This is a genomic window from Nitratireductor sp. ATLC21 (genome assembly GCF_057196525.1).
This window is the reverse complement of record NZ_JBXUOU010000005.1, coordinates 110441-168111: the sequence shown is the minus strand read 5'-3', so window position 1 is coordinate 168111 and position 57671 is coordinate 110441. Positions and strand designations below refer to the sequence as shown.

Sequence of the window (57671 nt, the reverse complement as noted above, 5' to 3'; positions counted from 1 at the left end):
CCGGCGGTTGCTTGGCGCGCTTGTCCTCGACCTTGATGACGTGGAAGCCAAATTGAGTTTCGACCGGTTCCTTCGAATGTTCACCCGGATTGAGCGCAAAGGCGGCCTTTTCAAACTCCGGCACCATTTGCCCAGAAGTGAAATAGCCGAGATCCCCGCCATTGGCCGCCGCACCGTCGGTGGACTTTTCCTTGGCGATTTCTTCGAAATTGCCGCCCTCTTCGAGCTGCTTGATGATCGCCTCGGCTTCTTCCTTGGTTTTTACGAGAATGTGGCGGGCCCGCACCTCGTTGACAGCCGGGGCTTCCGCGATCTGCTTGTCATAGCTGGCGCGCACCTGTTCCTCGGTTACCGCGCCATCGACAACCTTCTCAATAAAGGCTGCATGCAGCGCCTGCTGACGCAGGAACTCAAGACGCTTGGCAAAGGCCTCGCTATCCGCCAGACCTTTTTCCTCGGCTTGAGAGGCCAGAAGCCTGATCTCGATCAATGCGGAGAGCAGTGCTGCGCGACGCTGCGGTTCAGGCAGATTTCCGAACTGCGCGCCGTACTCCTCACCAGCGACGGCCAAATCGCCCTCCGTGATCTCCATACCGTTGACTGTGGCGACGACGTCGGCATCGGCAGCATAGGCAGGCATGAAGCCCACGGCGGCCAGCGTCAGACCGGCCCCAACCTGAACGGCCAGGAAACGGCGAAACGATTTCAGCATGAAACTCTCCGTTCGTGATTCAGAATTTGCCCAAACCGCCTAGGAATATGGCGGAATTTTGCGCAAGAGCGCATGTTTAACGCGGCGTTGACATCACTCTTGGCCCCTCTTATCTGTCCTGATGTCCTGCGTCCAGAACCGTTTTCCGGGCGCTGATCGTAAAATAATTGCTCTCGCTCGGCACGATCGGGGTTGATCCCTGCTTCACCTGTGCCGTCTGTCAGGAAGTGAAAGGACCACTGGATGGTCAGTCTCGGCGGTCTCGCCCGCAAGGTTTTCGGCTCCTCCAACGATCGTCGCGTCAAGGGTTTCCGCCCGCGTGTCGCCGCAATCAACGCGCTCGAAGACGAAATGAAGGCGCTGTCCGACGAGGCATTGCGCGGAAAAACGGAAGAGTTCCGCAAGGAGCTGGCCGCAGGCAAGTCGCTCGACGATATTCTTGTTCCGGCATTCGCCGTGGCCCGAGAAGCTTCGCGGCGGGCCCTTGGCATGCGGCCATTCGACGTGCAGCTCATTGGCGGCATGGTGCTGCATGAAGGCTGCATCGCCGAGATGAAGACTGGTGAAGGCAAGACGCTTGTCGCCACTCTTCCTGTCTACCTCAATGCCCTTTCGGGCAAGGGTGTGCATGTGGTCACGGTCAACGACTATCTGGCCACGCGCGACTCGGAGTGGATGTCCAGACTCTATGGCTTCCTAGGCCTGACGACCGGCGTCATCGTACATGGCATGTCGGATGAGGAACGCCGCGCGGCCTACGCGTGTGACGTGACCTACGGCACCAACAACGAGCTCGGCTTCGACTATCTGCGCGACAACATGAAATATGAGCGCGATCAGATGGTGCAGCGCGGGCATTCCTTCGCGATCGTGGATGAGGTCGATTCGATCCTTATCGACGAGGCTCGTACCCCGCTTATCATCTCTGGTCCGCTGGACGACCGCTCGGAACTCTATAACAAGATCGACACCTTCATTCCGCATCTGGTGGAAGAGGACTATGAAGTCGACGAGAAGCAGCGCACCGCGACCTTCACGGAAGAAGGTACGGAAAAAATGGAGAACATGCTGCGCGAAGCGGGCTTGTTCAAAGGTGATTCGCTTTACGACATCGAGAATGTCGCCATCGTTCACCACCTCAACAATGCCTTGAAAGCGCACAAACTTTTCCAACGCGACAAGGATTACATCGTTCGCAACGGCGAAATCGTCATCATTGACGAGTTTACCGGGCGCATGATGCCGGGCCGCCGCTTCTCCGAAGGGCTCCACCAGTCTCTGGAAGCCAAAGAGAAGGTGGCAATCCAGCCTGAAAACCAGACGCTCGCCTCAATCACCTTCCAGAATTATTTCCGCATGTATGACAAGCTGGCCGGCATGACCGGCACGGCATCGACGGAAGCGGAAGAGTTTGGCAATATTTATGGTCTCGAAGTCATTGAGATCCCGACCAATCTGCCGATCCAGCGCCTTGACGAAGATGACGAGGTATACCGGACCGTCGAAGAGAAATACAAAGCCATTGTCCGGGAGATCAAGGAAGCCAGCGCCAAGGGGCAGCCAATCCTCGTCGGCACGACCTCGATTGAAAAATCCGAGTTTCTTGCTGAACGACTCCGGCAGGAAGGCATCAAGGATTTCGAAGTTCTGAACGCCCGCCACCATGAGCGCGAGGCCTTTATTGTCGCGCAGGCAGGCAAGCCCGGCGCCATCACGATCGCCACGAACATGGCTGGTCGCGGCACGGACATCCAGCTCGGTGGCAACCCGGAGATGCGAATTGCAGAAGAGCTGGGCGACATGGAACCCGGCCCCGAACGCGATGCCAAGGAGCAGGCCATCCGCGAGGATGTGAAACGGCTGAAAGAGCAGGCGCTTGCTGCCGGCGGCCTCTACGTTCTGGCGACGGAGCGTCACGAAAGCCGGCGCATCGACAACCAGCTGCGCGGACGTTCCGGACGCCAGGGCGACCCCGGCCGCTCGAAGTTCTTCCTGTCGCTTCAGGACGATCTGATGCGCATCTTCGGTTCCGATCGGATGGACGGGATGCTGCAGAAGCTTGGCCTCAAGGAAGACGAAGCCATCGTCCATCCCTGGATCAACAAGGCGCTTGAAAAGGCGCAGAAGAAGGTCGAGGCCCGCAACTTCGACATCCGCAAGAATCTGCTCAAGTTCGACGATGTGATGAACGACCAGCGCAAGGTCGTTTTCGAACAACGTCTCGAACTCATGGACGGAGAAAATCTGTCAGAGACAGTCGCCGAAATGCGCCAGGACACGATCGACGATCTGGTTGCACGGCATATACCCGAGAAAGCCTATGCTGAGCAGTGGGAAACGAAGGAACTGCGCGAAGCAGTAAAAGCGTCGCTCAATCTGGATCTCCCCATCGATGAGTGGGCTCAGGAAGAAGGCATTGCCGAAGACGACATCCGCGAGCGGATCAGCGAGGCGACAGAGGCCGCGGCCAAGGACCGGGCCGAGCGCTTCGGCCCCGAGATCATGACCTATGTGGAGAAGTCCATTCTTCTGCAGACGCTCGACAGCCTGTGGCGCGAGCATCTGGTCAATCTCGATCATCTTCGCTCGGTTATCGGCTTCCGCGGCTACGCGCAGCGCGATCCGCTCAACGAGTACAAATCCGAGGCATTCGAGCTTTTTCAGGCGATGCTCAGCAATCTGCGCCAGGTGGTCACCTCGCAGCTCATGCGTGTGGAGTTAGTCAGGGAGGCTGCGGAGGCACCGCCACCGGAAACACCGGATATGCAGGCTCATCACATTGACGGCTCGACCGGAGAGGACGAGTTTGCAGATGGCGAGACGATAGCGCTCGCGCGCAGCGAAAACAGCGTCGTCCCTGCAGAGGAGCGCGACCCCAACGACCCCGCGACCTGGGGCAAGGTGGGCCGAAACGAAGCGTGCCCATGCGGCTCCGGGAAAAAGTACAAGCATTGTCACGGCGCCTTCGCCTGAGGCGATCGCCCAGACGTACAGATAAAAGCCGGGTTTACCCCGGCTTTTTTTGTTGGCTTTCCATCACCGAATCCGGTGCTGACCACCGCCTTTCATGATTCTTAAGCAGTTTGCACTAAAGCGTTGTGCACATGTCTTGAGAGGAGTGGGGTGGTGCGTTTTTCAGCCACGGGAACAGGTGATCGCTTGCTGCCGGCGCAGCTTGCTGAGCGCGTACGCCCGTGGCTCACCAAGGTCGACGGCCTGATCAACGCCCGTGACGCCCGCGGGGAGGCAGGCCGCAATGCGCTCATCGCCTTCGCCATCCGCATCATCAACGCAGTGATCGCCTTTTTCAGCCAGGTTTTCCTTGCGCGTTGGATGGGCAGTTTCGAATACGGAATCTACGTGCTCGTCTGGGTGACAATGATCATCCTCGGCAACATTTCATGCCTCGGCTTTCATACGGCAATTATCCGCTTCATCCCGGAATACCGCACGAAAGGCGCGTTTGGGGAGCTGCGCGGCGTCAACATCGCCGGCCGGCTTTTCGTGCTGGCAACATCGACGATCTTCATGCTCGCGGGACTGTTGGGACTGTATTTTCTAACGCCGGTCATCGAGTCCTACTACATCGTTCCGTTCTACCTTGGCCTGATCTGCCTGCCGATGCTGGCGCTCAGTGACCTGCTGCAGGGTGTTTCTCGAGCCAATGCATGGGTGATCTGGGCCCTGCTTCCGGCCTATTTCATTCGCCCGTTGCTCATCCTGCTGTTCATGGCCGTCGCTGTGCTGAGCGGCTACGCACCTGACGCGACAACCGCGATCGTCACAGCCATCATTGCCACCTATGTGACGACACTGCTGCAGTTTGCGAGCATCACCACCCGCGTGGATCGCAACATGCCTTCCGGCAGGCCCCGCTATGAAATGAAGCACTGGGTCAGCGTCTCGCTGCCCATCTTTCTCGTCGAAAGTTTCTACTTTCTGCTCACCAACGCGGACGTGCTGATGGTGGGACGGTATATGGCTCCAACCGACGTCGCTGTCTATTTTGCCACCGTCAAGACGCTGGCCCTTGTGCATTTCGTCTATTTTGCGGTGAAGGCAAGCGTTGCTCAACGCTACTCCGCCTACATGCATGGCGGGGACCGGTCGGGGCTGGCAAGCTTTGCTGCGGAAACCGTCAGCTGGACCTTCTGGCCATCCCTCGCCATGGGCGTGATCGTGCTGATTATCGGCAAGCCGATGCTGATGCTTTTCGGCAGTGGTTTTACTGCCGGCTATCCTCTTCTGTTCCTGCTTGTCTCGTGTGTGGTCGCCCGAGCCGCCGTCGGACCTGCGGAAAGTCTGCTTACGATGAGCGGGTTTCAAAAAATCTGCGCCGGAATCTACGCCGTTACGCTCGGCATCAACATCGGTCTCAACATGATCCTGATACCACTATACGGGCTGTGGGGAGCAGCGATCGCGACAGGTATTGCCATTCTCTTCGAGGCCGGCTCGCTATCCTTTATCGCTTGGCGGAAGCTTGGGATCCGCATGCTGGTCTTTCTCCCCCGCTTTCGAAAGGAGGCCAATCCGTGAGCATCCCCCCTCTCCTTGAAGAGACGAGCGGCGGCACGGGAGGGTCCGACAGTGATCTGGCCCGCGATGCCACGCTGGAACCCGATACCGAGCGCCTCGCCTCGGTGACCACGGGCGACCAAAAGCGCAAACTCGCGGTTTATCCGGCGTCAGCCGGTTTCGAGCTGGTCGATGAACTGGATTATCTGGCAGCCCGTTCCATCGAGACAAACATATTTTTCAATCCGCGCTTTCTGGCTCCGGCCATGCCTCGATTGGAAGACCGGGAAGTGCGGTTGGCCGTGATCCGCGACGGAACGGAAGACCGCAGTCGATTGCGCCTTCTTGTTCCTTTTACGGTTGAACGTCCGCTCCTGCCATTCAGCGTTCCGGTACTGCGCACCTGGGCAAATCCCTTCGGTCCGCTCGGCACCCCTCTCGTCGACTATGACGACCCGGCTGGCGTAATCGAGGATTTCTTCGCCATGCTCGCCCGGCCGCACCTTGATCTCCCGAAGGTTTTCGTCTTGCCGGATGTCGGCCTGGACGGCGCATTTGCCGCCATCCTGCGTACGGTGGTGGACGCGCGCAACCTGCCGTTCCAGATCACCAATCGGGTTGAGCGGCCGACACTCGAGAGCGCCCTGGATGGGGATACATATCTGCGAGATTCCCTGCGCTCACATCACTACCGCGAGTTCCGGCGCCTAAGAAGGCGCCTGGGAGAACTGGGCAACCTCGAATACCGCATTGCCCGCCACCCCGATGAAGTCAGGCACGGCGTCGAAGCCTTCCTCACCCTTGAAGCGTCCGGCTGGAAAGGACGGGAAAGGACCGCCATGGCGATCGATCGTTACCGTGCAGCCTTCGCACGGGAAGCGGTTCATCGCCTCTGCGAACGCGACATGTGCCGCATTCACATGCTGACGCTCGATGATGTGGTTATCGCCTGCCTGATTGTCTTCATTGAGAACGGCACGGCCTACACATGGAAAACGGCTTATGACGAAAGCTTCGCCACCTATTCTCCAGGCACGCTTCTCATGATCGAGGTCACGAAAACCCATCTCGATGACCCAAACATCATCATGACGGATTCCTGTGCGGTGCCAGATCACCCGGTGATGAGCCGCCTGTGGAGCGAGCGTCGTCCCCTGGGAACGATGGTCGTCGGGCTTACGCCCGATGCAGACCGCCACGTGCGTAAGGCAGCGGCCCAGCTTGGCCTGGCACGGCGTGTGCGCAATCGTCTGCGCATCATGCGCAATCGTCTGCGCGGCTGAGCACACGAGCGGGAACCATCCCTCCGCGAAGCCCGTTCGCCTCCCAGAGGCAAGCCTGTTATATTGGCGCAACACTGGAGGCCCGGTCATGCGTTTCAAAACCTTTCGCCGAGACCGCATCTCAAAGCCCATCTTCAACTGGGCCCGCAAGATCATGCCACCGATTTCCGAGACGGAGCGGGAAGCGATCGATGCGGGGACGGTCTGGTGGGACGGCGAACTTTTCACCGGGAATCCTGATTGGGAACAGTTCCTGGCCATGCCGCCGGCGCGCCTTTCCGAAGAGGAGCAGGCCTTCATGGACGGCCCCGTGCGCGAGCTCTGCGCCATGGTCGATGATTGGACGCTCAACTGGCGCGATCACGATCTCTCCCCCGCCGTATGGAATTTCATGCGCAGGAACAAATTCTTCGGAATGATCATCCCGAAGGAGTTTGGTGGGCTCGGCTTCTCAAACACCGCCCATTCGGAGGTGGTGCGCACGCTCTCCTCTGCAAGCGTCGTCGCCGGCGTCACCGTAATGGTGCCCAACTCGCTTGGGCCTGGCGAATTGCTCATGCATTTCGGCACCGATGAGCAGCGCAAATACTGGCTGCCGCGCTTGGCAGATGGGCGCGAAATACCGTGTTTCGGCCTTACCTCCCCGCACGCAGGCTCTGACGCCGCGGCGATGACGGACACGGGTGTGGTTGAATATGGGACCTGGAAGGGCAAGAAGGTTCTGGGCCTGCGGCTCAATTTTCACAAGCGTTATATCACGCTTGGGCCCGTAGCCACCGTAATGGGCCTCGCCTTCAAGATGCGAGACCCGGAAAATCACCTCGGCCGCGGAGAGGATCTGGGCATCACCGTCGCGCTGCTGCCGACCAGCACAAAGGGTGTGCGCCACGGCGACCGGCATATTCCGCAGTTCACCTTCTTCCAGAACGGACCGCTCTATGGCGAGGATGTCTTCGTGCCGCTGGACCACATTCTCGGTGGCGAGAAGCAGATCGGTCAGGGCTGGACCATGCTGATGACGGCGCTCGCTGCCGGGCGCAGCATCTCGCTTCCCTCGCAGTCGGCCGCATCCGCCGCAATGTGCGCACGCGCCACCGGCGCCTATGCGCGGGTGCGCACGCAGTTCAACGTGCCAATCGGCTATTTCGAGGGCATTCAGGAGCCGCTGGCCGAGCTCTGCGGCAACGCCTATCTGATCGATGCGGCGCGGCGGGCAACACTTGCGGCGCTCGATGAAGGGCACAAGCCTTCGGTTATTTCCGCCATCATGAAATATCACGCCACAGAGCGCATGCGCCGTTCCGTCGAGCACGCGATGGATATTCACGGCGGCAAGGCAATCATAGACGGCCCGAGCAACTACATGGGCGCGGCCTATCGGGCGGTGCCGGTCGGCATCACCGTGGAGGGCGCCAACATCCTCACCCGAAATCTGATGATTTTCGGCCAGGGTGCCATTCGCTCCCACCCCTATATGCTCGAAGAATTGCTGGCGCTATCGCACGAGAACAGGGAGGAAGGGCTCGATCTTTTCGACAAGGCCTTCTGGAAGCATGTCGGCCATGCTTTCAAGACCGCCGGTCGCGCCTTCCTGCGTGGCTGGACCGGTGGCCTTCTGAGCCCTGCTCCGAAGGGAGCGGCAATGCCGCGTCACTGGAAAACCCTTTCGCGTCATTCCGCAGCCTTCGCTCTCCTGTCCGATTTCGCATTGCTCACACTCGGCGGATCGCTCAAACGCCGGGAGATGATTTCAGCCCGTCTGGGAGACATCCTTGCAGAACTCTATCTGCTGGGTGCCGTTCTGAAACGCTACGAAAGCGAAGGACGCTTCGCCGAAGACAAGCCAATCGTCGACTATCTCATGCAAGCGGGCGAGGCGCGGATGGGCATTGCTTTCCGTGGCGTTCTCGACAATTTGCCATCGCGGCCCGCCGCTTGGCTGGTGCGTTTGATCGCTTTCCCGTGGGGCGTCCCCAACCCGGTTCCTTCGGATCGTCTCATCACCAAGCTTGCCGAAATCCTTCTGAAACCCTCTCAGCAGCGGGACAGGCTGACGCCCGACCTGTATCTCGGTCAGGGGCACGATGCGCATCCGCTCAAGGATCTGGAACGTGCGTTCCGGCTCGTCGTCGATGCGGCCCCCATCGAGAAAAAGATGCGCGCCAAAAAGATCAGCGACGCACAGGAGGCCCACGATATGGATCTCATCAGCGATGCCGAATTCACGCAGCTGCGCGAAGCGCGGGACGCTGTCGAAAAGGTTATCGCTGTCGACGCTTTCCCCATGGAAGAGATTTCGGCAACAGCTGCACAGCATAAGACAAAAAAGCCCGCCGCACGGCGCAAAACGCCGCAGCGGCAGGCTGCTGAATAGAGAGCTGCGAGCCGGAATTATCGTGTCGGGACCGGCGTCTCACCGCGGTAGTCATAAAAGCCGCGGCCGGTCTTGCGGCCAAGCCAGCCGGCTTCAACGTATTTTACCAGCAGCGGGCATGGACGGTATTTGGAATCGGCCAATCCCTCGTAAAGCACCTGCATGATCGACAGGCAGGTGTCGAGGCCAATGAAATCGGCAAGTTGCAATGGGCCCATCGGATGGTTGGCGCCGAGTTTCATCGCCGTGTCGATGGCTTCAACCGTCCCCACGCCTTCGTAGAGCGTGTAAATTGCTTCATTGATCATCGGCAACAGGATGCGGTTCACGATGAACGCGGGGAAGTCCTCCGCCACCGTAATCGTCTTCTCGAGGCTTTCGACAAAGCCGCGTGCCTTCTCAAACGTGTCATCTTCCGTGGCGATGCCGCGCACGAGTTCCACCAGCTTCATCACCGGAACGGGATTCATGAAGTGAATGCCGATGAAGCGCTCGGCCCGATCAGTCTGTGCGGCAAGGCGCGTGATGGAGATCGATGAGGTGTTGGTGGCGACGATGGCTTCCGGATTCAGCACCGGGCAAAGCTGCGCGAAAATCTTCCGCTTGACGGTTTCATCTTCGGTCGCCGCCTCGATCACGAGGTCCATATCGGCGAGTGCTTCCATGGTGGTGGCCGGAGCAATGCGCGCCAAGGCGTCCTGACGAACCTTGTCTTCGAGTTTTCCCGATGAAACCTGCCGCGCCATATTGCCGGAAATCGTCGCTATACCCGCCTCGATCCGCTCGGCGGAAAGATCGTAGAGCTTCACGTTATAGCCCGCCAGCGCGGCGACATGGGCAATACCGCTACCCATTTGGCCCGCGCCAATCACACCTACTTTCTCAATCTTTCCAGTCATGTCGAAAACCCCGTGAGATGCGACCTGCACCCTTCGTCAGTGTTGTTGCGCTGCAAACTAAATGGGAGGCGCAATGGCGTCTACCCCCGCGCGGAAAATCCTTCCGTGATGTCCGTGCGGTGTTCGCTTTGGTGCCGCAAACAAAAAAGACCCCGCTCGAAAGCGGGGCCGTTGCCTGAGATTCCGGTGTTCTTGTTACAGGCTCAGAGCGCCTTCTCGAGCTCCGGCAGCACATCGAAAAGGTCTGCAACCAGGCCATAATCGGCGACCTGGAAGATCGGGGCTTCTTCATCCTTGTTGATCGCTACGATCACCTTGGAATCCTTCATACCGGCCAGATGCTGGATCGCACCGGAAATGCCGCAGGCGATGTAGAGATCGGGCGCAACCACCTTACCCGTCTGCCCCACCTGCCAGTCGTTCGGGGCATAGCCCGCATCGACAGCTGCGCGCGAAGCGCCAACAGCAGCTCCCAGCTTGTCCGCAACAGGCAGGATGACCTCGTTGAACTTCTCTTCCGAGCCCAGCGCACGACCGCCCGAAATGATGATCTTGGCAGAAGTCAGTTCAGGCCGGTCACTTTCTGCGATGCGGTTTTCCACGAATGCCGAAAGGCCGGCATCAGCCGGCGCGTCGACGCTGTCCACCGCGGCAGAGCCCCCTTCGCCTGCCGCCTGGAAGGACGATGTGCGCACCGTAAGCACCCGCTTGGCGTCGGTTGCCTCGACGGTCTGGATCGCGTTGCCGGCATAAATGGGGCGCTTGAACGTCTTGGCATCCACCACTTCGATTACGTCGGACACCTGCATGACATCGAGCAGGGCCGCGACACGCGGCATGACATTCTTGCCCGTTGTCGTCGCCGACGCGACAAGCGTGTCGTATCCGTCAGCCAGAGAAATCACGAGGTCGGCGAGCGGCTCGGCAAGTCGCTCCGCAAGCGCATCGCTTTCCGCGAGGAGAACCTTGCGCACACCCGAAAGCTTCGCCGCTGCGTCGGCGGCGGCCTTCGCGTCTTTGCCAGCTACAAGCACATCCACATCAGAGCCGATCTGGCTCGCTGCGGCGAGCGCCTTGGCGGTCTGATCGGAAAGGGTTTCGTTATCGTGTTCGGCAATCAGAAGAATAGCCATTTTGTCTCTCCCTCTCCGTTAAAGCACGCCGGCTTCGTTTTTCAGTTTGTCGACCAGCTCGGCCACCGAGCCCACCTTGATGCCCGCCTTGCGGCCGGCCGGTTCCTCGGTCTTGAGCACCTTCAGGCGTGCCTTCACCTCGACGCCGAAATCGCCGGGCTCCTTGGTGTCGAGCGGCTTCTTTTTGGCTTTCATGATGTTCGGCAGAGAAGCATAGCGCGGCTCGTTCAGGCGCAGGTCCGTTGTCACGATGGCCGGCAGTTTGAGCTCGACCACCTGGAGACCGCCATCCACCTCACGCGTCACCTTGGCCTTGCCGTCTGAAAGCTCCACATCCGAAGCAAATGTTCCCTGGCTCCAGCCAAGCAGCGCGGCCAACATCTGGCCGGTCTGGTTGGAATCGTCATCGATGGCCTGTTTGCCGAGGATCACGATTTCCGGCTTCTCCTCCTCGACAACGCCCTTGAGGATCTTCGCCACGTCAAGCGGCTCGACCGCCTCGTCGGTCTTGACGAGGATCGCGCGGTCAGCGCCCATGGCGAGCGCGGTGCGCAGCGTTTCCTGAGCTTTCTCCGGGCCAATCGAAACGGCGACAATTTCCTCAACCTTGCCGGCTTCCTTCATGCGGATCGCTTCTTCAACCGCGATTTCACAAAACGGGTTCATCGCCATTTTGACATTCGTCAGCTCGACACCGGAGCCATCCGCCTTCACGCGGGGCTTCACATTGGCGTCAATGACCCGCTTGACCGGAACAAGGACTTTCATGCGCAATCACCTTCCATGGTGGACTTCGGTTCTGATGCTGGATACCAGCAGATGGACGCGCCGGATGGCTGAATGCCGACATGTGCAGGGAAATTCAGAACACTCCTCCTCCCCCTTCATGCGGTATGCCGCCGGAGTTGGCGGGACCGTAGAGAGGCCTGACGTTCACGTCAATATGCAGAAATGTCCTATTACCGGCCCCAGCGCGGCTGCTCGGTTTCCAGAGGGCGCGCAACATCCGGCTTTTCAAGCTCCACCGCCCGCGGTTTCTCCAAACGCTTGTCAAACAGGGGCACATCCCTGCGCCGCAGGATGACCACGAGGGCCGCCCCGGCGAGAATGCCTCCCGCATGAGCCGCCCAGGAAATCTGATTTTCCGTATCGATCATCAACATCAAGAACTGGAAACCGATCCACAACGCGAGAAGGATGAAGGCCGGAACGCGAATGGGAATGCGCGCGAAAGCCAGCACCCAGACTTTCACCCGAGGATGCAGGATCAGATAGGCAGCAACAATACCGGCAATGGAACCGGAAGCGCCAATGAGCGGCGCATTGGAATCCGGCGCGATGAAGCCGTGCATATAAGCTCCCGCAACCGCACAGGCGAGGTAGAAAATCAGATACCGGAAATGCCCCAGCGCATCCTCGACATTGTCGCCAAACACCCACAAAAACAGCATATTGCCGCCCAGATGCAGCAAATCGCCATGCAGGAATGAATAGGTGATGTAGGTGAGCGGTTCCGGAACCAGATCAAGCTCTGGCGGAAGGACCGCCAGATCATTGGAAACGGACGGGATATAGCCCAGCCCAAGCGCAGCGGCAAAGGCAAAATCCGTGCCTCCCACCGCCGTCACCAGATAGGCGATCACGTTGACCGCTATGATTGCCAGCGTGACATATTGCCGTTTGATGTGCCGCAGGCTGTTGGCATCGTGCAACGGTATGAACATCGGAGCCCTCTTTGCGGGCCCCGATCCCGGCCCGAATATCTCAGCGGTTTTGCCCGGGCACCCATAGCACGTCTAGCGCACCATTGTCATTGACGGCGCGTGAAGCAACGAACAGGAAATCGGAGAGGCGGTTGATGTAGCGCATGGCCGCATCACTGACGATCTCACCTTCGACTGTGCGCAACTCCACCATCAGCCTCTCGGCACGTCGCGAGACAGTGCGCGCGAGATGGAGTGCAGCAGCAGCGGGCTTGCCACCGGGCAGCACGAAAGAGCGCAACGGCGCCAGCTCGGCATTCAGGGCATCAATATCGGCTTCCAGCCGGTCCACCTGGCTCTGCACGATCCGCAAAGGCTCGTAGCCCAGCGCCTCGCCGGTATCGGGTGTCGAAAGGTCAGCTCCCAGATCGAAGAGATCATTCTGGATGCGCGCCAGCATCGCGTCGATGCGCGGCTCCGATTCTGCCAGATGAACACGTGCCATGCCGATACAGGCATTTGCCTCATCGACCGTGCCATAGGACGCAACCCTGAGGTCGGATTTCAGGCGGCGCTCACGCGAGCCGAGACCCGTTGTCCCGTCATCGCCCGTGCGCGTGTAAATCTTGTTCAGCTTGACCACGGAGCGCCTCAGCCGCCTTTGGAACGCGCGTAGTAAAGCGCAAGTACGACAAAGACGATGGCAACAGCCTGCAGGATAACGCGAGCCTGCATAAGCTTGTTCGACGTGTTGGCCGAGCCGCCACGCATCATGTTCATGAGACCGCGAATGAGGACGATAACGACCGCCATCATCACAAGGATGGAGAGGATATTGAAGACTGTGGACATCGCGGCTTTCTTTTTGTTTCAGCCCTGGTTCGACAGGAAGCGATACAACATGCGCGCCGGAAGCAGCCGTTTCAATGCGACACCGATACGCGCCGGCGTGGTTACCACATAGTGCGGCCTTGGGCGCGGGGAAAGGAGCGCGTGCGAAAGTCGCGCATAGACCGCGTCCGGCCCGAGCTTGAACCGCGACTTCACCCCGCCTTGTCTCAAACGTGCAAGCTGACCTTCATAGGCGTCCCGATGCGCGGAGTTTTCGTGATCGATATAGCGCTCGAACCACGGGAGTCCGTTGCTTGCAATTCTGGACTCGATGGGCCCCGGTTCAATCAGGGAAACGTGAATGCCCGACCCTTCAAGCTCCGCGCGCTGGCACAGCATCAATCCTTCGAGTGCATGCTTGGAGGCAGCGTAAGCACCACGGTACTTTATAGGAATGAGCCCCAGGATCGACGAGCAATGAACAATGCGACCATGCCCCTGCCGCCGCATCACTGGAACGAGGCGCTGCGTAAGATCGTGCCAGCCGAAAACATTGACCTCGAACTGGTGACGCAGCGCTTCCACAGGAAGATCTTCCACGGCCCCAGCCTGGGCATAGGCTCCGTTGTTGAAAAGAGCATCGAGTGAACCGCCGGTGCGATCGAGCACATCATCCACGAGCGCTATGATCGATTCAGGCTCCGAGTAATCGAGGTAGAAGGCGTCTATCCCCATCTTTTCAAGGGCTTGACGATCTTCCGGTCTGCGCGCCGTTGCAAAAACGCGCCAGCCATCTCTGCGCAGGGCCTCGGCACACCATGCGCCTATGCCAGAAGAGGCTCCGGTAATCAGGATCGTCCGGTCACTAACCATGAAATTCCCGTCAGCACTTGTCTATAAGCGTCCCGGTTTCACATATTGGCCTGAGCGAAACAACCAAAAGCAATGTCGACAGCCACGAAGGGAAGCGCAGTGCGCGGATTGAAAGCCACCAGACGTATCATCGGCGATGCGCTCGGCCACTTCAACACGGATGACGGCTGGGCCATGTCCAGTCACGTCGCCATCTCGGCGCTGATGGCGCTGTTCCCGTTTCTGATATTTGCCACTGCCCTGGCAAGTTTCCTTGGCGCAGACTCTTTTTCGCAACAGGCGGTCGATCTGATTTTCGATACCTGGCCCAAGGAAGTTGCCGAGCCGATTGCAAGAGAAGTTCACAATGTGCTCGGTGTGCGCCGCAGCGATGTGCTGACCTTCGGTGTCGTATTGGCCGGCGTTTTCGCCTCCAATGGAGTGGAGGCGCTTCGCCTGTCTCTCAATCGCGCCTACCGGGTCAGCGAAAAACGCTCGATCTTCCGCCTGCGCGCGCAAAGCCTGTTTTTCGTGCTCGTTGCAACGGTCGGCTTTCTTGCCATCAGCATCCTGCTCGTCATCGCGCCGATCGCCCTGCGCATCGCCGCCAACAATTTGGAGTGGATTGCCCCTTATGTCGGCACCATCACGTTCTGGCGCTATGTGATCGCGCTGACCGTGCTCATTCTTGCGCTGATATCAGTACATCTTTGGCTGCCAGCCGGTCGGCGCAGCCTGTGGGACGTGCTGCCCGGTGTTGCGTTCACACTCCTGGGATCCTTTGTCGGATCAAGCCTTTTTGCAGCCTATCTCGGGCGCTTCGGCAGCTACGCCAGCACCTATGCCGGTCTCGCATCCATCATGATCGCCGTGGTGTTTCTCTACATCATTTCCGCCGTATTCATTCTCGGCGGAGAATTGAACGCCTCGATCAAACGCTACCGCGAAGCGCGAGCGGTCGCTGGGGCCGGCTGACGAACTGAACGCCGCGTCGCGAGCGCCACGCCGAAAGTCGTGATCGCCATACCTACAAGCTGCACAGGCGTCAGTGTCTCGTCAAACAGGAACCATGCCATCAGCGCCGTGACAGCGGGCACGAGATAGAAGAGCGATGCGACCCGCGCCACCTCCCCTTCTCGAATGAGGATCATCAGAAGGAAGATCGCACCCAGCGACAGCACGAAAACCAGCCACGCCATGGCAAAGACCAGTTCACCGTTGAGCACGAAGTGCTGCGTTTCGAACAATAGCGAGACCAGAAACGTGACAGCCCAACCGCCGACATATTGATAAAGCGTGACTGTTACCAGATCAGCAGTCGCCACGAAACGCTTCTGCCAGACGGTGCCAACGCTCATGGCGATCACCGCCACAACGGCCGCACCAATGGTCGCGACCGTCACACCGCCACTGATCGAGCCGAATTTTGGGGAAAGGACTGTCACCACACCGACCAGCCCCACCACAAGGCCAAGCCAGTGCTTTCCTGTCACCTTCTCGCCGAGAAACAGACCTGCAATGACCGCAGTCAGCATCGGCTGAAGCCCAACGATGAGGCCGGCGAAGCCAGCCGGGAGACCGTTGCGCACTGCCCAGAAGACGCCTCCGAGATAAACGCCATGCATCAGAACGCCTGCTATTGAGGCGTGAAATGCATTGCGTGGGCCAATCGCCTTTGGCTTCACAAGGGGAATGATCAACAGAAGAACGCCAAAGGTCAGAGCAAACCGGATCCACAGGAATGTGAAGGGTTCCGCCCATGGCATCGCATAACGCGCCCCGATGAAACCGGTCGCCCAGAGGACGACGAACAAGGCCGGGATCGCCCTCGTAAGATCTTTCATCGGATGTGTCCCTGAATGCGAAAGCTCGAATCAACCGCGGCTTTAACAGCCCCCATGCCAGCAAGGAAAGCGAAACATTTCCATCTTAGGATCAATAGAAGTGATCCATGGCGCCGCCGGGAGTACGCAAATGTTGATGAAACTGGACACCAGCTGGCTGATCTTTGCCCTCGTGGCTGTCACGATGATCGCCTACCTTCTGTCGCTCGGTCTCAACGCGGCTCTGAAAGATGACGGGTTCGGTGCGATGGGCACCGCCATGATTATAGCCACCGCATTCTTCGGAACCGTCTATCTGGCCAACCGGAACGGGATTCGTTTCTCAAGTCTCACCGAAGGTGCACTCGCCGGTCTGGGTGGTGCTTTCGCGGTGCTTCTGATCCTGGTCGTGGCCAAGGCGCTTCTTAGGCGGCTGAGCTAGGCACCCCGATCATACGCGCAATGTCATCCGGCGTCGCGCCGCTGTCGCGCAATGCGGCAAGGCTGGTGTCGCCACGGCTCTTCGAGAGCTTGCGACCGTCATCGTCAAGAATGAGGTCATGGTGGTGGTAGCGCGGCACCGGCAGACCCAAAAGTTCCTGAAGCACACGATGCACGCCAGTTGCGTGGAACAGATCGCGCCCACGCACCACATGTGTGATGCCCTGCAGCGCATCGTCGACCACCACCGATAGATGATAACTTGCCGGGATTTCCTTTCGCGCAACCACCACATCGCCCCATGTCTCGGGCCTTGCAGGTATCAGGCCTGTCTCCCCTTCGGGTCCCTGCCCCGTCTCCTCCCAACAAAGCGTGGTTCCGACATGCGCGATGGCCGCTGCCATATCGAGCCGCCATGCAAAAGGCGCGCCCTCGTCAATCAGAGCCTGACGCTCCCGTGAGCTCATATGGCGGTCCTCTCCAGGATAGACCGGCGCTCCGTCCGGATCGCGCGGCCAACGCTCGCCAATAGCTTCGTGCTCGGCGATGCGCGCCCGCACCTCTCCCCGGGTCATGAACGCCGGATAGACGAGCTCTGCATCGATCAGTCGATCAAGCGCGGCACGATAATCGTCAAAATGATCCGATTGTCGGCGCACCGGCACCTCCCAGTGAAGTCCCAACCAGGCCAGATCACGCAACACGCCATGCTCCAATTCGGGTGTGCAGCGGGTCACGTCGATATCTTCCATTCGCAGAAGAAAGCGTCCGCCCGCCTCCCGAGCCATGTCCCGGTTCAGGAGTGCCGAATAGGCATGACCAAGATGGAGTTGACCATTTGGGCTCGGTGCGAACCGAAAGACCGGTCGTGTCATGAGTGATGCTTGAATCGGGTTGCGGTCAGCATGTGACGATTGCTACGGCTTTCTTTCGCGCACGGCAAGGACAGGCCACACCAATACGATGAAACGCATAGAGACTGATGCGGATATCTTGCGAGCCGTTGAGAGCCTTGTCGCACTCGACCCCCGCCTTCAGCCCGTGCGCGACCTTGCTGGTGATATTCCTCTGCGGCGCACGGAGCCCGGCTTTGCGAGTCTTGTTTCCATTGTCATATCCCAACAGGTTTCGCGTGCCAGCGCCGACGCCATCGAGGCGCGACTACACGGTTTGATCGACCCGCTCACGCCAGCCTCGATTGCCGCAGCAGGCGAAGCGCCCCTGATCGTCGCCGGTCTTTCCCGCGCCAAGCAGCGTACCATTGTAGCTCTCGCGCGGGCTGTTCTGGAGCATGGTCTCGATCTTGAAACACTCTGCGCACTTGAAGCCGAGGAAGCTGTCGACCGCCTCACGGCGATCCATGGAATTGGCCCATGGACAGCTCAGGTCTATCTTCTTGTCTGCGCTGGTCATCCTGATGTGTTTCCGGCTGGCGACGTGGCTTTGCAGGCTGCCGTGGCCGATGCCTTGTCTCTGCCGGATCGGCCCGATGCGAAAGGCCTGGCGAGGCTTGCCGAATCATGGGCGCCGCTTCGCGCCGTCGCCGCCCGCCTGTTTTGGGCCTATTATCGCCAGATGAAGGGGCAGGAAGCAGCGCCCTTGCCGCGTTAGAAGAAAAAAACTGCGAAAATCCAGATGTTTGACGTGTCATAAAGCAAAATATGCGCTTCACATTCCTGTCACGGCAGGCTTACAGTATCCGCATCGATCGACTTGGCCAGTTGAAGGAGCTTCAAGGACGTGACGATCGCGGCTTCGCCAGACAGCATGCCTGCTCTGGTGCTGAATGCGGACTACAGACCGCTCAGTTACTATCCCTTGTCACTGTGGTCGTGGCAGGATGCCATCAAGGCAGTCTTCCTCGACCGGGTCAACATTGTTGCCGAATACGACCAGCAGGTTTCATCCCCATCTTTCAAGATGCGGCTGCCGAGCGTGATCAGCCTCAAAACCTATGTAAAACCGTCGCGTTACCCTGCGTTTACGCGTTTCAACGTGTTTCTGCGCGACCGTTTTCAGTGCCAGTATTGCGGCACCCGCGAAGACCTGACCTTCGACCATGTCATTCCCCGCCGCCTCGGTGGCGTCACATCCTGGGAAAATGTCGTCGCGGCCTGTTCGCCCTGCAATCTAAAAAAGGGTGGCGTCATGCCCTCCCGTGCAAAGATGTGGCCGCAGCAAAAGCCCTTCCGGCCCACCGTGCAGGACCTGCACAACAATGGCCGACTTTTCCCGCCCAACTATCTCCATGAAAGCTGGATGGATTATCTCTACTGGGATGTCGAGCTCGAGCCCTAATAGAGAGCGAGCCACCTAAAACCTTCCAGGAAGAATGAAGCACTAGCGCTTGAATGCCGCCCGCAGTGCCACGAAGGCCCAAAGTGCGCTCGCAAGCACGTTCCAGCCGGCAAATGAGAGCCCCAGAAAACGGCCTGCGGCTTCGCTGCAGGATGGGGGAATCACCGCATTCAACTGGTCGAGCAGATTGCCTCCAAGGTTCTGGCTGGACGCGCCGGCACCGCAATCGGCCGGGCCTTCCCACCATTTCCACTCTACCCCGGAATGATAAACCCCAAGCGCCATTCCATAGAGCATCAACGCACCACCGATCAGCAACAGCCCGCGCGTGATGAGCGGAGGCGCCTTCAGCCATGAAGCCAGAACCGCAAGCAGCATCAGCGGCACGCCAATATAGTAGGGCGTACGTTGCTCAAGACACAGCATGCAGGGAAGGTAGCCACCAATATGCTCGAAGCCGAGCGCTGTGCCCACGGTTGCGGCCAAACCGAAAAAAAGCAAGCCGGCACTCAGGGTTTGTGTGGCACCGGTGGGAGCGGTCAGGGACATTGGGGGCCTCTAGAATACATAGCGGATGGCAACGAAGCCGCCGATCAGCAAAACCATGAAAAGGGTGAAAAGAAGGCCAAGGTTCTTCTCTATAAACGTCCGGATCGGGGCGCCAAACTTGTAGAGGAGCCAGGAGACCAGAAAGAATCGAAGGCCGCGACCGAGAATCGAGACGACCACGAAGACCGCAAGGTTGAGCCCAGTAGCGCCTGAAAAAATGGTCAACACCTTGTAGGGGAATGGTGTGACGGCAGCGAAAAGCACCCCCCAGCCACCCCATTCATTGTACCAGCCGGCCACTTGTTCAAATGCATTTTCCTTGCCGTAGAAGGCCAGGATCGGCTGCCCGACCGTTTCGTAAAGAAAGGCGCCGATTGCATATCCGAGAAGCGCACCAAGAACGGAACTCACGGTGCAGATCAACGCATAACGAAGCCATCTTGCGCGCTCCGAAAGCACCATTGGGATCAACAGAACATCGGGCGGGATGGGAAAGACCGAACTTTCAATGAAAGACACGGAGCCGAGCGCCTTCTCCGCATGCCGTGTGGCAGCGAGCGACATGGTCCAGTCATAGAGTTTGCGAAGCATGGAGGGCCCTCGATGAGGTGTTTTGTCTAACCGCTGGCGCCCCCTGGCGCAACGGCGATGGTGAAAGAGGTGACAAGCGTGAGGATTTGCGACGTGAAGTGTTGACGCAAGCCCGCTTCCCCGTATAGTCCGCAACCTGTTCGTCCGTTCGCGGCGGGCCCCTGTGGCGGAATTGGTAGACGCGCTCGACTCAAAATCGAGTTCCGCAAGGAGTGCTGGTTCGAGTCCGGCCAGGGGCACCAAGACATACTCCCTGTGAAATCGCCCCCCTGTAAAATCGTCTGTTCTTCTCCGTTCGCAAGAAACGGCTCGGCTGGGGAAAATTCGGTTGCTTGAGCCGCGACAGACCGGCACCAGACCAAGCAGCGGTTTTTCCGCTGAACATCCTTTTTACAGATGCCGCACAGCGTGAAAGAGTGACAGCACCTGTTATCCAGCCATGGGTGACGGCTGGTCAACCAGGCGAGCAAGAGCCGAGAAGTCGGCCTTTATAGGCGCCGTATCAATTGCCACGTCGACCCAGCTTAGATCCTTCAGACCGTGGCCGGTGACGACGGCCACTATGCGGTCGTTTTCCTTCACAAGGCCCTTTCGGCGCAGCTGCCCGAGGGCCGCTATCGGTACGGCTCCACTGGGCTCAGCCAGTATCCCTTCCATCTGCGAGAGGTCGCGGAGGCCCTGAAGGATATCAGGATCGTCCACTGCAAACGCAGCACCTTTGAAACGCTTGATCCACGAAAGGGTGTAGTCGCCGTCGCGTTCGTAACCCGCCAAGGTGTCATTGAGTGCAGATGCTATCGTGGTTTGGTGCTCCCATGGCTTGACGCTGCTGCCACTTTGGAAAGCTTGCACGATGGGTGCGCACCTGCTTGCCTGTATGGCGATAGGCCGCGGGACTGTTGCAAGGTGGCCTGCTTCGAGCAGCCGCTGGAAGCCCTTCATGATACCGCCCAGCAGCGGACCGCTCGAAATTGGGAGCAGCAAAACATCTGCCTCAAGATGTGCGATCTCGTAGGCGAGCGTCGCATAGGCATCAACCCCATAGGGGTTATGATATGTGGTGGTGAGATTGACCCAGTCCCGTTCGCGCGCCAGCTTGTCGGCCAGGCGGCAACAGTCGCTCGTATTACCCTCGACTTTGACGAGTCGTGCTCCCGTGGCAGCGATCTGACGCAGTTTCGCCTCAGGGGCAGAGGCCGGAACAAGAACGACAACCGGCAGACCGGCGCGCGCAGCATACGCCGCTGCAGAAGCACCGGCATTTCCGCTTGAAGACAGCACCAAACCCTTGCGTTGGTGCTGTCGTGCGAGTGAAGTGGCTAACGCAATCGCCCGATCTTTGAACGACGCCGTCGGAGATATGGAATCATTTTTGATCCACAGATCTGCGACACCCATCTTCCTGGCCAACCGTGGGCAGGCGAGGAGCGGTGAGCCTGCTTCGCCCAGCGAGATACGATTTTCCTCCGAGCAGTATGGAAGATGGTGAGCCCAATGCCATAGGCTGGTCGGTGCCGGATCGCGATCGGCCTGCGTATTGTCCGGCAGATGCAAATCGAGAATTCCGCCACAACTCGGGCAGGTGGACGGTACGGAGGTGATGTTGGTCTCCTCTCCACACTCAGTACAGGCAAGCCACTCCGAATGTCTCATTTTTCCACCTCGTGGATGCGCCGCAGATCCTGTACCAGCTGCTGGAGCTGAATTGTTACGGCCTCCGTGATGGCGCGACCTTTCTGGCGGGTGGCAAGAGCTGGTTCGCCGACAGTGCCCGTACCGCCTGATTTGTCCTTCATGCTGCGATAGAGCGATATGGGCGGGGCAGCCAACATGTCTTCCACAGTCCAACGCGTGGTTGGGCCTAAGCTGCGCTCTTCGATGCAGTGACGCCGAACACTTGCCGGGTCGGCCTCCATCATCAGCGACGTCTCGAACTCACACGCGTGATTGGCACCTCCCAATTCGCTTTCACGGATTTGTGCCAATGCTGGAGCCGCAAGAGTCCACCATGTCGCCAAAGCAATGCGGCACCCCTGCTCCTGGTGCCCAATCTGATCGACGAGAACTCTGCCAATCGCCTGATTCCCGCCATGGCTGTTGAAGATCAGCAGGGTGCGAAACCCATGAGCGATGACCGAGCGCAGAATGTCTCCTGCATAGGCAAGAAAGGTCTCGTGACGGACAGTCAGCGTCCCCACGAAATCCATGTGGTGATCGGAACAGCAAACCTGAACCTGCGGCAGGATCAGCATGTCGTTGCTGCAGCGTTGCTCCACGCTTTCCAGCAAATGCATACCGATCCTGCAGTCCGTGGAAAGGGGGAGATGCGGACCATGTTGCTCGACTGCTGCGATCGGCAGGATCACCACCGTATCACGATCCACCTGGTCGATCTCCGCCGTGGTGAGATCAGCCCATCTCATGCCGGGTGCCACCACCGGCCATTGAGCACGACGCCTGCCGCCTGGAGACGCTGGTTTGTGTGAAGGATTTCGCCTTCCACATCTTCAAGAGCAAACTCGCCCGAAGCAAGGGTAAGGATTGAGGCGTCTCCCACAGCTCCCTTCCGGAACGTACCAAGCTCGGGACGCTGAAGGACTTGGCCTGCTCTGACCGTGGACCTTTCGATGACCTCGCTCAACGGCATGCCAAGGCCCAGGAACTTGCTCATGGTCGTCAGCTGATCGTAGGCAGGCCCCTCGGTGCAAAATGCATGAACATCAGAGGAAATTGTATCAGGAGGGAAGCCAGCTTCCAGCATGGCTCGAGCCGTTTTGTAGGAGAAGGAGCCCATACCGTGCCCAATGTCGAAATAGACGCCTCGCTCCCGCGCTTCCAGAACCTCTGCCTTGACCCGCCCATTGCCCATGATTGGAGCGTTCGGAAACGGGCGAAAGCAATGTGTAAGCACATCACCTTTGCGCAGTTTCGAAACAACTGCTTCATATGAAGGCGGCGGTTCATCGATGTGGCACATGACAGGCAGCCCCACTTCGTCCGAAAGTCCAAGCGCCACGTCCAGAGGAGCTATGCCCTGTGGTCCGCTTGCATGCCGCCCAATTCGTACCTTGATACCGACGATGACGTCACGATTGGCTTCAATGACCTCCGCAGCGTGTTTGGGTGCCATCAGTCGGAAGTCATGGCTTTCGCCCACCATAATTTTCGTGTCGAAGCCGTAGATGCCCGCGAAGGAAACATGAAGGTAGACGAGAATGCGCGCATCGGCAGGCTCAATCACATGTCGGCGAAAGCCGGGGAAATTGCCAGGACCGGCGCTGCCCGTGTCCACGCAGGTGGTCACCGCACTGCTTCGGGCGAAATCATCGGCATCAATACCGAGTGACGTACCGCCCCAGTACACATGCGTATGAAGGTCAATGATTCCCGGCGTAACAATCTTCCCGGAAACGTCCCTGACTGATTGAGCTTGTGCCGCCAGATCGTCTCCCACCGCAGCCACTTTGCCGTCGGTAAAACCCACTTGCGTAACGCGGTCGAGGTTCTGTGAAGGATCGAGGACGCGACCACCTGCGAGTACTAGGTCGAACTTCATTGAACTGAATTCCTTGACGCCTGGAGGAGGAACTTATCGAGCTCTCTCATTCTAATAGGTATGAAATTTTCCAACATAATTGGATTTTATTGCGAAATATGTGGCAAATCTCTTGTGATATAATGTTGCTTTTTTTCATATCCGGTGTCAAGCTGACATCGAAAGGCTTGGGGATCGGAGCAATTTGCTGAGGGGCAGCGCTTGACCACCACTGACATCATCAACCGATTGCGGATCTGGGCGGCAGACGGCAGCAACGCTGAAAAGCGACTCGCTGAGATCGTATTGTCCGACATCGAGTACGCATCGAAGGCGTCGATTGCCGACCTCGCACTCCGTGCTGGCGTCAGTGAACCGACAGTCACCCGCTTCTGCCGCGCCCTCGGATGTGACGGTATCCGCGACTTCAAATTCAAATTGGCGCAAGTGCTCGCGATCGGTGGGGTTTATCTTTTTCCTGAGCCGCTCGTGCGTGACGAGCGCGATGCGCGGATCGTAGGCGCCATAGCGGATGGCGCAGCCAACGCGATGCAGCGCGTGCGCGATGCGATTGACATGAAAACCGTCAACGAGGTGGCGCAACATGTCGTTGATGCGGGCCAGGTCTATGTGTTCGGGTCTGGCGGCGTTTCTTCCATGGGTGCGGTCGAAATGCAGAACCGGCTTTTTCGACTGGGCGTACCGATCGTTGCCCATACCGATGGGCAAATGCAGCGCATGACTGCTGCCGTGTGCGACAAGCGTTCGCTCGTTTTCGCCATATCGGCCTCAGGTCAGGCAGCATCCATTATCGAGTCTGTTCGCGTCGCGCGCCAGTATGGCGCCCGTACCATCACCATAACGCACCCTGAATCTGTCTTGGCGAAAGAGGCTGAGGCTTGCCTGCCTTTCGTCATTCCTGCCGATACGCAGCTCTACAAGCCCACCTCGGGCCGATATGCGCTCCTCTTCCTGATTGATCTCATCGCGATGACCACAGCCGAGCTGATCGGGCCCAGCGTTCTTGAAAGCCTGCGACGCATCCGCGTGAGCCTCTCAAGTCTGAATACGAATGATCCGGGTCGGCCAATCGGCGATTAGCAGGAAGCGGAGGTAGGAGCCAATGGGAGGCGAACCATGATTAGACAGGTGGCGGGAGAGCTCAGCGAAAAATTGAATCGCTGCGTCGAGATCATCTTGATCGCATTGATGGCCGCTCTTGTCGTCAATGTGTGGATCGGGGTGGCTGACCGCTACTATTTCCATTGGCAATTCAACTGGCCGGAGCCTCTGGCGCGCTATCTGATGATATGGACGGTGCTGCTGGCGATTTCGAGCGGAATTGTCCGCCGTGAACACATAGGCTTGACGATCCTGATCGACCGGCTGCCGGTCTCCCTGCGCCGTACTGCGCTGCTATTGTCGGATCTTCTAGGAATCCTGTTGTTTGCATATCTCTTCTGGTTCGGCCTCGGTTTTGCTGCCGCGGGTTTGACACGCCAAGCCATGATCCTAGGGCTTTCCCTCGGTCCCGCCTACTCCGCCATTCCGGCGGCGGCAGGACTTGCCGCAATCCAGCTTCTTCTCGTCATGTTGCGCGATTTGGGTGAGCAGCGGGTCGAAGATCAGGCGGAGCTATAGTCCATGATCGTTGCAGCTATTTTCCTTGTTCTGTTGCTCCTTGGCACCCCCATCGGGTTCGCAATCGGTATTGCTGGACTTGCAGGCATGGTGGGGATGGGTGGCGCCCACTTTCTGGCGATGGGGCCAAGCCGCATGTTCAACAGCCTGGACATCTTCCCTTTCCTGGCAATGCCATTTTTCATACTCGCCGGCGAGATTATGAATCACATCGGCATCACCCAGCGTCTCATGCGGTTTGCCCACATTCTCGTTGGGCATTTCCGGGGAGGCCTGGCCCACGCCAACATGATCGCTTCCGTAATGTTTGCAGGCCTGACAGGCGCCGCGACCGCTGATGCTGCAGCATTCGGCAAGACCCTGGTGCCAGAGATGGTGCGCCAGGGTTATCGTCGGGACTATGCGTGCGCGGTCACGGCCGCAGGATCGATCATAGGACCAACCATCCCACCTTCGGGTATAATGGTGGTCTATGGATCACTGATGGGCGTATCCATCGGCGGTCTGTTTGCAGCCGGCATTCTCCCCGGCTTGATTATCTGCATCGTCTGCATGGCCGTTATCGCGCTCGGCGCCACGCGCAACAATCTGCCTAAGGCCGAAAAGCGAGCAAGCCTCCGCGAAATTGCCCGCAGCTTCTTCCACTCGATCGCTGCGCTGGCCATGCCCTTTATCATTCTCGGCGGCATACTGGGCGGCATCGTGACGCCGACTGAAGCCGCTTCGATTGCCGTCGCCTATGCATTGCTTCTGGGGGTCTTCGTCTATCGCAACATTACGATTCAAGCATTGTGCAACATGCTTCTGCGCACGGCCATCATCAGCGGCGTGATTTTTGTGATCATCGCTTTTGCGAGCCTGCTTGGATGGTGGATGAGCTTCAACCGAGTACCGCAGGAGATTGCGTCCGCGATACTCAGTTTCTCCGAAAATCCTTACATCATCATCCTGCTGATTATCTGCCTTCTGCTGCTTATCGGCATGGTCATGGACATAACGGCCATCCTTATCATTCTCACGCCCGTTCTCGTACCTATAACCAATCAGATTGGCCTTGAGCCGATCCATGCGGGGATCATCTTCATAATTGCACTGAACATCTCGCTGATGACGCCGCCCGTCGGCGCTTGCCTGTTCGTGCTGTCATCGGTGACCGGCGAGAAGCTGGAGCGCATTTCCATCAAGCTTTGGCCATTTCTCATCGCCGAGATTGCCGTTCTCGTCACGTTCGCATTCTGGGAGGACATGGCGTTGCTGGTGCCGCGGTGGTTGGGGTTCGCCTGAACCGCGCAAAGTTAAAATCAAAGAAAAAACCGAAGGAGTGGAATATGAAAAAAGTGCTCGCCCAAAGTTTTGCAGCCATCCTTGCTGCATCCGCTATGACAGTGACAGCCGGGGCACAGGAACATGTGCTGAAGCTCGCTCATGACAACAACCCGGACCCGTTCGATAATCCGGGTCATGCATGTGCAGCTGTGTTTGCAAACATCGTCAACTCCGACACGAACGGTGAGGTCGAGGTCGAAATCTATCCGAACGATCAGATCGGAACGAATGCCGAATCTGTCCAGATGGTCCGGGACGGAGTGATCCAGGCCACCATTTCATCGACAGGCTCACTCGCATCATACTATCCGAAAATCGATGTTTTGAACTTGCCGTTCGCGTTCTCGGACAATGCTGCAACCTACAAGGCCTTCGATGGAAAATTCGGCAAGGCATTAAAAGCCGACATCGAAAAGGAACTGGATGGGGTCAAGGTTCTGGCTTTCCCTGACACCGGGGGCTTTTTTGCGGTAACGACATCGACAAAACCGATCAACACGCTTGAGGATTTCGAAGGCGTGCGTTTGCGCACTATGACGCTTTCATCCCACCAAGTAATCATGAATGCTCTCGGTGCAGAGGCCTATCCGCTGGCTTGGGGTGAGGTCTATTCCGCACTGCAAACCGGCGTCATCGATGGACAGATGAATCCGGTGCCGATTATTTCGTTCTCCAATTTCTCCGAGGTACAGAAGCATCTCGCTCTCACCAACCATCTGTTTTCACCATACATCTTTCTGCTCTCGGAAAGCTTCTGGGATGGCCTGACCGAAGATCAGCAGAATGTTGTCCGGTATGCGGCACAGTCCTGTGTCGCCGCTTCGCGCGGCCTCGCCCGCATTATCGAAGCTTCCGATCGAGGCGTTGCAGGCCTGCGGGAGAAGATGGAAGTGACGGCTCTGACACCTGAGCAGCGGACGGCCATGCGCGAAGCGACTCAGCCTGCTTTTGAGAAGCACATCCAAACTGAGTACGGCGAAGATGCGGTTGCGCTGCTCGAGCTTTTCAAGGAAGAGGCAGCCAAAGCCAACCAATCCGACTATCTGAAGTAAGCTTTCTTCTTTGACCGAGGGGACGTCCGCGTATCGGCGGTCGTTCCCTCCTTCATACAGAGATTGTCAAAGCAGGCATCTGGTCCCGCTCGCCCCCCTCTCCTTCTCGGTCATGAACTCGACGCCTTGGTTGGCGTCCTACCGCCCATACCGCTGATCGCTCGAGTGAGACCTCCTGACCGCAGCGTGCCAAAGCGGCCCCGCCCGTGCGGTATTGTGTTTTCGATCACACCACGGCAGTTTAGTCCGATGTCTCATGCACTGCGCATAGCCAGGGGGCGCTTTGGGCGTGTCGCGCTTCTGGATATGGATCGCCCACTGGTGCGCCACGCGCATCCGCACTGCCACGTTCTTCTGAAGGTGGAGGGGGCGGACACGCAGTTTCAGGTCGGAGACAGGATTGCACGACTCACGCATGAAAGCGCAGTCCTGATCAATGCTTGGGAACCGCATGCGTATGAGCATGATACCGAGCAGCCGAAAACCGTAATTCTCGCTCTCTATATCGAGCCGCAATGGCTTGGGCTTTTCCGCCCCAACTGGGCTGTCAGCAATGCGCCCGATTTCTTCAACTGCTCCGTCGGCGCAATCACACAGGAAATCCGGCGCCTGACACAACTTTTGGCTTCCACCATGGTCCACGCGCCGCAAGATGAGCGCGTGCATGAGGATCTCCTTGGACGCTTGATGATTGCCGTCATTGAACGCTTCACCAGCTGGCGCGGCCTACCCAATTCGATCCGAAGTCTGGCCAACAGTCACCTGACCGATTTCCGGATTCAAAAAGCTGTGCGGCTCATTCAGCAGGCGCCGGGTGAGATAGGCGACATGAACATGCTGGCCCGCGATGTGGGATTGTCTCGGGCACACTTCTTCCGTCTTTTCGAGACCAACATGGGCGTCAGCCCCCGCGTTTTCTTGAATGTGCACCGACTGGAACACGCGGTAAACCAGATCGTGGAAAGCGATGAGACCTTCGCCGCAATTGGCGAAAAGCTCGGCTTTTCGGTGCCCGCTCATTTTTCGCGGTTTTTCCATGATCACGCTGGGTCCTCTCCCAGCGTTTTTCGCAGAGTCACCCGGTTGAACGAGCGAATTTGAGACTTCTGGGTAAGTTGTAAGACTTACCGGTATCGTCGTCTCGCCCTTCCTCGAGCATGAACTCTCCCAAGGACCGCCCTCTCGGGCGGGGGAGGAGAGCATGACGATCAATCTGCAGCGAGCCGGCCTCGTGGGCCGTTCAATGCCGCGTGTTGAAGATGCCGCGCTACTGACCGGACGCGGGCGCTATATCGACGACCTGCCGACCCGTCGTGACACGGCGCATATGGCAGTTCTGCGCTCGCCGCATGCTCACGCCGAAATTCGCTCCATCGATGTGTCTAAGGCCCTCGAAGTCGAAGGGGTCCATGCCGTCATTACAGGCGATGACGTGGCCGCCCTCACACGAAGCCTGACCGTTGGCGTCAAAGCCGATGTGGAATGCTGGCCTATCGCACGGGATCGGGTTCGCTATGTGGGTGAACCGGTAGCCCTGGTCGTCGCTGATACACGCTATATTGCCGAAGATGCTCTCGATCTCATCGCGGTCGAGTACGACATGCTGCCGGTGGTGATGGATCCAGAGGCCGCGCTTCAAGAGGATGCGGCGCTGTTGCATCCCTCGCTTGGCAGCAATTGTATTGCCGAGCGCAGCTTCCGCTATGGTGACCCCGAAAGCGCTTTTGCAGAAGCGAAACACCGCTTCGCAATCGACGTGTCCTATCCGCGCAACTCCTGCACGCCTATTGAGACCTATGGGGTCATTGCTGAGTACGACCCAGGTGAAGACGCCTACGATGTAACGGCAAACTTCCAGGGACCATTCTCGATCCATGCGGTTGTGGCACTGGCGCTAAAAGTGCCAGGCAATCGGATGCGCCTTAGAACGCCACCTGACTCAGGTGGTTCCTTCGGCGTCAAGCAAGGTGTTTTCGTGTATGCGATCCTTGCCGCTGTTGCCGCGCGCGTCTCCGGTCGACCTGTCAAATGGATTGAGGATCGGCTCGAGCATCTGATGGCTTCCGTATCTGCGACCAATCGTGCCACCCGGCTGGAAGCGGCCGTCGAGGCCGACGGCCGGATAACAGCGCTTCGTTGGGACCAGATAGAGGACTGCGGGGCGCATTTGCGCGCACCCGAGCCAGCAACCCTATACCGCATGCACGGGAACATGACGGGGGCCTACGCGATTGCCAACGTCGCCATTCGCAACCGTGTCGTGCTTACCAACAAGACGCCGACAGGCCTCAACCGCGGTTTTGGCGGCCCGCAAATCTACTACCCGCTGGAGCGGCTGATGCACCGCATCGCTGATGAGCTTGGGATCGATCGGCTGGAAGTTATCCGCCGTAATCTTGTCCCCTCCGACGCATTTCCCTACCGCACGGCCACCGGAGCGCTTCTGGATTCGGGAGACTATGCGGCTGCTCTCGATGCCGCACTCGCGAATGGCAATTTTGACGAACTGATCGAACGGCGCCGCCAAGCCCGCGCAGCCGGAAAACTCTACGGGATCGGGCTGGCTGCAGCTGTAGAGCCGAGCGTCTCCAATATGGGCTACATCACCACCGCCCTGACACCTGAGCAGCGCGCCAAGGCAGGACCGAAAAACGGTGCGCAGGCTGTCGCCACGATTTCCATCGATCCGCTTGGCGCAGTCACTGTCAAGGTCGCTTCGGTGCCACAGGGACAGGGGCATCGTACCGTGCTGGCGCAGGTCGTTGCTGAACGCCTTGGCATCCCTTTCAAGGCGGTGCGGGTGAACACCGAGCTGGATACCGCTCGGGACGCTTGGTCTATAGCGTCGGGGAATTATTCCAGCCGGTTTGCAGCGGCTGTCGCGGGCACGGCTCGTCTCGCAGCTGACCGTATCAGGGATCGCCTGGCTGAAATTGCCGCTGGCCAGCTTAATGTTGAAGCATCGCAGGTCGATTTTTTGAACGGGCGCATTTTTGATCGCTTGAATCCCGACAATTCGATTTCCTTCAATCGTGTCGCCGCCACCAGCCATTGGGCACCGGGTATGCTGCCTGAGGGCACTGATCACACGATCCAGGAGACCGTTTTCTGGACCCCCGAACAGCTCGAGGCTCCCACGTCAAAGGACGGCATCAACTCCTCACTTTGTCATGGTTTCATCTTCGATTTTTGCGGCATAGAGATCGATCCCGCTACAGGGGCAGTGCGCATCGACAAATATGTGACGATGCATGACTGCGGGCGTGTTCTCCATCCCGCCATGGTTGAGGGGCAGGTGCGTGGAGCCTTCGCGCAGGCTGTGGGAGCAGCCTTGTTCGAAGAATATGCCTATGGTCAGGACGGCTCCTTTTTGTCGGGGACACTTGCGGATTATCTCATCCCGACTGTCATGGAGGTCCCTGACCCGGTCATCCTTCACTATGAAAGCCCGTCGCCGTTCACACCGCTTGGCGCCAAGGGCGTGGGTGAAGGAAACTGCATGTCCACCCCGGTTTGCATCGCCAATGCAATTGCTGATGCCACGGGCGCGATCGATATCACTCTGCCCCTTTCGCCTGGCCGCATTGGCGATCTGATCTTCGGCGAAGAAAAACCCTCCTCACAGCCGCAGACCAGAACTCCCAACAAAAGCTCCTCAGGCCAGCGTCAGTTGACCGGACAGGGCAGCGCTACGGTATCTGCCAGCCGCCAGACTGTTTGGGACATGCTGCTGGACCCTGCCACCCTGGAGGCAATCATCCCCGGGGCGCATGGTGTGGAGCGGGTCAGTGCAACGCATTTCCGCGCCGATGTGACGCTCGGCGTCGGCCCCGTGAAAGGGCGTTACCGCGCTGAAATCAAGTTGTCTGACATGGTCGAACCTGAAGCGGTCACATTAAGCGGTTCCACCCAAGGTGCCTTGGGGTTCGGCAATGGGGTGGGACGCATCACACTGCGTGAAGCCGACGGCAAGACGATCGTTGGATACAGCTACGAAGCAGGCATAGGCGGCAAGGTCGCTTCCGTTGGCGGACGTCTTCTCGACGGCGCGGCACGAGTGGTTATTGGCCAGTTTTTCCAGGCTTTGGCGCGCCATGCAGGCGGCGGAGCGCCGCATGGTGGCTTGCTTTCCCGTTTGAAAGCACTTTTGGGAGGCCGTTCATGAAGCCGCCCGCTTTTGACTTTGTCAGACCAGAAGGGATGGAAGAGGTGCTCGAGACACTGCACCTCAGAAGCTCCGATGCGCGCATTATTGCGGGCGGTCAGTCGTTGGTGCCGATGTTGAACATGAGACTTGCTCGGCCCGGTGTCCTGGTTGACATCACTGGTCTTCGAAACCTTCAGAGCATCCACGAAGTGCGTGGGGAAGTGGTCATCGGTGCCGGCGTCCGCCAAGCCGAACTCGAGGCCTGGCCGCACCTGGGAAAGAAGTTACCTCTGCTTGCACAGGCGATCCGATGGATAGGACATGTGCAGACCCGCGCACGAGGGACGGTGTGTGGGTCCGTGGCACACGCAGATCCAAGCGCCGAGCTGCCGCTTGCCTTGATCGCGCTGAACGGTTCGGTGCGGCTCGCAAGCCAGAGGAGCAAGCGCACTGTCCCGGCGGCAGACTTCTTTCTGGGGATGATGTCCACGGCGATCGCCGAGGGCGAGATGATCGAAGCTGTAACCTTTCCGGTTGCTGAAAATGGAACAGGCTACGCTTTCCGTGAGATCGGCAGGCGTCATGGTGATTTTGCAATCGTTGCTTGCGCCGCTGTTGCAGATAGGACGGCAACCCGTCTTGCCATTGGAGGGGTGGACGACCATCCTCGACAGTTCGACCTTCCGCAGGAAAATGGTGATGAGCTTGATGACGCGCTCAACGATATCGCCTGGGCGCTGAACGCGCGTGACGACTTGCACGCGAGCGGGCGTTATCGGCGCGAACTTGTACGCCGGCTGGGTCGAGAAACCGTTTTGGAGGCCCGCTCATGCCGCAATTAGCTGCTGACACGAAACATCGCGTCGCCTTTCACCTCAATGGCAGAAAGGTGGAGGTGCTTGCCGAGAACCGGATGCTTCTCAGCGATCTTCTAAGACACGAACTGGGCGCAACAGGCACTCATGTGGGCTGCGAACACGGTGTTTGTGGTGCGTGCACCGTTCAGGTGGATGGTGCGCCCGTGCGCGCCTGTCTCATTCTTGCGGCTCAGATTGACGGGGCAGATGTGCGAACGGTCGAAGCGCTGACGCCGACCGCACAGCAGCTTTCGCCTCTGCAGGCTGCTTTTCGTGAAAAACATGGGCTGCAGTGCGGATTTTGCACACCCGGCATCCTGATGACGCTCGACGCGCTTCTAACCACGCGACCAGACGCCAGCGAGCAGGAAATCCGCGAACATTTGTCCGGGCATCTGTGTCGCTGCACCGGCTACGCGACGATCGTGGCCGCTGCTTTGGCGGCCGTGGAGGAAATGAGGAAGGAGCAAAAATACAATGCTTGATCTGGGGGCAAGTTTTCTGGCGAGCGTAAGCCGGGACCGGGATGCGTTGGCCATTGTTGATGGCGATATGCGGCTCACCTACTCCGAGTGGTATCGCAAGATTTCAGCGCTTGTGACCGGCTTTGATCAGCTTGGCCTGAAGCACGGCGATCACGTGGTCACTCTCATGATGAACCGCTGGGAGAACGCGTCACTGCATTGGGCCTGTCAATTCGCCGGTCTCATTGTCACGCCTCTGAACTGGCGTGCCAAGAGCGAAGAGGTGGATTATGCAATCAAGGACGCTGAAGCAAAAGCAGTCTTTTACGAGGATGTAACGCGCGAGGCGCTGGTTCAAACACCCTCGGCTTCTGGACTTAGCTGCATATCGACAGAAGAACTCGTCTCCATGATGGAGGCTGAAGCCCCTGACGCCGTGCCGCGTGCGGACGCCAATGACTGGTCGTTGATGCTGTACACTTCCGGCACCACGTCTCGGCCGAAAGGTGTGCCGCGCCGCCATCGTGTCGAACGTGCAGGGGCGGTCGCCCATGTGGCGCAGAACCTGTATCGGCATGGTGAGCGCACACTCGGAGTCATGCCGCTGTATCACACGATGGGTGTGCGCTCCCTTATCGCTTCTTCGCTAACAGGCGGTGCCTTCATTTGTCTTCCGCGCTTCGATGCCTCTCGTGCGATTGAACTGATCGAGGCTGAGGCGATTACAAATCTCTACCTGGTGCCGACGCTTTATCATGATCTCCTGCATGAGCCCACCTTTTCACCCGAACGAGTAAAAAGTGTCACCAAGCTCGGCTTTGCCGGCGCCTCAATGACCGACGGTCTTCTGAAGCGGCTCAATGAGGCGTTCAAACCCGAGCTTTTCGTCAATCATTACGGCTCCTCGGAAATTTACACCTTTACAATCGAGCAGAACGCGGTGGCAAAACCTGGCTCGGCGGGTCGCGCCGGGATCAACCAGATGATCCGTGTGGTCAAGCTCGGCGCGGACTCCCCGGAACAACATGCGGGTGTCGCAGAGGAAGGCGAGATCATCGCTTATCTGAAGGGTGATGAAGCTTTCGAAGGTTATTGGAACCGCCCCGATGCGGATGCAAAGGCACTGCGGGAGGGGTGGTATTTCACCGGCGATACCGGCTTCTTCGACGCGGACGGTGATCTGTTCGTTACGGGTCGCGTTGACGACATGATCATCACAGGCGGTGAGAATGTGTCACCAGTCGAGGTTGAGAGCTGCCTTTCTCTTCATGAGCAGGTGGCAGAGGTAGCCGTGGTCGGCCTACCTGATGAACGCTGGGGCAAACTTGTCACCGCCTTCGTCAAGCGCAAGGGAAGTGTTACCGCGGAAGAGCTGGATGAGCATTGCAAGACCTCCGGGCTTGCCAATTTCCGCCGCCCGCGGCGCATCGTCTTCGTTGATGAGATTCCAAAATCGCCGGTCGGAAAGATCCTGCGCCGCATGCTCGTTGCTGGGGAATACAGCGTCGAGCGCCCGCTGGATCACGACCGGTCCGTTCAATAGCAGACTTAAAAGGATCCCGATCAGATGGCTGAAACAATGAAATTCGCCGATCCGCGACTGGCCGAACTCGATGGCTTCGCAGTCAAGATCGATACTGCAACTCAGCGTGCGGACATTACGCTCGACCGACCACCGTACAACGTCGTCTCGATGGATCAGCGTGATCAGCTTCGTCTCGTTTTTGAAGCGCTGGACGCTGATGAGCGTGTACGTGTGATCGTTGTCGGTGGAGCCGGCGCACATTTCTCGTCAGGCGGCAATATTCGAGGCTTCCTGGAGGCATCTCCAGAGCACGTATCGCATCTGGCATGGAACATTGCCGCACCAGCACGCTGCTCAAAGCCCGTCATCGCCGCCAATCGCGGCTACTGTTTCGGAGTAGGTTTTGAGCTTTCGCTCGCATGCGATTTCCGAATTGCCAGCGAAACAACCCTCTACGCATTGCCGGAGCAGAAACTGGGCCAAATTCCGGGGTCAGGCGGCTCAGCTCGTCTGCAGAAAATGGTGGGCATAACCCGGACCAAGCACATCGTCATGCGTTCGAAGCGGATTAGCGGGCAACAGGCCTATGACTGGGGCATCGCAACGGAAGTTGTTCCCGATGCAGAGCTGGAAAGCGCCGTTGATGCTCTAGTCGAGGAACTGATCGCCTTCTCGCCCATCGCTCAGCGTACGGCAAAGAAACTGCTCAATGACACGGACGACGCAAACCTGTCGGTGGCTATCGAACTGGAGGGCCATTGCTACAGCCGTTTGCGCAATTCGGATGATTTCAGGGAAGGCGTCAACGCATTCCACGAGAAGCGCGCGCCGAACTTCATCGGCAGCTGACCGTCAGTATCCGCGTTTGGGAGCGGGCGGTCTGAAGGTCTGGAGTCGGGAGCATGCAAGACGTCAGCTCCCGATCAGCTAAAGGGAGGAAGTGAAAATGGAAAAACGACAGATTGTAGAATCGGGTCCAGGGGTCGCCAGCGGCATAAGGGACTTGCCTAAACATCTGAATTTGAAGACGGCAAGCGCCGGACTTGTGGCCGCGATTTTCGGATGCTCGGGGCCTGCCTTGATCGTCATCGGCGGCGCCAACAAAGCAGGTCTCAGCAACGGCCAGACAGTTGCCTGGTTGTTTGCGATCTATTTTCTTGGCGGGTTGATCAGCATATTCCTGGCTCTGAGATACAAGCAACCGGTGACGGGCGCGTATTCTATTCCGGGTGCAGCGCTTGTTGCCGGTTCTCTCGCCACTTTTTCGTTCGATCAGGCCATCGGCGCCTTCGTGATGTCAGGAATCATTGTCTTTCTTCTGGGGGTTAGCGGCCTGATTGGAAAGGTCATGCGCTGGCTGCCTATGCCCATAGTGATGGCAATGATTGCAGGTGCGTTGATCCGCTTTGCAACTGGTGCGGTGTCCGCGGTGGGGACAGCGCCGGTAATTGCCGGGGCAGCAATTATTGCCTTCTTTGTCTCAATGCGCTTCATCAAGGCGGTTCCGCCTGTTTTGGCAGCATTGGTGGTCGGATTGATCGCTGCCTTTGCAACGGGTTCAGTAGGCGGTGGAAGTGCCGAAATCGCCTTTGTGATGCCGGAGTTCACTGCACCAGCATTCACCCTTGATGCGTTTCTCGCTATATCCATTCCGCTCGCACTCCTGGTTATCGGTGCAGAAAATGCGCAGGCAACGGGTGTGCTCATGGCGGAAGGGTATCGCCCTCCCATCAACATGATGACAACGATTTCAGGACTTGGTGGAATCGCGGCGGGTTTTCTAGGTGGCCATAATGCGAACATTGCCGGCCCGATGACAGCCATCTGCTCCTCGGAACAGGCAGGCGAGAACAAGGAAGGGCGTTACGCTGCGACGGTGGTGAACGGCGTTCTCTTCGGCGCCTTCGGCCTGATCGCCGGAGCTGCGGTTCCAGTGGTCATGTCATTGCCTGGTGCGTTGATTGGCACCGTTGCCGGTCTTGCAATGATCGGCGTTCTCCTGGCGGCTTTTCAGAATGCTTTTGGCCGCACACTCGGAAATCAGACTGGTGCATTTGTTGCTCTGGCAGTGGCGATGTCAAACATCTCTATACTGGGAATCAGTGCTCCGTTCTGGGCACTCGTGGCGGGTGTCATTGTTTCCTTTATCGTGGAACGGGATGGTCTCCTGACCCGGGCAACGGCCCCTTCTGAAGCCGTTTAATCGCTATTCGGCGATAGCAACATGGGGTGTAATTTCTACACCCCATGTTTCCGCAGGTTAAATATCAACGGATTCTGGGAACTGCGCGCTGAACAATAAACAGCACACTTCCCAGTCTTGAAATACTCCTGGATGTACCCGAAAATCGCCGATCGGTTCAGCTCTAGGGCCCTCACACAGTCCTAACCCGACGGTATGCGGTTAGGGCACGCTATGATCGCCCGTGTATAAGGTTGGTAAAGACATGCGGGCACGGCCAGGAGCATCACTTTCCCTGAAGCATTGCGGCGCAGGACAGGGACAAGATCAGCACGGCCATGCTTGAACCGCGCGAAAGCTATCGGCAGCTTTACGATGGGTTCCGCTGGAGCATCCCCCAGACTTTCAACATCGGTGTCGCAATCTCGAACGCATGGGCTCTGCGGGAGCCTGAGCGTATTGCGCTCTTCGAGCATCGCGAGAATGCCTGCCCTGCAACGCTGACTTATGGAGAGCTCGCAACGCTATCGGATAGCCTCGCGCTCGGGTTGGCAAAGACCGGGATAAGGCGGGGAGACCGGGTAGCACTTCTGTTACCGCAGTCGTTCGAAACTGCAATCGCCCATGCTGCCATCTACAAGCTGGGCGCTATTGCCGTACCCCTCGCCCTTCTTTTTGGCCCGGAAGCTCTCGAATATCGACTTTTCAGCGCAGGAGCGGCAGCCGTCATCACGACCAGCGACGGGCTTGCTAAAATCGCCCGCATACGCGATCGGCTACCGGCACTGCAATTGGTCATCTGCGTCGAAGACGCAGGCGGCGGAGCGGAAGACTTACACAAGCTGATTACAGATAATTCCGGTCCCTTTGCCGCTGCCGACACCGGCCCTGACGACCCGGCCATGATGATCTTCACCTCCGGCACCACCGGCCCGCCGAAAGGCGCCCTCCACGGACATCGTGTTCTGCTCGGACACCTGCCCGGCGTCCAGTTTCACCACGAATTCCTCCCCCAGACCCACGACCGTATGTGGACGCCTGCTGATTGGGCCTGGGCCGGCGGTCTTCTCAATATCCTCTTACCCGGGCTCTATCTCGGAACGCCGGTTGTTGCGGGTCGGTTCGAAAAATTCGACCCTCAAACAGCGCTCGGTCTCATGGAAAGAATGAAAGTACGCAACGCCTTCATCCCTCCGACCGCGCTGCGCATGCTGAAGGCGGTCTCAGGGATTCGGAAACGTTTCGACCTATCGTTGCGCACCATCGGCTCTGGCGGAGAAGCCCTCGGGCGCGAAACCTTCGAGTGGGCCCGTGGCGAACTGGGGCTTCGCATCAACGAGTTCTACGGACAGACCGAATGCAATCTGGTCCTCTCATCTTGTCATACGCTGGGAATTGGCAAACCCGGTGCCATCGGCCTGCCCGTGCCCGGCCATCGCGTCGAAATCATCGACGACCAAGGCAGACCGGTTCGCAATGGGGAGCCCGGCGATATTGCCGTTCTGCGTCCAGATCCAGTTATGTTTCTCGGGTACTGGGAAAACGACACCGCCACCCGTGAAAAATTCGTCGGAGAGTGGATGACCACCGGAGACCAGGGCATTCGCGACGAAGAAGGTTATATCCATTTCGTCGGGCGCGACGACGACGTCATCACATCGGCTGGATACCGCATCGGGCCGACCGAGATCGAAGACTGCCTGACCGCTCATCCAAAGGTGGCGTTGGCTGCAGCCGTAGGCAAGCCTGACCCCGTGCGCACGGAGATCGTCAAGGCCTACATCGTTCTTCACGAAGGCATAGAGCCCAGCGACGCGTTGGCGGACGAAATTCGCCTGTGGGTCCGGGAGCGTCTTTCAGCCCATGAATACCCCCGAGAGATCGCCTTTGTGGAATCCATGCCTTTGACCACCACTGGCAAGGTGATCCGGCGCCTGTTCCGGGAGCGCGCGAGAAACGAATAGCCGCCCGAGCACTTTTGGGGCGCGCTGGAAACCACTCAGGCCGCGTAGCGCCTGCGTTTGTGTTCATCGAGAAATTCAGGGATGTCCTTGGCAAGGATCGGCTTGCTGAAAAGGTTGCCCTGCGCCTCGTCGCAACCCATCGCGCGGATGATGCGCAGTTGCTCTTCCATCTCGACACCTTCGACGACCGTCGTCATGCCCAGTGTGAAAGCCAGATTGACGATGGTCTGTACAATGGCGGCCTGATCCGCGCTCTTTGTGATTTCCTTGATAAACAGCCTGTCGATCTTCACCTTGTCGAAAGCGAACTTTTGCAAATAGCTGAGCGATGAATACCCGGTGCCAAAATCGTCAAGCGATATGCGCGTACCGAGCTGGCGCAGCCGCCGGAGGTCTGCATGCAGTTTGCGGTTGTCCTCAAGCAGAAGTGTTTCCGTGATCTCAAGTTCGAGCCTGTGCGCCGGAGTGTCGGTGTCCACGAGTACACGCGCTACGGTTTCGACAATATCATCCCGTTTGAACTGCATCGGAGACAGATTGGCAGCGATGCTGATGTCGTCGGGCAGAGATTTCATCTCCAGACAGACTTGCCGCAAAACCCATTCACCCAATTGAACGATGGCACCGGTATCTTCCGCGATCCCAATGAATTCATCCGGCGGAACGGGGCCATGAACAGGGTGGGTCCATCTCAACAGGGCCTCGAACGTCGTCACCTTGTTTGTCCCCAACCCGATGATCGGCTGGAACACGAGATGGAATTGTTCGTCCAGATTGGCTGAGCGAAGTTCGGCCTCAAGCGCTCTGCGTCGCTGCAGCCGCTTGTTCATCCCATCCTCATAGAACCGGAACACCCCACGGCCATCCCCCTTGGCCTGGTAAAGCGCCACGTCCGCCTGCATCAAAAGGTCGTCCGCCGCTTCGCCCCCCGGAGCGGCGACTGCAATACCCACACTCGCGCCGGTCAGCACCTGATGCCCTTCGATGATATAGGGTTCATCGAGTGCATCGATGAGGCGTTTGGCAAGACTGCTCGCCTGCTCAGGCTTTTCGATGTTGCCCTGAACCACAACAAACTCATCACCGCCAAGGCGCGCCACCGCATCTGCCTCGCGCACCGTGTTGCGAATCCGCCCGGCCACTGCTCGTAGCAATGCATCGCCGACGGGATGCCCGAGCGTATCATTGATGCTCTTGAAATTGTCGAGATCGACACACATCACAGCCGTGGAGAAACCGCGTTCATTGCTGCTGGCAAGTATCTCCTCCAACTGCTCGCGCATCATCAAGCGGTTTGGCAGGTCTGTCAGCGTATCGTGACGGGCCATATAGGCGACCTGAGCCTGCGCCTTGTGGCGTTCGGTTATGTCTTCATAAGTTGCCACCCAGCCACCGCCTCGCATCGGCTGGTGCGAAATGAGGATGGTGCGCCCGTCTCGCAGTTCCTGTGTCAGCGTGTCGGATCGATTCTGCTCGATGAGCAGCGTTTGGAGCTGCGCAAGCTGCTCCGCTTCCTCCTCCGCGCTTGCACCAGCCTCGACCATATGAGCGATCAGCGCGTTTAGTGATGTTCCAAGCTTGAGTTGCTCCGGCGTCAGCCCGTAAATTCGCTCCATTTTCTGATTGCTGACGATAAGCTTTCCCTCGGCATCGAACATGCAAAGACCGTGGGACATGTTGTTCAGCGCTGTGTTGAACAGCAGGTTCTGGGTAATCAGTTCCTCATTCGCCCGCCGTGCGGCATGCGCGCTGTCGCTCAATTCCGCGCTGGTGCGCAAAAGGTCTTCATTGGTCGCCTTGAGCCGCTGCTGAACACTGATCTGCAGCCGGTGTTGCCACCTCAGCATTGCGATGAAAATAAAGCCGGTTATGACGAGCGAAAGCGCCAACGCGGAAAACAGCCAATGAAGCCGGAGAAGCTCGCCCTGGTCCTTGGCCTGTGCTGTCGCACCATATTCGTTCGCCTTCGACGCCAGCGCCACCATCTTGCTTTCCAGTGGAGCCGTCAGATCGAGCGCCAGCTGGGCGTTCTCAGGTTGATCGATATCATCGATGAAGCCGCCGATCTGGCGCAACGCCGAAGCGAGTTGCTCCACCGTTTCCTGGTTTTCAGGCATGACCGAGACAAAGTTTACAAACTCACCCTGCTCGAAAAGGCTGAGCCTGCTCACCATGATCTGGTAGCGCAGTTCCACATCCTGCTTGCTGGCCTGCGGCGGCTCAATCAGTATGGCTGCCAGCCTCTGCCGGAATCGCAAAAGCTCATTCATGCCCTGACTGGCGCTATAGGCGATGTTATAGCGAAAGATCTGCGTCAGAGCTTCCTGACGCTGAAAAACCAGGACCGAAATGTAGAGCGCCGCAACGGCCAGGGCGACCATCCCTATGGACAGCACTGTCTGCACCACGCGCGATGCTGTGCGGCGCCTCATTTTTCTTATCTCCGGGTCCGACATGGGCAAAGCCTGTCAGACGCCTACCGGACGGTAAAGCGTCGAACCTGCCAAACGGAACGCGAGTAGAATTTCTGCGTGTTGAGTTCCGGATCGGAATCGTAGGGATAGATGATAAAGAGCGGCCCCTTGTCGCTGATCGGCATGTAATTCCCATCCCGCTTATAGGCGAGAATGGTGCCATGGGCTGCAAAATCAGCGATCGGTACCGGTGCCTGGTAATCATTGAGCGCGGTAACGACCACCTCCTCACCGTCCGCCTTGACGAGAGCCATCAGCTCGGAGAGCAATGCCCCTTCAAACTCAACAGCACCGTCGAACCATGGAGTGCTCGTCCGAATTTTGGCCGACTTCAGCGCTTCAAGCATCGCAAGGTCGAAATCGGCAACACCGTCACCGTTGGTTGCGCCGATATTGCCGTCGATCGTCAGAATGACATCGCCTTGCGGCTTTGGCAGGGCGGCGTCCTGAGCGAAAGCGGGAGTGACAAACGAGAAGAGCAGTATTGCTGCAACCGCAAACCAGCCTCCCGCGAGCTTTTTATTGTACATTTTTGTGCCTCTTTACTGGCGTAAACCCCAACGCGGCTAATCATAGTGTCGGCTAACCAAACAACAGGTTAACGGCGAGCTGATTTGCAACACACATCGCCCGCGATTGACACACCCCCCGACCGATGACAAAGCTCTGGACTTAGAGGACTATACATCAGGCACGCCGGCTCGCATAACGGCGGCTGGTCCAAACAATTCCCGACGCGGAAGACTGCGGGAAGTTCAGACACCCAAAAGCAAGAAATATCTTTTTAGATCAGGGGTTTAGGAAGTGGAAACGTACAAAGAGTTCACGTTCGAGGCAGCGCACAAACTGGAGCCCTATTCAGGCCTCCACGGTCATTCCTTCAAGGTCTCTGTCCATCTCGTCGGCGAGCCGGATCCCGTCTATGGCTGGGCTGCCAACCTCTACGAAGTAGAAAAGCAAATCGACGAGATACATAAAATTCTCGACCATACTTATCTCAATGACATCGAGGGCCTCTCCGTGCCTTCGCTCGAGAACCTGGCCAAGTGGATCTACGACAAGTTAGCGGAGAAATCCCCGGCTCTCCACCGCGTGGAGCTGAAGCGGGGCGCCGAGGGACAGGCCGAAGGGTGTATCTATCAGCCTGCCAAAGCCGCTTAGGCAATTCTGACAGCCGTTTGACTTCTGCCAGGGATTTCGGGGAGCGATGCTCCCCGGTTACACGTTATTGGTCCGGGTTCGATAGAGCCCTATCCACCAGGCGCTCGGCATCCGGGCTTGCCCATTCCGCTGGGCCGTTCATATGCGCCAGCAGGCATCCGTCTTCGCCAATCAGCAGTGTTACCGGCAGCCCCAGTGCCAATCCCTGGCTCTTCAGATCATTGAAAATCTTCATGGAAGCGTCCCGGTAATAGGAAAGCGCCTCGATCCCGGTTTCCTGCAGGAATGCGGTAGGCTTTTCATCATCGCCCCGATCCACGTTCACCGCCACCACCTCGAACCTGTCGGAGCCCTTTGCGGCCTGCAGCGCATCGAGTGCCGGCATTTCCTCCCGGCAGGGCGTGCACCAGGTGGCCCATAGGTTCATCAGCACCACCTTCCCCGTAAAATCCGCCACTGTCATCGGGTTACCGTCCGGCCCATTGAACCCGAGATTCTTGAGGGATCGAGGCGGATCGGCGGCAAGCATTGCCGCGACGTGACCCGTTGCCGCATCGCCCACTGCTTTGGCCAGGGCCTGCTTTGCAGAACAGGCTGCATCACCGGCTTCTGCAACAATCGGCGTCGCCGCCGTGTTGCCATCCAGCCCGCCCTTCACGTATACCGCAAGCGCACCCGCAATGGCGCCCGCGGCGACAGCCAGGACGACCAGACGGAGTGCCGGGAATTTTTGTTTCTGCTTCGACATTCTTCTTTCCACACTAGCGCCCGGTTATCATGATGAGCGAAGACCAAGCCAGCAACCGCATGTGGGGTGGACGTTTTGCCTCAGGACCCGATGCCGTCATGGAGGCAATCAACGCATCCATCGGTTTCGACAAGAAGCTTTACGCCCAGGACATCCGCGGCAGTCTGGCCCATGCCGCAATGCTGGCGAAGACTGGCATAATTTCGGCGGAAGACGAAAAAAAGATCGTTCACGGGCTGAACACGATCCTGTCAGAGATCGAGGCTGGCAAGTTCACCTTCTCCGCACAGCTCGAAGACATTCACATGAATGTCGAGGCGCGGCTGGCGGAGCTGATCGGTCCCGCCGCCGGCCGCCTGCACACGGCGCGTTCGCGCAATGACCAGGTGGCGCTCGATTTCCGGCTCTGGGTGAAGGAAGAGCTGCTGCGCATCGATGCCGCTCTTGGTGGTCTCATCGAAGCGTTTCTCACCCGTGCCGAAGAGCACGCCGCCAGCGTGATGCCGGGCTTCACGCATCTCCAGTCGGCGCAGCCGGTGACGTTCGGCCATCATATGATGGCTTATGTCGAGATGTTTGGCCGTGACCGTTCGCGCGTGCGCGACGCCATCGAGCGGCTGGATGAAAGCCCGATCGGCGTGGCTGCCCTTGCCGGCACCGGCTTCCCGGTCGACCGTCACATGACAGCCGAAGCGCTCGGCTTCCGTGAACCGACACGCAACTCCATCGATACGGTCTCGGATCGGGATTTCGCTCTCGAATTCCTGTCGATCTCAGCCATCTGCGCCACACATCTCTCGCGTCTGGCCGAGGAAATCGTCATCTGGTCGACGCCGCAGTTCGGCTTCGTGCGCCTGTCGGACTCCTTCTCCACCGGCTCCTCCATCATGCCGCAGAAGAAGAACCCGGACGCCGCCGAGCTGATCCGCGCCAAGACCGGCCGCATCAATGGCGATCTCATTGCCCTTCTGACAGTCATGAAGGGCCTGCCGCTTGCCTATTCGAAGGACATGCAGGAAGACAAGGAAGCCGTCTTCGACGCTGCCGAGACACTCGACCTCATGCTGGCGGCGATGACCGGCATGGTGGGCGACATGGAGGTCAACACGGCGGCCATGAAGAAAGCTGCCGGAGCGGGCTTCTCCACCGCCACCGACCTTGCCGACTGGCTGGTGCGCGAGGCGGGCCTGCCGTTCCGCGAGGCGCATCACGTGACAGGTCGCGCCGTCGCCCTTGCCGAAGAAAAGAAGTGCGGGCTGGAAAAACTTGCGCTCGAAGACCTCAAGGCAATCAACCCGGCTATACACGAAGGTGTGTTCTCGGTTCTCTCGGTCGGAAATTCCGTAAAGAGTCGAACGTCTTTCGGAGGAACAGCGCCTTCCGAGGTACGTCGTCAGATACGCTACTGGAAGAAACGTTTGAAACGGGATGCAACCCCCGGCAAAAAGCGCTAAAACGCAGCGCACGCACTTTCGAGGAATGGAACGCTCATGACGGCCCGCCGCACGCTCACCCTTGTCATGCTCGGTCTCGCGCTGGGCCTTGCCGCCTGCGGGCGCAAGGCACCGCTTGATTCGCCCTACGAGGCGGCAGTGGATGCGCGCAAGGAAGCTGAGCGAAACGACCAGCCCGTACCGCCGGCACCAGAGAAACCGGTCGAGGATCGTCCATTCATTCTCGATGGTCTTCTCTAGAACAGAGCCGAAAGGGCCTGCGCCGCGCGGCGGCGCAACCCCGCGTCCAATCGCACAGCCGAAAGTATCCTGCCGTGAATCATTTCGAGTATCGTGACGGCGTCCTGCATGCCGAAGACGTGTCGGTGCCCGCCATCGCGGAAACCGTCGGCACCCCGTTCTACTGCTATTCCACGGCAACGCTGACGCGCCACTACCGTGTCTTCTCGGAAGCCTTCGAGGGGCTCGACGCGCTCGTCTGCTACGCCATGAAGGCGAACTCCAACCAGGCTGTTCTCACCACGCTCGCCCGCCTCGGCGCCGGCATGGACGTGGTCTCCGAAGGCGAGTTGCGCCGCGCGCTGGCCGCAGGCGTGCCTGCCAACAAGATCCTGTTTTCCGGTGTCGGCAAGACCGCGCGCGAAATGGACTTCGCGCTCCAGGCCGGCATCCTCTGCTTCAACGTCGAATCGATGCCCGAGCTCGAGCAGCTTTCGGCGCGCGCCACCGCGCTGGGGCTGACGGCCAATGTATCGCTGCGCATCAACCCGGACGTCGACGCGAAAACACACAGGAAAATCTCCACCGGCAAGGCCGAGAACAAGTTCGGAATCAGTTGGAAGGACGCCCGCGCCGCCTATGCGCGGGCCGCGGAGCTTCCGGGCCTCAAGGTAACTGGCATCGACATGCATATCGGCAGCCAGATCACCGAGCTGCAGCCCTTTGACGATGCTTTCGCTCTGCTGACGGAGCTGACCGAAACCCTGCGCGCCGACGGCCACGCCATCGAGCATGTGGATCTCGGCGGTGGTCTTGGCGTTCCCTACGCGGAGGATGGCGACCAGCCGCCCCTGCCCGACGCCTATGCCGAGATCGTGCGCAAGCACATGAAGAAACTCGGCCTGAAGGTCATGCTCGAGCCGGGCCGTCTGATCGCCGCCAATGCCGGCATCCTCGTCTCTGAAGTGATCTATGTGAAAGAAGGCGAAGCGAAGAACTTCGTCATCGTGGACGCTGCGATGAACGACCTCATCCGGCCCACGCTCTATGAAGCCTTCCATTCGATCAGGCCGGTTTCCGAAGCTCGGCAGGATGCGGGAACCATGATCGCCGACGTGGTGGGTCCGGTTTGCGAAACCGGCGATTATCTCGCGCTCGACCGCAAGCTTCCTCTTCTCAAAGCAGGTGATCTCATCGCCATTGGTTCTGCCGGCGCTTATGGCGCTGTTCAGGCCAGCACCTACAATTCGCGCCCACTGGTGCCAGAAGTGCTCGTGAATGGCGACCAGTTCCATGTCATCCGGGCCCGCCCCAGCCATGAAGAGCTGATCGGCCTTGATTCGATCCCGGATTGGCTCACGGATTGAAACGGCACTTGGCGCGGATCACAATTTCGCGTGCCGCCTCGCCTTCGCCCGGTTTGCTGCTATCCTTGTAAAAGGTAGGGCGCACGATTCACGTGCGCTACGGCACCTTGCTGAGAGCGTCTATGGCTGAATTAACTCCAGGGCATGAACGCACACCCGGCCGCTTCGTTCGGCTGGCACGCACCCGTTTCGCTACGCGCCTGATCATGGTCATGGAGCGGTTCTGGCCGCGCATCCTGCCTCTCCTGGTCGTCATCAGTCTGTTCATCAGCATCTCCTGGCTGGGCCTCTTCAGACTGATGCCCGACGCAGTTCGCTATGGCGTTGCCGCAAGTCTCGCTCTGCTTGCTGTCGCTTCATTCTGGCCTCTGCGAAGCTTCCGCCGCCCCACCTCCGCCGAGATCGACAAGCGCATTGAGCGCGCAAACCAGTTGGTGCATGAGCCTGTCGCCGCCCAATCCGACCGCCTCGCGGGAAATCGGGACGGGTTTGCCGAAGCGCTTTGGCGGGAACACCAGAAGCGGATGGCTGGCAAGCTCGACAATATCCATGGCGATCTGCCCAGAACGGGAGTGCCGGAAAGAGACCCGTGGGGTCTACGCGCCGCCGCTGCCCTGCTTCTGGTAACCGCTGCGGCCTTCTCCAGCAGCCCCTATGGCGGCAGCGTTCTGGACGCCTTCCGGACACATGGTGGGGCCGAAGTCGTACCGCCGCGTGTCGACGCCTGGGTCACCCCACCCGCCTATACACGCCGCGCCCCGATCTATCTTACGGCAGAGGCAAATCGCGACACAGAGCGATTTACCGTTCCGCAGGGCAGCATACTTGCGCTCCGCGTGACCGGTGGCTCCGGATCCGAAACCCTCTCCTACCTCACCACGGACGATGCAGAAAGCCTGATCGACCCAGAAGGCGCTTCCCAGAGCGAAGCTCTGTCGACAGACACATCCGCCCGGCGTTTTGCCGCAACATTGACGGAAGACGGAAAATTGCGTCTGAAGCGCGACGGTCAGGAGATAGAAGGCTGGCTTTTCTCGGTTACGCCGGACAATCCACCGGAAATACGCTTTGCAGAAGACCCGAAACGCGCTGTAAACGGCGCTTTGGAGCTCGCTTACGAAATTGAGGATGACTACGGACCGGCGGAAGCGCGGGCGATTTTCGAACAGGCCCGCAATGCCCCCGATGCCCGACCGCTATACAGTGCCCCTGACCTGCCTCTCACGCTGCCGCGCCGCGACGGCCGTACAGTGGCCGCAAAAACCTCGCGTGATCTCACCGAACACCCATGGGCCGGCAGTACCGTAAAGATGCGCCTACACGCCATCGATGATGCCGGTCAGGAAGCGCAAAGCGAGACAAAGCTGTTCGCTCTGCCTGAACGGACTTTCACCAATCCTCTCGCCAAAGCCTTGATCGAGCAGCGACGGACGCTCGCACTGGATGCCAATAAAAAGCCCCGCGTGCTGGCGATGATGGACGCGGTCATGACCTGGCCTGAAGAAACGCTGAAAGATCTGTCCCAATTTCTCGGCATCTCCGCCGCACGCTCCAGGTTGGAAACCGCGCAGACAGACGAACAACTTCGCGATGTCGTCGACTACCTTTGGGAGATTGCCCTCATCATCGAAGATGGCGACCTGACAGCGGCTGAAAAACGTCTGCGGCAGGCGCAGGAGGCTCTGAAGAACGCATTGGAAGAAGGCGCGAGCGAAGAGGAAATCGCCCGTCTTATGGATGAGTTGCGAAGCGCCATGCAGGAGTTCCTCCGTGAATTCGCTGAGCGTGCACAGCAGAACCCGAACATGGCGCAGCAATTGCCGGAGAATAGCCAGATGCTGAACCAGAACGACCTGGATCGCATGCTCGATCAAATCGAGGAACTGGCCAAGTCCGGAGCCCGCGACCAGGCTCGGGAGCTGCTTTCGCAGCTCGAAAACATGATGAACAATCTGCAAGCCGGCCGGTCCCAGCAGGGCCAGTCTGGCAACCAGCAATCAGAAATGCGCCAGCAGATGGACGAGCTTGGCAATCTGATGCGTCGCCAGCAGGAACTGATGAACGAAACCTTCCGCATGGACCAGATGCAGCGCGGGCAACGAAATCAGCAGGGACAAGAGGGCCAGGGCGAGCAGGGTCAACAAGGCGAGCAGGGTCAACAGGGCCAGGGTAACGGCCAGCAGCCCGGTGACGGCCAGGGCATGTCACCACAGGAGTTTGCCGATGCCATGCGCGGCTTGCAACAGGGTCAAGGGACGCTCCGGCAGGACCTGGAAAGCCTGATGCAGGGGCTCGAGGGGCTGGGCATCAGGCCGGGTGAAGGGTTCGGCGAAGCCGGCGAAGCCATGGGTCAAGCCGAAGGTGCGCTTGGAGAAGGTGAAGGCGAGCAGGCTGTCGGCGAGCAGGGACGCGCGCTGGAAGCGCTGCGTCGAGGCGCTCAGGACATGATGAACCAGTTGCAGCAGGCCATGCGCGGCGAGCAGGGCGGCGGTGAACAGGGTTTTCGACAAAGCAACAATGGACGCGACCCGCTCGGACGGCCGCAGGCAACCACGGGCCCGGATTTTGGCGATTCGGTCGAGGTTCCCGATGAGATCGACACCCAACGCGCGCGCCGCATTCTGGAAGCAATTCGCAAACGCCTCGGTGATGCCTTGAGCCCTGCACTTGAAAAGGAATATCTGGAGCGGCTGCTCGACATGCAGTGATCCGCCACGGGGACAGATCATAAGGCGCCCTATCTACCCTGAACTGTCAGGCAGCCAGTGCTTCGCCAACGCGCTGGCGAAGCTCACTCAGCGTGAAGGGCTTGTTCACGACACCCGAGACCGTGCCTTCAAGCTCCACCGCCCGTTCGCGCTGGTCCGCGTAGCCGGTCATAAGAAGCAGCCGAAGTCCAGGAAACGCGTCTGCAACGGCGCGCGCCATCTCAATGCCATCCATTGCCGGCATACGGATATCCGACAGGACAAGATCGTAACTTCCCGCCGTGGCATTGATCTTCTCAAGCCCCTCAAGACCATCACCCGCGGTCTCCACGGTATGACCTGCGGCACTCAAAGCGCGGGCAGTAAAATTACGGACGGACTCATCGTCCTCGACGATCAAAAGCTTAGCCATGGCCTGTTTTCACCTGATCCGATTACGCTTCGGTAAACGAGCCAGCCATCACTTGTTTAAAATATCGCCGCTCAGCTATCGCTCTCGGCATCGCCCTTGACGACACCCACGAATGGCAACTCACGGAAAGCGTGGGCTACATCCATGCCATATCCGACCACAAAATAGTCAGGGCATTCGAAGCCGACAAACTCGGCATCGACATCTGTCTGGCGCCGCGAATGCTTGTCCAGAAGCACAGCAATGGAAACCGACTTGGCTCCCCGCGAAAGCATCAGTTCCCGCGTATGCTTGAGTGTCTTCCCCGATTCCAGAATATCGTCGATGAGCAACACGTCGCGCCCGCTCACATCATTGTCGATATCACGCAGCACCTTGATTTCGCCGCTCTCCGTTCCGGTGCCGTAGCTGGAGATCATGATGAACTCCACTTCCGGTGAAATGCCGACATCGTGCATGGCCCGGATCAAGTCCGCTGCAAAGATGAAAGAGCCCTTGAGCACGGAGATGACAAGCAGGTCCTCATAGTCGCGCGAAGCGATGTCCTTGGCGAGCTCCAGATTACGCCTGGCGATCGTCGAGGCTGAAAACAAAACCTCGATTTCCTTGCCGCGAACAACAGGCATGGGCGGCGAACTCCTGTCAGGGCACTTCCGGTAATCTTCGATAGCCGGAACCGCGAAACCAGATAATCTATGACGTGTGAAACGTCACAGAGACGGACTTGATCCCTTCCCTAGGCGCGACAAGCCGGCTGGAGAAGGGAAAGCGCGCGCCCGGGCCAAGATGCTGGGTGTTTGTCCCCAGAAAATAGCGCGTTGTCGAGCCGTTTTCCGTGAGAACGTTGATCGAGATCTGCGGAAGCAACACGAGACCATCGCCACCGTTGAGCGCGGCCCCGTCAACGATGAGCATGGCACTGTCTCCCTGCCGCTCCACCCGTGATGTCACATCGACAAGCTGAAGAACCTGTTGAGGCTGCCGGGTTGCAAGAACATTCAGTTCCCGAAAGAGGCTGTGCCCTCCGGATATCCAGAAGGCTCCGGCCGTGATCAAAGCCCCGAACATCCAGAAGGCCGGCCCGGCACGTGAGGTTGTCTGTCGGGTAGTCTGACCGCCCGGCCTAAGCATATCAAGGCCCGCCACGACTGGATCAGCAGACGGTGTGGATGGCGATGCAGAGACGGTACGGGCGGTGGAAACAATGGTTTCGAAGTCAGCATCGACAGTGTCACACGATGCCGCGCCCCGGGAGTGCGTTTGCCGCATCCGGTCGGGCATCATGATCTCACCCGAAACGGGGCGTGAGCTGTCAGAGTGCCTCATGCAGGCAGACTGTCCTTTCGTGATCCACCTTTCCGGGGTAAATGGAAATGGTTAATGCTTCGCCATCACGCATACCAAGCAAGAGTTAACTTGCTATTAACCATGCGGGTTGATGGTCTGGCAGCATGCGTCCAGGCAGCGTCCGCCACTCACAGAACGCAGGTTCCACGTGATTCGATTTGAAAATGTCGGCCATAGGTATGGGATGGGTCCGGAAATTCTCCGTGACGTCTCCTTTCACCTGCCCGAACGTTCCTTCCAGTTTCTCAGCGGCCCCTCGGGCGCAGGCAAAACAACGCTGCTGCGCCTGCTGTTCATGTCTTTGAAGCCGACCCGCGGGCTCATCACGATTTTCGGCAAGGATCGCTCCGCGATCACGCGCACCGAACTCCCGCTCCTCCGGCGCAATATTGGCGTCGTGTTCCAGGACTTCCGTCTCCTCGACCATCTCACCACCTACGAGAACGTAGCGCTCCCTCTGCGCGTACGCGGGCGGGAGGAATCCACTTATCGCAGCGATGTGATTGAGCTGTTGAAATGGGTGGGGCTGGGTGAGCGCATGCATGTCCTGCCACCCATTCTATCAGGCGGAGAGAAGCAACGCGCAGCCATCGCCCGTGCGCTTATTGAGCAACCGCGCATCCTTCTGGCCGATGAGCCGACCGGCAATGTGGATCCGCAACTGGCTCGCCGCCTGCTTCGGCTTCTCATCGAGCTGAACCGTCTCGGCACCGCCGTTCTTATCGCCACCCACGATCTCGGCCTGATGGATCAGGTGGATGCACGCCGCATGGTTTTGTCCGGCGGAAGGCTCGAAATCTATGACTGAGACCAAGCGCCTTCTGAAAAATCTCGGCACACGCATCAGTTCTGGCGCGCGCGGGGCGGTCTCTCGCAAGCAGATGCCCATCGTGCCTCCGGACAATGTGGCCGGCCGCGCCATGGTTCTTGTCATAGCGATCATGACATTTCTGTCCTGTCTCACGCTGGGCGCGGTAACCCTCGTGCGGGATACGGCGGCAACCTGGCAGACGCAGATCGCCCGCGAGGCGACAATTCAGATCAAGCCGGAGGAAGGGCTGGATATGGCATCCGCCCTCGCCCAGGCGCGCGATATTGCTGCAAGCTATCCTGGCGTCGTCGATGCCACTGTCGTCGATGCTCAAGCCACCGCCCGACTTCTGGAGCCATGGCTTGGGACGGGTCTCGACATCGAAAGCCTCCCCGTACCGCGACTGGTGATCGTGACCATCGATCCATTGTCGCGTCCCGACTTCGCCGCTATGCGCTCGCAATTGCAGGAGACCGTGGCAAACGTCACACTGGACGACCATCGTACATGGGTTGACCGATTGGTAGCCATGGCCCGGACCACGGTCACAATCGGTATGTCAGCGCTCGCCCTCATGCTTTCGGCGACAGCTCTGACCGTGATCTTCGCCACCCGTGGCGCCATGGCGGGAAACGGCCACATTATTGAAGTGCTGCATTTCGTCGGCGCGGAAGCGCCATTCATTGCCTCCCAGTTCAGACGCCATTTCCTGCTAGCCGGCATGAAGGGCGCAGCCGCCGGAGGAATCGGTGCGATCCTCGTTTTCGTCGGCTTTTACTGGTGGTCTTCCCGGAACATGGCCACTCCGGAAGCCGATCAGGCTACTGCGCTTTTCGGAAATTTCGCGATTGGCCCCTCAGGTTATATCGGGGTTGGCGCCATTGTCGTCGTTATTGCTGTTCTGACCGCTGCGACCACGCATGTCACCGTGCTATCCTATCTGAAAAACGTGGACAGCACTCACCCCGACAGCATGTAGGGCTCAACCGCATGTAGAGAGAAAGCGGCTTTCGCTTGTTGACCAGTACCTCGTCGACTATCCATTGCCGCAATTTATGGCTAACCATCACACCATGACACAAGAGCGCCAGAGCGGCCTCGACGGCCCGGAAATGCCTCCGCCACGCGGCAGCCGGTTTGGCATGCGCCGTGTGGTCCGGCTTGCTCTCTTGGTTTGCCTTGTTGCAACCTCTGCCTTCATTGCCGGCTTCGGGTTATTCGCCGATCATATTGGGCACCTTTCGGCCCCGCGCGATATCGACGATGCTGATGGCATCATCGTTCTGACCGGCGGACAGTCCCGAATAGATGCAGCGGTAAGCCTGCTCAAAGCCGGCAAGGGAAAAAGACTGTTGATCAGTGGGGTGAACCCCGTGGCACGAGCGGATGATCTGCGCATTGCGACCGGCAGCGAAGCGGAACTTTTCGATTGTTGCGTCGACATCGACCATGCGGCACTCGATACGATCGGCAACGCCGAGGAAAGTGCCAAATGGGTTCAGGCCAACGCGTATAGCAGCATCATCCTCGTAACGAACAACTATCACATGCCGCGCAGCCTCCTGGAGATGCAGCGGCTGCTGCCGGATTCGAAGGTCTATCCCTACCCCGTCGTCAACACCCCGCTCGACAACGGCGCTTGGCTCGCCAAGCCCGACGCGCTTCGCGTTCTTGCGACCGAGTATACCAAATATGTGGGAGCTCTTGTTCGCGAGGTTATTCCGCTGCCTCGCAACACTGGCGTGAGCACTCATGCGAAGCTTACGAAAGCGACTGTGCATCACGACTGACTTCCTCAGCGCTTTGCCTCACCGTCCTGTTGATGTAAGAGCCTCGCAAGACACCCAACGGGCCACCGTCATGCTCTTTATCCGTTCTGCCGTTTTCAACCTCGTTTTCTATCTGAACCTGATTGTTCAGATGTTGTTCTGGACTCCCCTGTTTTTCCTCTTGCCACGCAAGAAAGCCTGGTTCGTGCCAAAATTCTGGGCCGCTTCCAGCCTGTGGTTGCAGCGGGTCATTACGGGTGCGCGATCCGAAATCACTGGCCTTGAAAACCTGCCTGACGGTCCCTGCATCATCGCTCCAAAACACCAGTCGTTCTGGGATACGATTGCCTTCCTGCCAAACATTCCTGACGCACTCTATATTTTGAAGCGGGAGCTGGTCTGGATCCCGTTTTTCGGCTGGTACGTGGCGAAGATGCGCATGATCCCGATCAATCGCGGCAGCCGCACCAAAGCGCTGAAGCAGGCTGTTAAGTCAGCTCACGAACTGATGAAAGACAACCGTCAGCTCATCATCTATCCGGAAGGCACCCGCCGTCCGCCGGGGGCCGAGCCAGCCTACAAATACGGTATTGTTGAACTCTACGCCCAGCTCGGTGTCCCCGTGGTGCCGGTCGCACATGCTGCGGGACTTTTCTGGCCCCGGCGCAAATTCCTGCGCCATCCAGGGCTCATCCGCGCTCGTTTTCTGCCACCGATAGAGCCAGGCCTTCCACGTGATGTGTTTCAGGAACGTCTGGTCAGGGAAACCGAAACCGCCTGCGACGAGATGCTGGTGGAGGCCGCAACTTCTCCCAATCCGCCGCCTCTACCCGAAACCGCTCGCCGGCGTTTGAAAGAGCTCGGTGTTGTGAAGCCATCAAGCACAAGCCAGACCAGCTAGACTGCTCCGGCCACCGTGTCGAGACGCGCCGCTACGGCTTCGAGCCAGTGATCGCGAATGTCGAGTGCCTTTAGATGCTCGACGGTGTTGCGGACATACTCCACATTGGGTCCCGATTGCCCGACAGATGCGTGAACCTGCCGCGCCGCATGGTCGATGTCGAGACTGCCCGCATACTGGCCATGGCTGCGATCGACCACATAGGTAAGTGCAGTCACTGACGCTCCGCCGGCCAAGCGGATACCAACCCGGCGCTCCAGATAGACGTTGGTGACAAGTTCCCGTTCCCGAAGATAACCGACCACCTCACTTTCCAGCTCCCTGGGAACCCGAAAGGCTAGTCCGAGGCAGGAACCGCCACGATCGAGGCCCAACACGAGCCCCGGGCGATCTGGAGTGCCACGATGAACATGGGAATAAATGCACAGAGCACGGCGATAGCCGTATAGCCTCGCCTTGCAGGTTTCTACATGCGCAAAACCCGGGCGCCACATCAGCGATCCGTAGCCAAAGACCCAAAAATCGTCCATATCGCCTGCCCAATGCTTGAAAGGGTGCTGCCGTCTCGCCATGACTAGAGGCGAACGGGTTAACCGGAGGACCACATGCCGTCAAGAAAACGCGCGGGACGCAGCTTCAGTCGCCGCTTCATACTGTTTGCGCTTTTCATCATTCTGGCGATCCTGGCTTATACCGGTGTCTGGTTCTACGCCGCCGACACACTGGAACGCCGCACCATAACGGCCATCGAGAATTTGAACGTCGGCCATCAGCGCGCAAACTGCGAAGAGCCCACAGCGCGTGGCTATCCGTTCCGCATTGGCCTTTTCTGCCGAAGCGTGTTCTACGAGGATGGCAAAAACGGCATTTCCATCAGCACCGGCGCGTTCCGCTCGGCAGCACAGGTCTATCAGCCAATGCGCACGGTCGGCGAGCTTGATGGACCTGCCCGCATTGCGACACCCTATCTCCCGGCCATTGAGGCCGCCTGGGAAAACATGCGCGTCAGCGCGCGCCTGACGACAAGCCTGCCTGAACGCATTTCCAGCGAGGCAAGAAATGTTGTCCTGACACTCGATGACGAGAGCCGCCAGCCCATCGCGCGCGCAGAATCGCTTCAGGCCCACACGAGGCAAAACGGGCGCGATCTCGACATTGCCGTCATTGCCCAGGCTCTAACAATCGATCCAGAGTTCACAAATGGCAGCGCGATGCCGGCTCTCGCTGGCGAATTGCTTCTGACTGTCGACGATGGCGTGTCCCTGGCTCGCTTGAATGCGCCCGGATTGCGTGGGCGTTCGGGAACAATTGAAAACCTTAGCCTGAAGATCGCGGGTGGAGAAGCCGGCCTGATCCTGAAGGGGCCCGTCCGCGTTGCAGAGAATGGGCTGCTCAATGCCGAACTGCGTGTGACGGTCAGCGAACCTCAGAGGATCGCGCAACTCGTTGGCACGATGCTGCCGGAAATGCGCGACGAGATCGCTGGAATTACGGCAGGGCTCGCCAATCTGGGCACGGCACCGACCCTGCCGGTAAACATTCGCCAGGGCCGCGTTTTCGTCGGCTTTCTGCCGCTCGGATCGATCCCGCCCGTCCAGTAGCGCTTATGGCTTTTCGGGATGGGCCAATGCGTGCCGGCCGAAGTCCGGCACGTCGATATCCTGGCCCGCTTCGATGATGGAGCGCCGTATCGCACGGGTCCGTGTAAACATCTCGAAGAGTTTGTCGCCGTCGCCCCAGCGGATCGCACGCTGAAGCGCGGAGAGGTCTTCGGAGAAGCGTGCGAGCATCTCCAGAATGGCATCGCTGTTATGCAGGCACACATCCCGCCACATCGTCGGATCGGAGGCTGCAAGCCGCGTAAAATCACGAAAACCGGATGCCGAGTATTTGATGACTTCCGACTTGGTCACCGCTTCCAGATCGTCCGCTGTGCCAACGATGTTGTAGGCGATGATGTGCGGCAGATGCGAGACGATGGCAAGCACCATGTCGTGATGCTGCGGGTCCATGCTGTCGACCATGGCGCCACACCGTTCCCAAAAAACCGTCAGCAGCGAAAGCGCGTCGGGATTGGTGTCGGGAAGCGGCGTGAGAATGCACCAACGCCCTTCAAAGAGGTCTGCGAAACCGGCATCTGGACCGGAATCCTCCGTGCCCGCAATCGGATGCCCGGGGATGAAATGGACGTTGTCAGGCAGGTGCGGCTGCATCTGCGCAATCACAGACGCCTTGGTTGAGCCCACATCCGTGACAATCGCCCCCGGTTTCAACCCGGGTGCGATGGCTTGGGCAACCTCACCGGAAGCACCCACGGGAACCGAGACGATCACCAGATCGGCATCTCGCACTGCTTCGGCAGGATCCTGCTCGTAGACATTACCCAATTCCAGTTCGCGCGCTCTGGAGAGGGTCTTTTCGCTCCGGCTTGAAATGGCGACGGTTGATGCAAGACCGCCATGCCTGATCGCTCTCGCCAGCGAGGAACCGATCAGGCCGATGCCGACCAGCGCGATCTTTTCAAAAAGTGGGTCAGGCACAACTCAGCTTTCCATGAAATCCTTGAGCGCGGCAACAACGCCGCGATTGGCCTCTTCCGGGCCGACGGTCAGGCGCAATGCATTGGGAAACCCATAGGGCACCACCCTGCGCAGTATATAACCGCGAGACCCGAGGAAAGCGTCGGCATCGGCAGCCGACTTGCCGCCATTCTCGGGGAAATGGATCAGCAGAAAATTACCGACGCTGGGCGTAACGCGCAGACCAAGCTTGCCGAGCTCCTCCACGAGCCATGCACTCCAGGTTTCGTTGTGCGCAACAGCCCGTTCCACATGCGCCTTGTCGCGGATTGCGGCTGCACCCGCCTCAATGGCCAACGCATTGACATTGAAGGGGCCGCGCACCCTGTTCACCGCATCCACCACATGAGCCGGCGCATACATCCAGCCAATGCGGAGCGCCGCCATGCCGTGAATTTTCGAGAATGTGCGCGTCATCACGACATTCTCACTCGACGAAACCAGCTCAATGCCGGACTCGTAATCATTGCGGCGCACATATTCGGCATAGGCCGCATCCAGCACGAGCAGCACATTCTTCGGCAGGCCTGCCTGCAGACGGCGCACCTCATCCACCGGCAGATAGGTGCCGGTGGGGTTGTTGGGATTGGCAAGAAACACAATGCGCGTCTTGTCCGTCACCGCCGCCAGAATGGCATCCACGTCCGCACGCTCTTTGTCTTCCTTCACCACCACCGGCTTGCCACCGGCGGCAAGCGTCTGGATACGGTAGACAAGGAAACCGTGCTCGGTGAAAATCGCCTCATCGCCGGGCTTGATATAGGTCTGCGCCAGCAGGCCAAGAAGCTCATCGGACCCGTTGGAGCAAAGAATGTTGGCCGGGTTCAGGCCATGCGTCTCCGCAATGGCATTACGCAGCTTTGCTGCCGATCCGTCCGGATAAAGCTCCAGATGCCCCATCGCTTTGGAAATCGCCTCGACAGCCGCAGGCGAAGGCCCGAGCGGAGATTCGTTCGAGGAGAGCTTCCACACCTTCGTCGCACCTGGCGCGCTCTCGCGGCCGGGCACATAAGCGGCGATA

At 58.7% G+C, this 57671-nt stretch carries 54 protein-coding genes and 1 tRNA gene (2 of these 55 running past the window's edge); 31 read left to right on the top strand and 24 right to left on the bottom strand.

Annotation, left to right across the window (positions count from 1 at the left end; all coding sequences use genetic code 11):
- Window positions 1–712, bottom strand: the 5' portion of a protein-coding gene (locus AC2CHD_RS20185) for a peptidylprolyl isomerase (RefSeq protein WP_229450044.1). 200 nt of this gene lie to the left of the window's left edge; the window shows 712 of its 912 coding nt (coding positions 1–712); its start codon is at window positions 710–712; its stop codon lies off the left edge, out of view.
- A 243-nt stretch (window positions 713–955) separates the two neighbouring features.
- Between AC2CHD_RS20185 and secA the strand changes: the two genes are divergently transcribed.
- The 4 genes from secA (at window position 956) to AC2CHD_RS20165 (ending at window position 8887) form a co-directional block, all read left to right on the top strand.
- Window positions 956–3685 (top strand): preprotein translocase subunit SecA, encoded by a 2730-nt coding sequence (gene secA, locus AC2CHD_RS20180; RefSeq protein WP_484555071.1) that lies wholly within the window; start codon window positions 956–958, stop codon window positions 3683–3685.
- 153 nt (window positions 3686–3838) lie between these two features.
- Window positions 3839–5251 (top strand): lipopolysaccharide biosynthesis protein, encoded by a 1413-nt coding sequence (locus AC2CHD_RS20175; RefSeq protein ID WP_484555070.1) that lies wholly within the window; start codon window positions 3839–3841, stop codon window positions 5249–5251.
- Window positions 5248–6513 carry a GNAT family N-acetyltransferase gene (locus AC2CHD_RS20170; protein ID WP_484555069.1) on the top strand — a complete coding sequence of 422 codons (1266 nt, stop codon included), beginning with the start codon at window positions 5248–5250 and terminating at the stop codon, window positions 6511–6513. The genes AC2CHD_RS20175 and AC2CHD_RS20170 overlap by 4 nt, the downstream gene beginning before the upstream one ends.
- 88 nt (window positions 6514–6601) lie before the next feature.
- Entirely contained in the window at window positions 6602–8887 is a 2286-nt protein-coding gene (locus AC2CHD_RS20165) for an acyl-CoA dehydrogenase (protein WP_484555068.1), read from the top strand.
- Between the two features lie 17 nt (window positions 8888–8904).
- Here the strand turns inward: AC2CHD_RS20165 and AC2CHD_RS20160 are convergent, their stop codons facing one another.
- From AC2CHD_RS20160 to AC2CHD_RS20130, 7 genes are all read right to left on the bottom strand, one after another.
- Complete coding sequence (locus AC2CHD_RS20160) at window positions 8905–9786, bottom strand: 3-hydroxybutyryl-CoA dehydrogenase (RefSeq protein ID WP_229450039.1); 882 nt, start codon at window positions 9784–9786, stop codon at window positions 8905–8907.
- A 203-nt stretch (window positions 9787–9989) separates the two neighbouring features.
- Complete coding sequence (locus AC2CHD_RS20155; protein WP_484555067.1) at window positions 9990–10919, bottom strand: electron transfer flavoprotein subunit alpha/FixB family protein; 930 nt, start codon at window positions 10917–10919, stop codon at window positions 9990–9992.
- Between the two features lie 18 nt (window positions 10920–10937).
- Entirely contained in the window at window positions 10938–11687 is a 750-nt protein-coding gene (locus tag AC2CHD_RS20150; RefSeq protein ID WP_229450037.1) for an electron transfer flavoprotein subunit beta/FixA family protein, read from the bottom strand.
- 191 nt (window positions 11688–11878) lie between these two features.
- A complete protein-coding gene (locus tag AC2CHD_RS20145; protein ID WP_484555066.1) occupies window positions 11879–12643 on the bottom strand; it encodes a rhomboid family intramembrane serine protease in 765 nt (254 codons plus the stop codon).
- Window positions 12644–12683: 40 nt separating this feature from the next.
- A complete protein-coding gene (locus AC2CHD_RS20140) occupies window positions 12684–13265 on the bottom strand; it encodes a cob(I)yrinic acid a,c-diamide adenosyltransferase (protein WP_484555065.1) in 582 nt (193 codons plus the stop codon).
- 8 nt (window positions 13266–13273) lie between these two features.
- A complete protein-coding gene (locus AC2CHD_RS20135) occupies window positions 13274–13474 on the bottom strand; it encodes a twin transmembrane helix small protein (protein ID WP_007008808.1) in 201 nt (66 codons plus the stop codon).
- 18 nt (window positions 13475–13492) lie between these two features.
- The gene (locus AC2CHD_RS20130; RefSeq protein WP_484555064.1) at window positions 13493–14326 is read right to left on the bottom strand and encodes an SDR family oxidoreductase; all 834 of its coding nucleotides are present in this window, start codon (window positions 14324–14326) and stop codon (window positions 13493–13495) included.
- Between the two features lie 72 nt (window positions 14327–14398).
- On the opposite strand from AC2CHD_RS20130, the gene AC2CHD_RS20125 reads away from it, so the two are divergent.
- A complete protein-coding gene (locus AC2CHD_RS20125) occupies window positions 14399–15280 on the top strand; it encodes a YihY/virulence factor BrkB family protein (RefSeq protein WP_484555063.1) in 882 nt (293 codons plus the stop codon).
- Here the strand turns inward: AC2CHD_RS20125 and AC2CHD_RS20120 are convergent.
- Entirely contained in the window at window positions 15244–16149 is a 906-nt protein-coding gene (locus AC2CHD_RS20120; RefSeq protein ID WP_484555062.1) for a DMT family transporter, read from the bottom strand. The genes AC2CHD_RS20125 and AC2CHD_RS20120 overlap by 37 nt on opposite strands.
- Window positions 16150–16279: 130 nt before the next feature.
- Here AC2CHD_RS20120 and AC2CHD_RS20115 point away from each other — a divergent pair, with 130 nt between their 5' ends.
- Complete coding sequence (locus AC2CHD_RS20115; RefSeq protein ID WP_229450031.1) at window positions 16280–16570, top strand: hypothetical protein; 291 nt, start codon at window positions 16280–16282, stop codon at window positions 16568–16570.
- Here the strand turns inward: AC2CHD_RS20115 and gluQRS are convergent.
- Entirely contained in the window at window positions 16554–17444 is an 891-nt protein-coding gene (gene gluQRS / locus AC2CHD_RS20110; protein WP_484555061.1) for a tRNA glutamyl-Q(34) synthetase GluQRS, read from the bottom strand. The two genes, AC2CHD_RS20115 and gluQRS, sit on opposite strands and share 17 nt — an antisense overlap.
- 88 nt (window positions 17445–17532) lie before the next feature.
- On the opposite strand from gluQRS, the gene AC2CHD_RS20105 reads away from it, so the two are divergent.
- Window positions 17533–18180 (top strand): DNA-3-methyladenine glycosylase family protein, encoded by a 648-nt coding sequence (locus AC2CHD_RS20105; RefSeq protein ID WP_484555060.1) that lies wholly within the window; start codon window positions 17533–17535, stop codon window positions 18178–18180.
- A gap of 129 nt (window positions 18181–18309) precedes the next feature.
- A complete protein-coding gene (locus AC2CHD_RS20100; protein WP_223021645.1) occupies window positions 18310–18867 on the top strand; it encodes an HNH endonuclease in 558 nt (185 codons plus the stop codon).
- Window positions 18868–18909: 42 nt separating this feature from the next.
- On the opposite strand, the gene AC2CHD_RS20095 is transcribed toward AC2CHD_RS20100, so the two are convergent.
- Together AC2CHD_RS20095 and AC2CHD_RS20090 are read right to left on the bottom strand one after the other, a co-directional pair.
- A complete protein-coding gene (locus AC2CHD_RS20095; RefSeq protein ID WP_229450028.1) occupies window positions 18910–19416 on the bottom strand; it encodes a disulfide bond formation protein B in 507 nt (168 codons plus the stop codon).
- Between the two features lie 9 nt (window positions 19417–19425).
- Complete coding sequence (locus AC2CHD_RS20090) at window positions 19426–20007, bottom strand: YqaA family protein (RefSeq protein WP_484555059.1); 582 nt, start codon at window positions 20005–20007, stop codon at window positions 19426–19428.
- A 157-nt stretch (window positions 20008–20164) separates the two neighbouring features.
- On the opposite strand from AC2CHD_RS20090, the gene AC2CHD_RS20085 reads away from it, so the two are divergent.
- Window positions 20165–20249, top strand: a tRNA-Leu gene (locus AC2CHD_RS20085).
- 187 nt (window positions 20250–20436) lie between these two features.
- Here AC2CHD_RS20085 and AC2CHD_RS20080 read toward each other — a convergent pair.
- From AC2CHD_RS20080 to AC2CHD_RS20070, 3 genes are read right to left on the bottom strand one after another with little or no spacing between them, the layout of a single operon-like run.
- Window positions 20437–21660, bottom strand: coding sequence for a threonine synthase (locus AC2CHD_RS20080; RefSeq protein ID WP_484555058.1), 1224 nt, complete (start codon window positions 21658–21660; stop codon window positions 20437–20439).
- Window positions 21657–22430, bottom strand: a complete 774-nt coding sequence (locus AC2CHD_RS20075) for a creatininase family protein (protein ID WP_229449971.1) — start codon at window positions 22428–22430, stop codon at window positions 21657–21659. Before AC2CHD_RS20075 ends, AC2CHD_RS20080 begins: the two co-directional genes overlap by 4 nt.
- Window positions 22427–23563, bottom strand: a complete 1137-nt coding sequence (locus tag AC2CHD_RS20070) for an amidohydrolase/deacetylase family metallohydrolase (protein WP_229449970.1) — start codon at window positions 23561–23563, stop codon at window positions 22427–22429. Before AC2CHD_RS20070 ends, AC2CHD_RS20075 begins: the two co-directional genes overlap by 4 nt.
- A gap of 201 nt (window positions 23564–23764) precedes the next feature.
- Between AC2CHD_RS20070 and AC2CHD_RS20065 the strand changes: the two genes are divergently transcribed.
- From AC2CHD_RS20065 to AC2CHD_RS20010, 12 genes are all read left to right on the top strand, one after another.
- The gene (locus AC2CHD_RS20065) at window positions 23765–24643 is read left to right on the top strand and encodes a MurR/RpiR family transcriptional regulator (protein WP_229449969.1); all 879 of its coding nucleotides are present in this window, start codon (window positions 23765–23767) and stop codon (window positions 24641–24643) included.
- Between the two features lie 36 nt (window positions 24644–24679).
- Window positions 24680–25183 carry a TRAP transporter small permease gene (locus AC2CHD_RS20060; RefSeq protein WP_255663924.1) on the top strand — a complete coding sequence of 168 codons (504 nt, stop codon included), beginning with the start codon at window positions 24680–24682 and terminating at the stop codon, window positions 25181–25183.
- Window positions 25184–25186: 3 nt separating this feature from the next.
- Complete coding sequence (locus tag AC2CHD_RS20055; protein WP_229449967.1) at window positions 25187–26467, top strand: TRAP transporter large permease; 1281 nt, start codon at window positions 25187–25189, stop codon at window positions 26465–26467.
- A complete protein-coding gene (locus AC2CHD_RS20050) occupies window positions 26449–27561 on the top strand; it encodes a TRAP transporter substrate-binding protein (protein WP_484555057.1) in 1113 nt (370 codons plus the stop codon). The genes AC2CHD_RS20055 and AC2CHD_RS20050 overlap by 19 nt, the downstream gene beginning before the upstream one ends.
- A 249-nt stretch (window positions 27562–27810) precedes the next feature.
- Window positions 27811–28662, top strand: a complete 852-nt coding sequence (locus AC2CHD_RS20045; protein ID WP_484555056.1) for a helix-turn-helix domain-containing protein — start codon at window positions 27811–27813, stop codon at window positions 28660–28662.
- A gap of 100 nt (window positions 28663–28762) precedes the next feature.
- Window positions 28763–31726: a xanthine dehydrogenase family protein molybdopterin-binding subunit gene (locus AC2CHD_RS20040; protein WP_484555055.1), complete on the top strand. Its 2964-nt coding sequence runs from the start codon at window positions 28763–28765 to the stop codon at window positions 31724–31726.
- Window positions 31723–32550: an FAD binding domain-containing protein gene (locus AC2CHD_RS20035; RefSeq protein ID WP_484555054.1), complete on the top strand. Its 828-nt coding sequence runs from the start codon at window positions 31723–31725 to the stop codon at window positions 32548–32550. Before AC2CHD_RS20040 ends, AC2CHD_RS20035 begins: the two co-directional genes overlap by 4 nt.
- The gene (locus AC2CHD_RS20030) at window positions 32538–33050 is read left to right on the top strand and encodes a (2Fe-2S)-binding protein (protein WP_484555053.1); all 513 of its coding nucleotides are present in this window, start codon (window positions 32538–32540) and stop codon (window positions 33048–33050) included. Before AC2CHD_RS20035 ends, AC2CHD_RS20030 begins: the two co-directional genes overlap by 13 nt.
- On the top strand, window positions 33043–34572 hold the full coding sequence (locus AC2CHD_RS20025) for an AMP-binding protein (RefSeq protein WP_484555052.1): 1530 nt from the start codon (window positions 33043–33045) through the stop codon (window positions 34570–34572). Before AC2CHD_RS20030 ends, AC2CHD_RS20025 begins: the two co-directional genes overlap by 8 nt.
- Before the next feature lie 24 nt (window positions 34573–34596).
- Window positions 34597–35403 (top strand): enoyl-CoA hydratase/isomerase family protein, encoded by an 807-nt coding sequence (locus AC2CHD_RS20020; protein ID WP_484555051.1) that lies wholly within the window; start codon window positions 34597–34599, stop codon window positions 35401–35403.
- A gap of 172 nt (window positions 35404–35575) precedes the next feature.
- Window positions 35576–36757, top strand: a complete 1182-nt coding sequence (locus AC2CHD_RS20015; RefSeq protein WP_484555050.1) for a benzoate/H(+) symporter BenE family transporter — start codon at window positions 35576–35578, stop codon at window positions 36755–36757.
- Window positions 36758–37074: 317 nt separating this feature from the next.
- The gene (locus tag AC2CHD_RS20010; protein WP_484555049.1) at window positions 37075–38700 is read left to right on the top strand and encodes an AMP-binding protein; all 1626 of its coding nucleotides are present in this window, start codon (window positions 37075–37077) and stop codon (window positions 38698–38700) included.
- 35 nt (window positions 38701–38735) lie between these two features.
- Here AC2CHD_RS20010 and AC2CHD_RS20005 read toward each other — a convergent pair whose 3' ends face one another.
- Entirely contained in the window at window positions 38736–41132 is a 2397-nt protein-coding gene (locus tag AC2CHD_RS20005) for a putative bifunctional diguanylate cyclase/phosphodiesterase (protein ID WP_484555048.1), read from the bottom strand.
- Window positions 41133–41176: 44 nt separating this feature from the next.
- Window positions 41177–41704, bottom strand: coding sequence for a putative pterin-binding protein (locus tag AC2CHD_RS20000; RefSeq protein ID WP_229449957.1), 528 nt, complete (start codon window positions 41702–41704; stop codon window positions 41177–41179).
- Window positions 41705–41978: 274 nt separating this feature from the next.
- Between AC2CHD_RS20000 and AC2CHD_RS19995 the strand changes: the two genes are divergently transcribed.
- A complete protein-coding gene (locus AC2CHD_RS19995) occupies window positions 41979–42335 on the top strand; it encodes a 6-pyruvoyl trahydropterin synthase family protein (protein WP_229449956.1) in 357 nt (118 codons plus the stop codon).
- Between the two features lie 64 nt (window positions 42336–42399).
- On the opposite strand, the gene tlpA is transcribed toward AC2CHD_RS19995, so the two are convergent.
- The gene (gene tlpA / locus AC2CHD_RS19990) at window positions 42400–43083 is read right to left on the bottom strand and encodes a thiol:disulfide interchange protein TlpA (RefSeq protein WP_484555047.1); all 684 of its coding nucleotides are present in this window, start codon (window positions 43081–43083) and stop codon (window positions 42400–42402) included.
- 32 nt (window positions 43084–43115) lie between these two features.
- On the opposite strand from tlpA, the gene argH reads away from it, so the two are divergent.
- The 4 genes from argH (at window position 43116) to AC2CHD_RS19970 (ending at window position 48831) form a co-directional block, all read left to right on the top strand.
- On the top strand, window positions 43116–44537 hold the full coding sequence (argH, locus tag AC2CHD_RS19985) for an argininosuccinate lyase (protein WP_484555092.1): 1422 nt from the start codon (window positions 43116–43118) through the stop codon (window positions 44535–44537).
- Between the two features lie 36 nt (window positions 44538–44573).
- The gene (lptM, locus tag AC2CHD_RS19980; protein ID WP_113153139.1) at window positions 44574–44777 is read left to right on the top strand and encodes an LPS translocon maturation chaperone LptM; all 204 of its coding nucleotides are present in this window, start codon (window positions 44574–44576) and stop codon (window positions 44775–44777) included.
- A 74-nt stretch (window positions 44778–44851) separates the two neighbouring features.
- Window positions 44852–46123 (top strand): diaminopimelate decarboxylase, encoded by a 1272-nt coding sequence (gene lysA, locus AC2CHD_RS19975; protein ID WP_484555046.1) that lies wholly within the window; start codon window positions 44852–44854, stop codon window positions 46121–46123.
- A 122-nt stretch (window positions 46124–46245) separates the two neighbouring features.
- Window positions 46246–48831 carry a TIGR02302 family protein gene (locus AC2CHD_RS19970; protein WP_484555045.1) on the top strand — a complete coding sequence of 862 codons (2586 nt, stop codon included), beginning with the start codon at window positions 46246–46248 and terminating at the stop codon, window positions 48829–48831.
- Window positions 48832–48877: 46 nt separating this feature from the next.
- On the opposite strand, the gene AC2CHD_RS19965 is transcribed toward AC2CHD_RS19970, so the two are convergent.
- From AC2CHD_RS19965 to AC2CHD_RS19955, 3 genes are all read right to left on the bottom strand, one after another.
- Window positions 48878–49243, bottom strand: a complete 366-nt coding sequence (locus AC2CHD_RS19965) for a response regulator (RefSeq protein ID WP_484555044.1) — start codon at window positions 49241–49243, stop codon at window positions 48878–48880.
- Between the two features lie 71 nt (window positions 49244–49314).
- Window positions 49315–49869, bottom strand: coding sequence for a hypoxanthine phosphoribosyltransferase (gene hpt, locus AC2CHD_RS19960; RefSeq protein ID WP_229449950.1), 555 nt, complete (start codon window positions 49867–49869; stop codon window positions 49315–49317).
- 67 nt (window positions 49870–49936) lie between these two features.
- On the bottom strand, window positions 49937–50569 hold the full coding sequence (locus AC2CHD_RS19955) for a hypothetical protein (protein WP_484555043.1): 633 nt from the start codon (window positions 50567–50569) through the stop codon (window positions 49937–49939).
- Window positions 50570–50738: 169 nt separating this feature from the next.
- On the opposite strand from AC2CHD_RS19955, the gene ftsE reads away from it, so the two are divergent.
- The 4 genes from ftsE (at window position 50739) to AC2CHD_RS19935 (ending at window position 54071) form a co-directional block, all read left to right on the top strand.
- The gene (ftsE, locus tag AC2CHD_RS19950; RefSeq protein WP_223021660.1) at window positions 50739–51398 is read left to right on the top strand and encodes a cell division ATP-binding protein FtsE; all 660 of its coding nucleotides are present in this window, start codon (window positions 50739–50741) and stop codon (window positions 51396–51398) included.
- A complete protein-coding gene (locus tag AC2CHD_RS19945) occupies window positions 51391–52380 on the top strand; it encodes a cell division protein FtsX (RefSeq protein ID WP_484555042.1) in 990 nt (329 codons plus the stop codon). Before ftsE ends, AC2CHD_RS19945 begins: the two co-directional genes overlap by 8 nt.
- Before the next feature lie 163 nt (window positions 52381–52543).
- Window positions 52544–53191, top strand: coding sequence for a YdcF family protein (locus AC2CHD_RS19940; RefSeq protein ID WP_229450102.1), 648 nt, complete (start codon window positions 52544–52546; stop codon window positions 53189–53191).
- A 70-nt stretch (window positions 53192–53261) separates the two neighbouring features.
- Window positions 53262–54071: a lysophospholipid acyltransferase family protein gene (locus AC2CHD_RS19935; RefSeq protein WP_484555041.1), complete on the top strand. Its 810-nt coding sequence runs from the start codon at window positions 53262–53264 to the stop codon at window positions 54069–54071.
- Here AC2CHD_RS19935 and AC2CHD_RS19930 read toward each other — a convergent pair.
- Entirely contained in the window at window positions 54068–54601 is a 534-nt protein-coding gene (locus AC2CHD_RS19930; protein WP_229449946.1) for a gamma-glutamylcyclotransferase, read from the bottom strand. The two genes, AC2CHD_RS19935 and AC2CHD_RS19930, sit on opposite strands and share 4 nt — an antisense overlap.
- A 75-nt stretch (window positions 54602–54676) precedes the next feature.
- On the opposite strand from AC2CHD_RS19930, the gene AC2CHD_RS19925 reads away from it, so the two are divergent.
- Window positions 54677–55672: a DUF2125 domain-containing protein gene (locus tag AC2CHD_RS19925; RefSeq protein ID WP_484555040.1), complete on the top strand. Its 996-nt coding sequence runs from the start codon at window positions 54677–54679 to the stop codon at window positions 55670–55672.
- Window positions 55673–55675: 3 nt separating this feature from the next.
- Here the strand turns inward: AC2CHD_RS19925 and AC2CHD_RS19920 are convergent, their stop codons facing one another.
- Window positions 55676–56611: a prephenate/arogenate dehydrogenase family protein gene (locus AC2CHD_RS19920; protein ID WP_484555039.1), complete on the bottom strand. Its 936-nt coding sequence runs from the start codon at window positions 56609–56611 to the stop codon at window positions 55676–55678.
- Between the two features lie 3 nt (window positions 56612–56614).
- A protein-coding gene (gene hisC / locus AC2CHD_RS19915) for a histidinol-phosphate transaminase (protein WP_229449943.1) crosses the window boundary here: on the bottom strand, window positions 56615–57671 show its 3' portion. 44 nt of this gene lie beyond the right edge of the window; the window shows 1057 of its 1101 coding nt (coding positions 45–1101); its start codon lies off the right edge, out of view; its stop codon occupies window positions 56615–56617.

Coding starts and splice junctions, on each gene's coding strand:
- secA (WP_484555071.1), top strand. CDS start 956: ATGGTCAGTCTCGGCGGTCTCGCCCGCAAGGTTTTCGGCTCCTCCAAC.
- AC2CHD_RS20165 (WP_484555068.1), top strand. CDS start 6,602: ATGCGTTTCAAAACCTTTCGCCGAGACCGCATCTCAAAGCCCATCTTC.
- AC2CHD_RS20160 (WP_229450039.1), bottom strand. CDS start 9,786: ATGACTGGAAAGATTGAGAAAGTAGGTGTGATTGGCGCGGGCCAAATG.
- AC2CHD_RS20155 (WP_484555067.1), bottom strand. CDS start 10,919: ATGGCTATTCTTCTGATTGCCGAACACGATAACGAAACCCTTTCCGAT.
- AC2CHD_RS20150 (WP_229450037.1), bottom strand. CDS start 11,687: ATGAAAGTCCTTGTTCCGGTCAAGCGGGTCATTGACGCCAATGTGAAG.
- AC2CHD_RS20145 (WP_484555066.1), bottom strand. CDS start 12,643: ATGTTCATACCGTTGCACGATGCCAACAGCCTGCGGCACATCAAACGG.
- AC2CHD_RS20135 (WP_007008808.1), bottom strand. CDS start 13,474: ATGTCCACAGTCTTCAATATCCTCTCCATCCTTGTGATGATGGCGGTC.
- AC2CHD_RS20130 (WP_484555064.1), bottom strand. CDS start 14,326: ATGGTTAGTGACCGGACGATCCTGATTACCGGAGCCTCTTCTGGCATA.
- AC2CHD_RS20125 (WP_484555063.1), top strand. CDS start 14,399: ATGTCGACAGCCACGAAGGGAAGCGCAGTGCGCGGATTGAAAGCCACC.
- AC2CHD_RS20120 (WP_484555062.1), bottom strand. CDS start 16,149: ATGAAAGATCTTACGAGGGCGATCCCGGCCTTGTTCGTCGTCCTCTGG.
- AC2CHD_RS20115 (WP_229450031.1), top strand. CDS start 16,280: ATGTTGATGAAACTGGACACCAGCTGGCTGATCTTTGCCCTCGTGGCT.
- gluQRS (WP_484555061.1), bottom strand. CDS start 17,444: ATGACACGACCGGTCTTTCGGTTCGCACCGAGCCCAAATGGTCAACTC.
- AC2CHD_RS20105 (WP_484555060.1), top strand. CDS start 17,533: ATGAAACGCATAGAGACTGATGCGGATATCTTGCGAGCCGTTGAGAGC.
- AC2CHD_RS20095 (WP_229450028.1), bottom strand. CDS start 19,416: ATGTCCCTGACCGCTCCCACCGGTGCCACACAAACCCTGAGTGCCGGC.
- AC2CHD_RS20090 (WP_484555059.1), bottom strand. CDS start 20,007: ATGCTTCGCAAACTCTATGACTGGACCATGTCGCTCGCTGCCACACGG.
- AC2CHD_RS20080 (WP_484555058.1), bottom strand. CDS start 21,660: ATGAGACATTCGGAGTGGCTTGCCTGTACTGAGTGTGGAGAGGAGACC.
- AC2CHD_RS20075 (WP_229449971.1), bottom strand. CDS start 22,430: ATGAGATGGGCTGATCTCACCACGGCGGAGATCGACCAGGTGGATCGT.
- AC2CHD_RS20070 (WP_229449970.1), bottom strand. CDS start 23,563: ATGAAGTTCGACCTAGTACTCGCAGGTGGTCGCGTCCTCGATCCTTCA.
- AC2CHD_RS20060 (WP_255663924.1), top strand. CDS start 24,680: ATGATTAGACAGGTGGCGGGAGAGCTCAGCGAAAAATTGAATCGCTGC.
- AC2CHD_RS20055 (WP_229449967.1), top strand. CDS start 25,187: ATGATCGTTGCAGCTATTTTCCTTGTTCTGTTGCTCCTTGGCACCCCC.
- AC2CHD_RS20045 (WP_484555056.1), top strand. CDS start 27,811: ATGTCTCATGCACTGCGCATAGCCAGGGGGCGCTTTGGGCGTGTCGCG.
- AC2CHD_RS20040 (WP_484555055.1), top strand. CDS start 28,763: ATGACGATCAATCTGCAGCGAGCCGGCCTCGTGGGCCGTTCAATGCCG.
- AC2CHD_RS20035 (WP_484555054.1), top strand. CDS start 31,723: ATGAAGCCGCCCGCTTTTGACTTTGTCAGACCAGAAGGGATGGAAGAG.
- AC2CHD_RS20030 (WP_484555053.1), top strand. CDS start 32,538: ATGCCGCAATTAGCTGCTGACACGAAACATCGCGTCGCCTTTCACCTC.
- AC2CHD_RS20025 (WP_484555052.1), top strand. CDS start 33,043: ATGCTTGATCTGGGGGCAAGTTTTCTGGCGAGCGTAAGCCGGGACCGG.
- AC2CHD_RS20020 (WP_484555051.1), top strand. CDS start 34,597: ATGGCTGAAACAATGAAATTCGCCGATCCGCGACTGGCCGAACTCGAT.
- AC2CHD_RS20010 (WP_484555049.1), top strand. CDS start 37,075: ATGCTTGAACCGCGCGAAAGCTATCGGCAGCTTTACGATGGGTTCCGC.
- AC2CHD_RS20005 (WP_484555048.1), bottom strand. CDS start 41,132: ATGAGGCGCCGCACAGCATCGCGCGTGGTGCAGACAGTGCTGTCCATA.
- AC2CHD_RS20000 (WP_229449957.1), bottom strand. CDS start 41,704: ATGTACAATAAAAAGCTCGCGGGAGGCTGGTTTGCGGTTGCAGCAATA.
- tlpA (WP_484555047.1), bottom strand. CDS start 43,083: ATGTCGAAGCAGAAACAAAAATTCCCGGCACTCCGTCTGGTCGTCCTG.
- argH (WP_484555092.1), top strand. CDS start 43,116: ATGAGCGAAGACCAAGCCAGCAACCGCATGTGGGGTGGACGTTTTGCC.
- lptM (WP_113153139.1), top strand. CDS start 44,574: ATGACGGCCCGCCGCACGCTCACCCTTGTCATGCTCGGTCTCGCGCTG.
- AC2CHD_RS19970 (WP_484555045.1), top strand. CDS start 46,246: ATGGCTGAATTAACTCCAGGGCATGAACGCACACCCGGCCGCTTCGTT.
- AC2CHD_RS19965 (WP_484555044.1), bottom strand. CDS start 49,243: ATGGCTAAGCTTTTGATCGTCGAGGACGATGAGTCCGTCCGTAATTTT.
- hpt (WP_229449950.1), bottom strand. CDS start 49,869: ATGCCTGTTGTTCGCGGCAAGGAAATCGAGGTTTTGTTTTCAGCCTCG.
- AC2CHD_RS19955 (WP_484555043.1), bottom strand. CDS start 50,569: ATGAGGCACTCTGACAGCTCACGCCCCGTTTCGGGTGAGATCATGATG.
- AC2CHD_RS19945 (WP_484555042.1), top strand. CDS start 51,391: ATGACTGAGACCAAGCGCCTTCTGAAAAATCTCGGCACACGCATCAGT.
- AC2CHD_RS19940 (WP_229450102.1), top strand. CDS start 52,544: ATGCGCCGTGTGGTCCGGCTTGCTCTCTTGGTTTGCCTTGTTGCAACC.
- AC2CHD_RS19935 (WP_484555041.1), top strand. CDS start 53,262: ATGCTCTTTATCCGTTCTGCCGTTTTCAACCTCGTTTTCTATCTGAAC.
- AC2CHD_RS19930 (WP_229449946.1), bottom strand. CDS start 54,601: ATGGACGATTTTTGGGTCTTTGGCTACGGATCGCTGATGTGGCGCCCG.
- AC2CHD_RS19925 (WP_484555040.1), top strand. CDS start 54,677: ATGCCGTCAAGAAAACGCGCGGGACGCAGCTTCAGTCGCCGCTTCATA.